The following is a 52,110-nucleotide window of genomic DNA, read 5'->3' as shown; positions in this document are numbered from 1 at the left end:
CATCTCGAACGAGTCGGCGCGAGCCCGTTCCCTGGCGAGTTCTGCACGCGCCGACTCGGCGGCTTGGCGGTCCTGCGACATAGTGCTGCTCCCTTTCGCTCCATTGGCGCAGTGAGGTTCAATTTCCGGGTGCGGATGTGAGGTTCGAGCGCTACGCGACGGACAAATAGCCAGTGCCTGGAAAAACAGCCAGCTCGGGTAGGTGGATTTCCCTGAAGGCTTGCCATGCCTCTTCGGAGTTGGCGCGGGCTCGATTTCGCGCCTTGTCGAGCGGATTGAGGCCGCGCTGCTGCTCGGTTTCCTGATTCAGTCGTTGCCGGACGAGCCAGGTAACGGCCTGGACCTGATGCGCTGCGACAAGGCGGCCGGAACTGGCGGTCGTCAGTTCCGCAGCAGACCGGTACTGATCGACGACGTGGTCGTAGTGCCGACGGCTGATCGAACCGTCGCGGCGCTTGGCCCCCTTGAGGGGTGCCGCGCCGTACTCCTCGGTGGTGACCGGGTGTCCGATCGCGACGGAGATGGCGTGCCTGTCGACCACGACATGCGGATCTTCCGGATCTTTGTCGCCGCCGTGCTCTATGAGGTGGGCGAAGTCGCGGATCTTCGGACCGGTGAGGAGGTCTTCGTATCGCTCACCGGCCAGCAGTCGATCGGCAACACGCTTCTGCAGCGCAGACGCGAACGCTCCAGAGCCGGGGCCGCCGATCCCCTTCCGCTCCTGGAGCACACGTGCTGCAGTGAGGATGTTTTCGATCCAGCCCTGCTGAGGCGAATAGATGGCCACCATGCCTGCGCCAAGATGGGCGTCGCCGTCCGCGATGGTTACGGCGACATGATTGGCGTCTCGGTACCAACGCATGCTTCGTTCGATCTCGCCGGACGTTGCGAGCTCGTAGTGCCGCACAATGTTTTCGGGAGTAACTGGGTGCATCTGGAACCACGGATGGTCGCAAGCGGGAGTCATGTTGTCAGTTCCTCGCGTTCGATTCATGAAAACTGACGGGGTCTGGTTTGAGTGCGCACGGCAAAAGGCCGGCCGCGCTCCCTCAGGAACGCGGCCGGCCTTTTGCAGACGTGCCGATGCGACGAACTAGTCGATGTGGACGAGGCGTCGGCAGTGTCTGGCGGCGTGGATGACGCCGGACTCGTCCCGCCCGGTCAGGCGCCACCGTTCGAACCGGACGGTGCGCTGCCTCCTCGTGGTGCACCGGCACCACTCGTCGGAGTGGATCACGTTGCTGCGATCGCCGATGAGCATGAAGCGCTTGCCAGGCTTGCCGAACAGGAACAGATCGTCGCTGAACGGCACGGCGAAGTAGTAGACGTCCGGGTCGGGCAGCGCGCGGGTCAGTTGTTCAGCCCTGCGAATCCTGGTCTCGTGCTCGAGCGCGGTCAGGGGCGAGCGACCGAGCAGCGGAGTCCACTCGACGCCGTCGAACATCTGCCAGTACGCGGACTCGTCGTCGAGACCATAAGCCGGATGGTTGGACAGCTTGGCTGCCAGTCGTTCGCGAGCCTGCTGGCGCAGGACGATCTGTCGGCAGACGAGCGGGTCGCCTCGTTCGGGCCCCCAGAGTGCCGAGCGGCGGGGGAGGTAGCTCCGTACAAGAAACTGGTTGTCCCGGCGGGCATTGGCCACGATGCCAGCGGTCTCGGCCTCGTAGATGATCTCGTCGAGAAGGACGTGCAGGGTGTCGGCGTGCATGGGTTCGTTGTCTTGGTGGCATTGCTGCAGAAACTGCGTGAGCTCTCGGTCTCCGAACGATGCGGCGTCGTAGGAGGTGAACTCGGTGTCGTCGCCGCAACCTCTGTTGGTAATGCGACCGACCACGCCGTGCTCCGGGTGTACGAGTTCGGCGCTGAAGGCGACGCCGCGGTCGTGTTCCGCCGTGGCCAGTCCGTTGATCGAGAACGAGTAAGGCGCGAGGATGCCGGTGTGCACCCAGTGCACTTCCAGGTCCGGTTCCGGCACGTTAGCCATGACGAAACTCCTTGTGGCGGAGGAAGATCTGCTTCAACACCCGCGACGCACGCGCTCATTCACCACACACCGCGGTGTTGTCCCGCGTGCGGCGGGCGCACACGAAACGCACTGGCGCGCCGAGAAGGGCAAGCCCCTCTTTTGGGCTTGAGCTTCTCGGTGGGACGGTGCATCGTGTGGGTCGCCCGCCGCACGCGGGACAACACCGGGAATCTGCCTCAACCAGCCCGTAGACCTGATACCAGTGCGACTGATCCCGAAGCCGGTTTCTGATGGACTGGGAGCCAACTTAAGTACTCACTCGACCGCGTGATTTCGCGACCTCGCCGCGAGCGCATTGGAGAAGCTCCAAGCGTGGAACCGGTCGCGGAGTTAGCCTGCCTGAGCAGGCCAATCTTCGACCGGGGGGACGGAGCGATGGCGGCCGACTGGTTGTTGGTCGAGACCTTCGGGGGTTCTCGGTGCGAGCCGACGGTGCTCGCTGTAGGAAGCAACCCGAAGAACATGGTTCCGCTTCGTTCCGTGCTCGGCCGAGGGCCGTTCCTCGCCGACGTACTCGGCGTCACTGCTCGCATAGTTGAAGGGCGCCAGTCAGTTGAGGCCCGGACGACCACGGGCAAACGCCGCGTGATCGGGCACCCGTTGCTCGCCTACGGCGGGCTGGTCCACGGGGTGTACCTGTGGGTGGGGCCGTTGGACGAGGATCCGCCGCCCCGCGATCCTGCTGGTGCCTGGCACATCAACCTCACGTTGCACGTCAGCAGCAGGTCTGACGACCTGCTGCGGTTGTACGGGACTAGACCGGACAGGTGGCGAAACGAGCACGACCTGGCCGAGCTGTTCGCCTACCAGCGGCTTACGACGAACGCCGACGAGGCCAAGGCGCTGGCGCTCATCGTCAGGGCGACTGCGGGTGCGGAGCACCTGGCCACGTGGACCGTGAACCGGGACGACGGTGTTCGGCGTGCAGTGCACTTCGCGTGCCGGTGTATTGAGGTGAAAACTCCTGGCGGCAGGGTTGAGCTGATCGTCCGGGGAATCACCCATGACATCGGACCTGCGGAAAGCGTGCCGACCGCGCCGCCTCCCACGCCGGTTCTGCTCGCTCAGCAGATCGTCGCGGCGGAGGCAACGCCCGGACGATGGCGGGCGATCGCCGACCTGCGCACCATGAGGCTGTTGAAGTGGCTCGACAGCCCCATGCCGGGGCTCGCGTGGACGCTGGACTCACCACACCACCCAGCGATTCACCGCGAGGACCTGCGCAGCGCGGTCGGCTTGTCGAAGGAACTGGCGTCGAGCGGACGGGCGGACGGCGTTCTGCGGTTCCGCAGGGAGGACGGAGAGTGGCTGAAAGTAGCGGTATCCGCTGCGCTCATCGCGCTGGATCAACACACCACCGCGGCGCTCGTCACTCTGACTCTCGCCGATCATGGGAAGGTCGACTGAGTTGCTCGCCGCGGGGAAGGTGCTGGATCGTGAGCTGCTTCGAGGGCAAGGTCGCGGTGATCAGCGGCGCTGCGGCAGGGATCGGCCGAGCTCTGGCTGTTGAGCTCGCGCGACGTGGAGCTCGGCTCTCGCTGCTTGATCACGACGCTGATGGTCTTGAGGAAGTCACTCACCGCTGTGAAGCGATCGGCGCACAGGTGCTGGCCCAGGTAGTCGACGTGACGGACTGGAGCGGTGTGCAGGCAGCTGCCGCCGCGACAACCTCCGCGCTGGGTGGCGTCGACTCGGTGTTCGCGGCCGCCGGGATCATTCACCGCGGCAGTCTGCTCAACTCCGACGTCGCGGACATCGAGCGCGTCATGTCGGTGAACTGGCGGGGGCTGATGTACACGGTCAAGGCACATCTTCCAGCCGTTGTGAGCTCGCGGGCCGGCCGGATCGTGACGTTCTCAAGCGCCTTCGGCCTACTGGCGATACCGAGGTACAGCGCGTACAACTCGTCGAAGTTCGCCGTCCGCGGGTTCAGCGAGTCGCTGCGCCAGGAGCTCACATCCACCCAGGTGTCGGTGACGTGTGTCTTCCCTGGGGGAGTGCGGACCTCGATCGTCCGCAACGGCCTCTTCGCGGCTGGCGAGCACCGTGACGCGGTGATCCGGGGCTTCGAGAAGCGCGTTGCGCGCACCGATCCCGAAGAAGCTGCGGCGATCGTCCTAAAAGGAGCTGAACGCCGTCGGGCGCGGGTGTTCGTGGGGAACGACGCTCGGCTGGTCGCGATCCTCGCCCGCCTTGCCGGCGGCCACTATCAGGACGCGGTGCCAGCGGTAGGCCGCGTCCTCGGGCGAGTGCGGCGTCAGCTCCGTCGGTCATGACCCAGATCGGTGACATGGTTTGACGTGATCGGGACCACTGCATACGCTGGACCAATCGGACTATTCCGATTGGGTTGGCTTTGTCGCTATCGGGCTGATCCCTGAAACGCAGTGGTGAGGCAGCTTTGTGCTGGCCTCGAACGCGATCGGGGATCGACATGTCTCGGCGAACTTCAGCTTCCAGCAACCACCGTCTGGTACCTCACAGCGCAGTCTTGCGCTCTTCGGCGTGGATCCCGCCTGCCGGACGCTCATCTGCTCACGGGCCCGTGATGGCCATGTTGCTGTCGTACTGGTACCTCGGCGTGGTCACAGGCCCGCCCGTAGAGCTCTTCTGCTTCTCGATCACGTCAACGTCAGTTAGCTCAAGGCACGGCGGACGGTTGAACCGACGTGTCGCGATGAAGTCATGCCAAAGGGGAGGACAGAAATGAACGCAGAGCTGGAGAAGTCGCCGCAGGTCAGCGCTCCTGAGCGGTTCGCGTGCATTCTGAGGCAGTTCACCGAGGGGCAGCCATCGAAGAGGCTGTCCGACCTGAGCGCCGGCGCCGGGTTGCCGATCAGCACCACGCACCGGTTGCTGAAGGGGTTGGTCGACAACAAGGTACTGGTGCGTGACGAGGACGGGCGTTATCAGGTGGGACCGCTGATGCGCGCGATCGCCGATCAGCTCGAACACGCGGATATAGCGAGCTGACGGCACAGACCTCGTCGGCGAACCATCAGCTCGTCGACGCACTTGAGGCGCACGGTCGTATGCGGATCTCGCCGGCCGTGCGCTTCGCCGTCGCCAGACTCTTCGTGCCACGTTCGACGGAAGGCTCGCGCTCATGGTGAGCGCGAGCCCTTCCTGGGATCGGTTGATGCGCACCGACCGGACGCTAGGTGCGCATCAACATATCGACTATGCGATGCAGGTGGGCTGGTACCAGTCGACGAATTGCAGGGAGACCCAGCCTCGGACGCCAGTGCGGAGGTTCGTGGTCAGCATCCAGGCGTCGTCCTTGTAGTCATCTGGCCATTTTGGCCAGCTGTAGTGGTCGAAGCGCATGGACTGACCAAGGATTGGCAGGCCGCCCGGCGTCGCTCGGATGTTGACCCAGTCGCCCGTCGAGAACGGGTAGCCCGTGCAGTCCTTTGTGGAGGCGGTGGGCTGTGGCATTGGCTCGTTGGTTGCGGCTTGGGCGTTGACGACGCCGATGCCGGCCATGGTTGCCGCAATGGCAAGCACGCTCGTGAATCGGCTGATGGACATGCGTATCATAGTTGGCCTCTCCTGATTTCAATCAGTGGAAGCGTGCGCTCCTAGGCTTTATGGTCGGATTGCGCATTCGCTCTGTGAACTAAGAGAAGCTCGCTTGTGGGTTGGCGTCAACGAATGGTGCGAATATTGTTTAATGCTGGCCTGGCGGATTATTTGCACGACAGATTGCCGGTGCGGGAACCCTTGCCGGCAATCTGTGCGGTCTGTGATTGGCTATGTCAACGCGAGGAACGGTAGATCATGCAGCACTCCTGAGTTCGTGGTGCACGGCCTCGTGCAGGGCTGCGGTGCGGTCGAAGGCGGACTGAATCTCCAATGGTTCGACGTGCAATGCCCGCGCGAGGCGGCGGGTGATCGTCCTGGGCACCTGGCCCGTGAGGAGATACCGGTCGATGGTGTCGGTGGCGAGGCCCAGGAACGCGGACAGCAGTGGCGGGCTTTCGTCGGCGGTGCCAAGGCTGCCGGTGCGCTCCCAGAACTGCAGACGACCGAGGTTGGTAGCGCTGCGCACGGCCAACTCGGCGGCGGTGAGTGCATGGTTCATACGCAGATCGGCAAGCGAGGGATCGCCGCTGGGTGGGTAGAGCAGGTCTGAAGGTCGGACCTGCAGAACCTGTGCGGCGGCGCGCAGGTTCCGTGCAGACGGTGTGCTCACGCCGGTTTCCCACCGCACAACGGTTTGCTGCGACAGGTTGGTCTGGCGGCCGAGGCTCTGACGGCTCATCCGGGCCTTGCGCACGGCGTGGAACGCCTCGGGGTTGAACCTGGGGCATTCGTCGATAGCTCTCCTAGGCATTGCTTGCGCCCCTTCGGTTTCACGCCGTCCGGCTTGGTGAGGAGGTGAGCGGGGACCTGGGAGGCGGGGGCTGGCTGGATCGACGCACGGAGGCGGCGCTGGCGTGCGCCAGTGCTTCCAGCAGTGCGTCGGAGATACCTGGCGCAGCGGCGAAGACCGGGTCGCCCAGTTGTGCGCCTGGTCCTGCATGGCCTGGCCAGTGGACGGTTGCGCCTGCTTCGTGCGCGATGAGAAGGCCGGCGGCGGAAGCCTTCAGGCCTACATCGTGCTCGACGTAGGCCGTCAGCCATCCCGCGGCGACGTGGCAGAGCTCCAGAGCAGGCGCGCCGCTGCATCGCAGGTCAGCCACCTGAGGCAGAAGCCTCGCCACCAGCTCGGCCTGATCCGCGCGGATCGCCGCGGCCGCAGAGAACCCTGTGCTGATCAGCGCATCTTCCAAGAGCTGAGTCGATCCAACGCGGATCTCGAGCCAGTCCGTGGAGATCGTGGGGTCGCACAGTTGCGCGCCGTGCCCCAGTCCCGCCATCCAGAGCCGACGGCTGTGCGGTTCAGCAACTGCGCCCGCCAGGACGACGTCGTCGAGCGCGGCCGCGACAGAGACCGCATAGCTGGGCAAGCCGCTGACGTAGTTGTCGACGCCGTTGAGCGGGTCGATGATCCACATGATTTGGCCGGACTCGGCTGGCTTCTCGTCGAGTACCGCGTCTCCGGGGCGGTGCAGCGCAATCAGGTCGCGAGTCAGGTGTTCCGAAGACATGCTGGCCGGCACAAGCAGGCCGCTCGAGGTGTGGCGGGCGCCTCGGTACGGCCCGCCGGCAGTGCGCAGGCGGTCGGACCAGATCTGACGTGCCGCGTGTGCGGCAACGTGTCCGGCGAATGCCGTGAGTCGCTCGACGTGTGTGAACACGATTAAGTCCCCCTTTGGTGCGTATCGGCGTGCCAATGCGGCAAGGCGTCGGCACGCCCAGGTTGTCGTGATGCACCGTGGGGGAGGGGAGGTGTCTCACGCTACACCAATAGCCCTGTTGTTCGGCATTTCTTTCGATCAATGGAATTCGGCGTGGTTCCGGCTGTTGTCCCAGTTTCCGGGAGTTGGAAGAATGCCTGCTGAGAGGTCGTGGCGTATGTCCCGCTCGGCTGTCCTGCGAGAGTGGGGACTGCCACTTTTGCACGTCTTGGCTGCTAGATCGGCGACAGATCCATGCGTTCGTGTGAATGTCGGTAGGTGCAGCAGCTGGAAGTGGCCTTGTGTTGCCGCGGCAGGGCGCCTTTGGCGTCCGGGTTTCCCTGATTGTTTGGGCGAGTGTGGCGGGACGTTTCTGCTGTGTGGGAATTTCGCATTCGTTTGGGTATAGGAGTTCGAATGTTACGCCTACGCAGAATTTCCCCTGACCTCTCCGGTGGTCGCAGATGGGAGCTCGCGCGCATCCTGCCTCTGACTGTTGCGGCCGCGGCCCTGCTGACTGCGTGCACCTGTGTAGAGAGGGCCCGTCCAGGGCGAGGTCTGTCTCCGCCTGCTCGAGCGACGTTGGTCGCGACCGCTTCAACTCGAGTGGTGAAGGTCGAAACCTTCGCCGCCGCGGTGGTCGGGCAGATGACGGTCGGCGACAACAACGGCACAGGCCTCGTGAACGGCGAAGGTGTGCTCCTGGAGAGCACCAACAGATCCGAGGGCGGAGGGATCCGCGCAATCGACGCGGCAAGCGGTACGGAGCGAATCCAGCTGACAGATCAGCCTGGCCGCACGATGTCAGGAGTCGCTGTCAGCGTGCGTCCGGGCCGGCCGGGGATCGTGTGGCAGCTGACTTTGAGGGACGGTGTTGCGATCGCTCGAGACCAGTCCACTTTGGTCGAGCAGCGCCAGGTGTCGTACCGCGGCGAAGGCTGGGGGCTGTGCGACGACGGAACCCAGCTGGTGCAAAGCGAAGGGTCGATGCGACTCGTGCTGCGAGACGCAGGCACCTTCGCAGAGAAGGGCGTGATCGAGGTGGCCGGCGGGTGGTGGTCGAACAGGCGCCTTGGCGAACTGGAGTGCGTGCGCGACGGTGAAAGGCGTCAGGTGTGGGCGAACCTCGTGGACACCAGCTGGCTGCTACGCATTGACCTTGGAGCCCGTGCGGTGACGGCGGTCGCTGACCTTGCTCCAGCTCTGGCTGGATCGACAGCGGTGGCGCAAGAAGTCGTAAGTGGTATCGCGTCGGTTCCTGGCGTGCGCAACGAATTGTGGCTGTCGGGCGGCGGTTGGTCTCGGCCGGTGAAGGTCCGGCTGGCGGCAAGGCCTTAGTCCGGCACGGCCGACGAGCTGAAGGTCCCGTTCTGCGGATGTAGGCACACTGCGCCGGTCTCGGTGATGAAGCCGTAGTGTTCTTCCTCGTCCGGGGTCATCGCGATGATGTCCAGTGGTGGAACGGATATCTCCCACCAGCCCATGTTCCGCAGTTCGTCGACCTCTGCCCGGTCATGGTAGATGATCAACACGTCCAGGTCGTTCGGCTGGTCTGACCTCAAAGCGGAGCCGAACGCCCAGACCTGCAGGCGCGGAAACCTTGCAGCGCAACGGATCAGTTCACCGAACATCGGCCATCGCTCGGTCAGGTTCACGGCTCGCGGATCCCGTGAAGAAAGTCGTCGAGTGTGTAGAGCGGGACTCTCGCTCGCCGTGCGGTGTTCAGCACGCGGGTTCCAAATCCCTGAGCGGAGGAGTTTGTGATGACGAACGCGTCTAGGTCGAGCTTCGGGTATTCGGCGAGCACCCTGCCGAAGTCTTCGTCGGTCAGCTCGTAACGGTCGTGGATCACGATGGTCAGCGGCCTGAGCGGGGCGGTGCGGATGATCTGCCACGCTCGTTGGCCACAGCGTTTGAGCTGGGTGACGGCTCTGGTGGCGTACAGCCTGCGGTGAAGATAGTCCTCGTCCCGGTGCGTGTATGTGCTGATGTCGTCGAAGTCGTCCACCGCGCGGCGGAAAGCACCGAAGGTGTCCACGACGACGCCGAGTTCGCGCGCTTCCTCGTACACGTCGGGGTCGACGAGTCGACGAGTGATGATCACCATTCGGGTATCGGGCAGTTCGTCGACCGCTGCGTGCAGTGCCTCTACGGTGAAAGGTGTCTGCGAGTCGGGCTCGACGCAGTAGCCGATGGCGTCGGATCGGCCAGGTCGACGGACGAGCAGACCATGTTCGCCAAGGGGCTCCGCTGGCTTGGAGTCCTCGCGGAGCTTGCCGATCATCCAGTCGCGGATGCTCATTCGTCATCCTTCAGAATCGTCGCCATACGGCTTGGGAACCTCGTTGATCCTGGTGTCCAGTCGCCTCGTAGGTGCCTGTCCTCAAGCTCCTTGACGTGCACGGCGAACTCGTCTGCCGTGCTTCTCTCATCGGTCGTCAACAAAGCGCGGTTGGCACTCAGGAGGCGAAGGAGTCGCTGGTTGTTGGGGATGATCGTCTCTCGGAGGTGCCGGCGCCATTGGTCGGCACGCGCGTCATCGAAGAGGTCGTCGACCGGGCCGTACAAGCGGAACACCGCGTAGTTGGCATCGAGGAGCTCTTGGACCAGTGCCCGGGCCGCGGCCCTGGTTGCAAGAACCGGAGTTCCGTGGGCGAGCGCTCGGGCGTCCTTGCCGCGCTGCTTCCACTCCCACAGCAACTCGGACGGGTACTGGCCGGGGGCCTTGTCGATCATCGTGTGGCAGGTCGGGCAGAGCACGAGCACGTTGTCGGCCACGGCCCGGTCGTCCTCGGAAAGGTTCGGGTCCTCGGCGGCGCGTGGCCCGTCCGGGCTCGCTGGGATGATGTGCGCCAGTTCGCCGACGTGCGTGTTCTCCACGAGTCCGTGCAGGTCGGCGCGGCAAGACGGGTTCTGACAGTGCCCGCCTGACTCCGACCACAAGAGGTCCTTTGTGGGTTGGGAGAACCTCACCCGGTTTGCTGCCACGTGACTCCTTCTGCTGGCCTCCTGAAACTTACCGGCAGTGATCGGACGACCGTTGAGGTTGCGCAGTACACGGCCGTCCGACTCAAGGCAGCCACGACGTTTCGCGTGATCGAGTAGGTGTGCAATGAGTGTCGGCGACGCTGGTTGCCAGCGGAACACGCCGCCATTCTCCTGGAGGAGTGGCAGGCATTGCTCTTCGTCGAGTCCCGGAGCTTGCGCTTCGGGGCGGCAGCACGCCGTGCGGCGGTTTCGAGGCGGAACCGCACGATCAACGCGTCCAGGGCGGGGAGATTGCCGGTCGAGTTGGCAACGTCGACGAGTTCGTTGGTCTGTTTGGCCGGCAAACCTCGGCGGTTGAAGGGCAGACGGCGGGGCTTGGCGACCTTGGCGGCGGCTCGCGGATGACAACCGTCGAGTCGCGCAGCACGAAGTCAAGCTCGGTGTCCGCGGCCCATTGCAATTCACGCAAGACTGATCGCACGCTAACACGGCCGTGGTCGTCGACCCGGGCGAGCTTGAACGAGAGCGAGGACCTCGGTGGCGTGATGCTCGTGAGATCACCAACGAAAACACTACTTGAGCCAGCCCACCGTGCGTAGGTCATGGGCAAGCCACTTGTACGCCAAGGTGGTGGCTGCGCGATCATCGGACAGGCGTAGAACGAACGCCTCTTGTTCTACCTGGTAGAACACGTTGCGCGTCGACGGCTGGAGTCGCTCGGCGAACTCCTCGTAGGCACTCGAATGAGGATCGGTGACCATCGTGACGTCCACTGACGGGACACGGTGGTCGGTTGGTGAAAGATCGGTGTGAAACCGGAGATTCATCACGACATTGGTGAGGTTGTCGTCGGCGAACCTGCCGACGAGAGCCTCAGCGTGAATGGGAAACTGGCAGTAGAGACCCATCGCGTTGCCGAAGGCGGGGAAGTTGCACTCGACCAGCTCCCGGTACCCGATCAGGGCTTCGCGCAGCATGTTTTCGGCGATGACCGCGGTGAGTTCGGGGGAGTACGCCTGCCAGTACCACCGCCTGGTGATCGGCTGAAGGTCACCGTCAGGCCACGGCGGCTGCAGAGTTTCGCTGTCTTGCAGGGCGAGCCAGCCCTCCAGCCAGTGGAGGTCGTCCAAGTGGATCACCCGGCCGGAGGACTCCCAGCTGGCTCCCTCGCATCCCGCTACCTCTTGTAGCCAAGCGGCGATTTTCCTGCGGAGACCGGAGACGTTGACGACACGGGATCGCCTGCTCACGCCATAGTCCTGAACGAAAGTACCGAGGAGGTAAGCGCGCTCCCCTGCGAGCCAAGAGGAGGCAGGTACCGCCAGTGTTCTGTTCTTGATCGCGGTCCCCAGCTTGGCCTGGAGCATTTCCTGGGCGTGTCGCCACCGTCCGAAATCAGTTGCGGGGAAGGAGAAGTTGGCCCGGCTGTACCACCCCTTCGACAAGCAGGGATGTGGCTCATTCAGCACGGTGATCTCAGGGATCGACGCCGTGTGATGAGCGCGAGCCACGGTGATCCTGCCCTCTCCCAGCCAGACTCCCCAGTGAGCCGGCACCCCGTCGTGGTGGGGAAGCAGTGACTTCGCAAGAGGACCAAGCCCTTGAGCGAGTGCTTTCTCCGCTTCGCGAAGCCATCTTCCTGCCCTCGTGGCGAGATCTGGTTCGGAACTGCCGCCGGGGTCTCGGCGCTTGAGGAACGCTGCGACCTCCGCGTCCGAAAGGCCTTTGAACGATTTACGGTCGTTGCTCGCGATCTCGTCGAGTATCCAGAACGTGGCGGCTGGGTTGATCTTTGCCAGCTCGATCAGCAGGTTCTCTTGGCGACTTGGCGGAACCGCTGTCGAGATGGCGAACGCCAGGGCATAACGCCACCTCGGGAACGACTCAGGTGCGGCCACGGTCTGCAGGTCGACCACCCCGGACGAGATGGCCTCTGAGCCGAAGTACTGCTCGAACACCGGTAGGGCGAAGGTCAGCTCTCCAGTGCGTTCGACGACCAGGCCGGTCGCCACCATGCGGCGTAGACGCGGCCGCGGTCGGAACTGGTCAATTTTCGCGATATGGGGTTGCTCGAGAAGGGCCACGGCGAGCAGTTCAAGATCGCGCCAGGTCTCTTCGGACGCTTCGTGACCCGGCGACTCGACCACCTGCCTGGCCAGGTCCGCGAGCAGCTGAGACCGAGAGACCGTGGTGTCCCGGCCGGCGTCCACACGGCTTGCCAGCGCCAGCGTGGTGAGCGGACTCGTGAGGAGATCAGCTGTTTCGGCGGTCCACAGGTGGTGGGGCAGGCGGTCGCCAAGCACGAGTTGCACCAACTCGTCGCCCCGCTCAGGACGCCACGGAGAGAGGTCGATCCGCTCCTCAGGAGGCAATGCGATTCCTGGGCGTGCTGTGGCAAGGACGCTGACTTGAGGCCACACGTGGACCAGCTGCCGTGCTTCGTCGAGGATGCACGCCGCGTCGGCAGCCGATACGCCATCGAGTTCGTCGATCACAACGCGGCACGTGCCCGTCGGGTCTTTGCCCAACCTGGTGACGACTGACTCGGTCAGATCATTGATCACGCCTCGAGCGGTGAAGTAGAGCGGGATCTCGTGGTCCTCGCTGTCTTTCGCCGCCTGTAGGCCTTCTTCCCACCAACGAGACGCTTGCTCGGACTTGCCGGCTCCGAGTTGCGCCACGAGCACTCTCAGGCAACCGATGGGAACCTCGGTGATCGGGTCGTCTAGGCCCTCCATCCATTCGACGACCGCAGCCCGTCGGTCTTCGGGCACGAAGGGAGCCAGGCGTGCCGTCCGCCGGGCACGTCCTTCGCGCGTGGCGATGTCGAGAACCTCGGCCCGGCCGCGCATACGCGGGTTGAAGGGCATGAGGTCCGCGAGGTGCTCAAGGTGCTCGACGACCTTGTTGAGTAGTTCGTCGGTGAGGTCGAGCCTGGTTTGCTCCGCGGCTTGGCGCTGCTTCCACTCGAGCAGTTCGTCGATTGTGTAGACCGATTCGTGGTCGTCGACGGGCTTGTGGTGCTCTCCGCAGAGGAGCAGCAGGTTCTCTTCAGAGTTGAAGTCTTCGTAGTCGGCCACGTGTCGTGGGCCGTTGGGCGCCTCGGACCTGATGTGCGCGATCTGCACGACGACGCTCAGTTGGCCGCGGTCGGCGAAGACCAGGACTGTGGAGCAACCCGGAAAGGCACATCGGTTCGCACGCCCGAACAGCAGCTTGAGCGTCTTGTCCGTGTACCTGCGCGGCATCCGAACAGCGTAGCGACGGACGTCGGCGCGCCTCGTCGGCCACGCCGTGTTTCCGCGCTGAAAGGCGATGTCGTGCACGGCCGCTGACCGACGACAAGTACTCGGCGGCTTGATCGACCAATATGAACCTGCGCAGCCTGATAGGCCAGGCCGGACTCACCGGACCATGTTTTGGCACCCCGCAGCGTCATCTACGAGTATCACCGCGCCGCTTAACCAGCACGGATGCGGCTTTCGGCGCGCACAGGTTGGGACAGGGTCAGCCGGGCAGGCCTCGCCTGAGTCTCTCGGCCCGATCGTCGATACGGCGCGCGTACCGTTCGTAGCTGTCTGCCAGATCGAGAAAGATCCGACGGGTTCGCGGCCATTCCAATGAGTCAGCGGCTTGCTGCCTGTAGCGCTTCGCCAGGTTTCGCTCACCGACGCCGCCCTCGGTTGGACCTCTGGACGCCATGCCTCGTCTATTGAAGATGTTGGTGTCCAGTCCTCGGTCAATAGCGTCACTCCTGACGCCCTCCAGGAGGTCGCGAACGGCTCGAGGAGGAAAAAGCCCATCAGGGTCAGGCGGTGCGAAGGCCAGAACACGGCCGATGAGCAGGTCGCCTGACGTCGACCGCGCGGCGTCGGTCAACCGCTGACGTGCCTCGCGGACCCAGGCTTCTAGTAGCTGGGTCTCGACTGTCCCGGCTGCACCGACACCGGGGCACCTGCGCCAGGCGTCGAGGATGTCGAACGCGCGTTTGGCGACACGCTGCTGCTCTGGCGAAGTCGGCACGTCGGCTGCTTCGTCGTCGCCCTCACTGCGGTAGGCGCCACAGACGAGTTCCGCGAAGAAGGCGGGATCCTGGCTCAGCGTTGCGTGCAGTGTGGGCGACTCGGCGCGGAAACCAAGCGTGGAGAACAGGTGCCACTCGAGAACCGCGAGCCGTTGCACACCAACGAACTCGCTGTGTCTGGAAAGCAGCAAGAAGACACGGCGGAAGTCATCGCTGGAGAGCTGCTGTATGTCCGACGGTGTTGTCTTCTCCTCGATGAGGTTCGTCAGGATCTGGGCAGTGCGTTCGGCGATCTCAGGGGCATCGATCTCGTCAACGTGGTGGGATACGAGCCGTAGAGCTGTCACGAACCGGCGAACGCTGAGCAGGCCGTTGAGTGCGGCGATGATGTGCTTGGGGGAGTGGTCGATGTCGTAGTAGTCGATGTTGGACCAGTAGTGATCGGATGTCGCGGTGGACAGGCTTCGCAGCGACTCCCATGCGGCAGGTGGATCGGACGCGGCAATGAGAATGGCTGCCTGCACCGATGGCTCGACAGTGCGCGTGAGCAACTTGTCGCGGAGCGACTCGCCTTCAGCGACCAGCCGCGCTTCGATATAAGCGAACGCGACCCGTCGACTCGGCGAGTCCGGGTTGGACAGTCGTGTGAGCATATCGGCGTCGAACTCGGTTGTCCGGTCGGCGAGTGCGCGGCCAATGAGGAACGGATAGTCGGTTGTGCCAGCGAGGGCATCGAGAGCAGACAGGCCGCCTGACTGCAGGATCTCGCCGATCGCGTCCGCGCGGCGTCCCCGTATTTCTTTGGCGTGTGCTGCCGGATCGGGACGCCGCTTCCAATCCGGCATGATGATGTGGCTGCTGTTGAAGAGCCATGCCAAACGGTGCAGGGGCGTTGGAGGTTCCAGCGTGGACAGTATGCGCTCGAATGCGGTGAGTTCGGCATCCGACAGGGCCCAGTCTGAGTCGGCGAACTCCCGGTGCTGTCCGACCTGGAGCCGCAGGGCGTCAGCCAGACGTGCGCGGACCGAATCGTCAGCGGAGGACCTCGCGGCTGCGAGCTTGACGACGAGAGCCTTCCTGTGCGTTGACGAGATGCGATCGAGCTTGTTGACGAGGGGCAGGAGTCGCGCCGGATCAGCGTCGGCATCGGCCAGCAGAAGCTCTACCACGCCAGCTACATTTTCATGGAGCTGCTCGCTTGTGACCTGCTGCTCGCGCTTCCAGTCGCGGTACTTCGGCCCCTGGTGAGGCATCAGGCTGGGGTGTACGGAAGGAATAAGTTCGATCAGCAGCTCACGGGTGTGCCGAGGTTGTGCTCGTTGAAGCCGCTTCAGCGCCTTCAGCCGGTGAGTGGCGCTGACGCTGGTCTCTGGGTGCCAACAGCTGAAGATTTCCTCAAGGCTGCGTGCGGGGCGGTTGGCCCATCTCCCACCTGGATCCAGCGCGGCCAGGTTGGCCAGAACGTCGACGGCGTCGTCGAAGTAGTCGACCGACCAGGCGAGAACTTCAAGCGCACGAACGAAACCGAGATGCGGCGTTCGGGAGGGCAAACCGAACGGTGTGGGTGCCAGATCGGTGAACATCTTGCTGTGCAGAGGAGTCTTTCCTTGCAGCCCGACACGCGCTGCTTCCAGGAACTCGTCAGGCGCGGCTTCCGCGAACTCGCTGAGCAAGTCGCTCAGCGAAGTCCACAACCCGTACGTTTGATCATTGTTGGCGGCGTTGAACAACCTGCGGGCAACTCGGCGAGCGACGTCGGCGCCGGTTGCACCGCCGGGCAGCGAGACCGGCCCGTCGTTGGTTCCGAGCAGGGCGAGTGAGCGTGCGATTCCGCGGCGAAGAGTTACCGAGCAGTGCTTGAGGATCTCATCCGAGTGCATGATCCCGAACTTGTCGGGTTGAGCCTCGACCTCGCTGAGGACGCGGAACGCGGTGTTCTCGAACTCGACGAGATCGGTGACGGTGAGATGGGGAGCCACCAAGTACCAGGAGTCGTCAGGGGAGATCACGTGCCATTGCTCCTGCAGGGCACCGACGAGCGGGGCCTCGGCGTCGGCTGGCGCGGCTCGGCTTGCCTCCTCAAACTCGCCGTAGGTCATGTGGGTGAACTCCTCGACCACACTGCGGTCCGAAGAGTGCTGGCCGTCCCAGCCGCCGAGCAGGAGTTGGCGGCGCAGAAGCAACGACGGTGACCGAGCCCACTGTGGAACCAGCGTCTCGGGATGGTCCGCGAGGGCACGCCGCAACGCCGAGAGGCTGCGACGGGCGAGCGTTCCGAGCGCATGGGCTCGGTCGTCGTCAATGCCTCGGCCGACGAACAGTCGCGCCAGCTCCTCGCCGTCGACGCGGGGTACCTCAACGGTGGCCTTAGCACCGAGGACCGCAGGCAAGACCAGGCGATGGGGGTGCTTGAAAGGTATATCTGTCGCCAACTCGAGGTCGGTTACGACGAGAACCAGCGGTTCGGGGCGATCGAGCAGCTGCCGGAGGCTCTCCCGGGACCGGACGAGCAACGTCCTCACAGCGGCCTGGCCTGATGCGGTCGTGGTCTGGAGGGTGGCGGCGACAAAGGCTCGAAGTTCGTCTCCGCGCGCCTCGCCACTGACCGTGATGATCTTGTGCTCGGCACTCAACGCGTCCAGCAGCGTGGTTGCAACCGACTCCCGTCCCGCGAGCACAGCTGGTCCGTCGAGACGGCTATTCGTCGATGCTTGCCACACACGGTCCCACCAAGCCTGGGCTTCCTCGACTCCCGGGGTGGCCTTGCCGAGCAGATCAGCGAGCCAGACGGTGGTTGCCGGTGCGCTCTCCAACCATGTGTGCACGTCGTCGACATTGAGGGCTCGGACGTCCTTCCACCGCTCGTCGCGCCGCTTGCTTGCCGCCCATCCGGAAGCGTTGGGCCACTTCCGCAAGCCGACCTGCACATAGGTGATGGAGCGCGGGCTATCACCATCGGGGCCGGTCAGCCGCTTCCTGTAGTCGCTGCTGGCTTTGCCGTTGGCATCTAGTTGAACCGAGAGCTCCCACACCGACGGCCCGGCAGGCACGAAGGCGGACTCGCCACTGGCGACCACCACCCCGTCGAACCCGCTTGCAGATGTACCCGAACCACCGGGCATGTGCAGTCTGGTGATGCCGCTCCCGGTTTCGGTGACCAGCCGTCGGATGAGGATCGGCAGGTTTGTGTCGAATCCAGGTGAGTCCGCGGCGATCAGGAGATCTTCTCGGCTGATGGACGGCCACGATGCCATCGGGCAACCGTAACAAGTAGCACCGACATCACCTGGGGACATCCCGCTTGGCGCGCCAGTCAACTTGAGTGAAGCAGCGCGATCTGAGTTGCCACCTCAGGCCTCAGGACGAGGCCCCGGAACGGGGTCCGGGGCCTCGTGATCGTTGGTTCAAGGATCGGGCGGACCGGCGCGTCCAGACTGTTGTGGACGGAGGCGGTCACGTCGCCAGCGGATGTGGTTCGCCGGTCAGTGCTGCAAGGGCGGCGGCGACCTCGTTGATGCCGGCACGCACATAGGTGGTGGTTGTGACGGCGTCGTTCTTGGTCTCGTGTCCTGCGTATGCCTGCGCCACCGCGAGACCAAACCTGCGCTCGACGAACGTGAGCGTGGTGTATCGCAGCCAGTGGGTGGCGACCTGCTGTCGATCGGCCCATGGAATCTGCTTGCGGCACCGTTCCCACAGGCCGTCGTATCGCCGGGTGGTGATGGGGTTGCCGTTGAGGTTGCGGAGCACGCGGCTTTCCGGCTCCAGGCAGCCGCGCCGCTTCGCGTGATCTAGGAGGTGTGCGACGAGCGTCGGTGATGCCGGTTGCCACCGGAAGACGCCGCCCTTCTCCTGAAGGAGCAGCAGGCATTGCTGTTCGTCGATGTCCCTGAGCCGGAGCTTCAGCGCGGCGGCACGCCGTGCGGCGGTTTCGAGGTGGAACCTCACGATCAACGCGTCCAGCGCGGGATCGTTTCCGGTCGAGGATGCGACGCCGACGAGTTCGTCGACCTGAGTGGCCGGCAGACCTCGACGGTTGGAGGGCAGGCGGCGAGGCTTGGCGACCTTGGCGGCGGGGTTGCTCGCGGCGGTGATGTACTCGTCGATGACGGCGAACTTGTAGAGGCAGCGGAAGGCGGCGACCATGTGCTCGCCCGCGCAGTTGCCGCCACGGCCGTTTCGGCGCTGAACACGGTTCTGCTTGGTGAGCTCGACGAGTCCGGCGATCTCGCTAGCCGTGGGCTCATCGAGGCGGCGTTCGCCCCAGCGCTCCTTGATGCGCTTCCAGTACGAGCCGTAGACCCGGAGCGTTCCGGGGGACACCGCGGCTTCGACAATCGGGATGTAGGTGTCGAACGTCGGCACGTCTTTGGTCTCGGCTTGTGTTGATGTGAGGTCCTCGACGCTGATGCCAAGGCTCGACAACATCAGTCGCGCGGCAGCGAGGCGATCCGCTGAGGGTGCGACGGCGGGATCTGTGATCGTCATCGAGTGGTCACCTCGGTGAGTACGCCGAAGTTCGTCTGCGCGAACTCGTTAAGAATTGATGCGTCGGCAAGAACCAGAACTGCGGCTCGCGAAGAGGAGACGAGCAGGAGGCGATGTCCTGGTCCCCAGGACATCCACCGGCGCATCGCCAGCGGAACTTGAATCAGTCCGCGCGAAGTGACGCACACCGCGGTTCCTCGGCGCTCGCGGACGACGACTGTCGAGTCGCGCAGTACGAAGTCGAGCTCAGTGCCTGCGGCCCACCGCAATTCGCGCAGAACTGACCGCCCGCTGACGCGGCCGTGGTCGTCGATCCTCGCGAACTCGAATGAGAGCGAGGAGCTCGGTGGCGCGGTACTCGCGAGGTCTCCGACGAGAACAGGCTGGATTCCGCGGGCTACACCGTCACGGTCGGGTGAGGGCGGAGCCGCGATCGCGGCGAGGTCGAGCGTGCGGATGATCGGCTCAGACATCAGCCTCGCCTCGCCCTGCGAGCACGGTGTCCGAGCACGCCAAAAGCAGGGATCCATTTGACTGGAACCCTGCTTCGACTGTCTTGCTGATACCGGGGAAACTTCCCCGCTGCTGGTGTCCGAGGCCCGAGTTGATCACTACGCCCACGCGCTCTACCAGCGCTTTGTCTTGAAGCTCGACGGCTGATGGTCTGCGCGTCGGCGGTCCACGAACGCATCGGGCAGCGTCGCACGCGTGCCACGGATCGCGGTTCAAAGGGGGACTTGACCCCCCATGTGTAGCAAGCGTGCGCGGTTTGTGTGTTCATGCGTTATTGGATAGCTCGTACCTAGTATAGAGGGCCAGTCGATGCTAATCAATCTTCGGGCAGATCTGTATCGATTGGAGCTGATGGCGACCACGCGAACCGCACGATGTATCCGCTTGAAGGTGAGTAGGAAATTCAACGCCGCGATCGCCGCAGCGATGCCGTTAATCCAGTAACGAACAGTGACGGCTTTGCGAAGTCCTCGGCACGACGCACCGTTGCGTCGTCATCGTTCGGAGGACATCATGTCGTGGATCGTTGACAAGTTCAAAAGCTTCTGGTCGCAGTATGGTGATGTCACAGGTCGGCCACCAGTCTGGTTCGGTGCGCTCAAGGCCGAGCAGATCGTCGACGACGATCTTCGCAACCGGTCGGGTGTGGAGATCGAGCCTGGGCTCCATTACGTCGATCTTGGTGTGCGGAAGATGAACCTCTGCACGGACCAGTTCCTCACCACCAACAAGTTCCCGGTGGTCCACTCGCATGTCACCTTCGTGTCCGGCGGCGGGTCTTCCACCTCGTTCCCCGCAGTTGTTGGGCACGGCAAGGCTGGCGGTGTCGACGTGACTTCCGGGGGCAACTTCGCCGGCACTGGTTTTTCGCTGATTCCTCAGCAGGCATACCACGACGGCCACATCGAGCTTGTGGCTGGCGTGGTGGCGATGAACGGCGACAGCGGACTGCAGCGGCTCACCAAGGTTGTCAACCGGGTGACCAAGGAGATGCTGCCTGCGGCGGTCGGAGTCGGCGCGGCGGTCGAAACGGGTGTCAAGCTCACCACCAGCGCACTCAGCTGTATCGAGGATCTGTTTGATCAGTCGGACTCGACCGTCGTGCTCGGGATGTTCAGCAGGTTCGGTTCAGGCATCGGAATTCCGCTGCGCACTGGGCTCTACGCACTGCTCGACAGTCGGGTTCTCGGCGATAAGGCACCCGACCCAGGCACGCTCGTTTACGACGACGAGGAGCTGAAGGTCCGCACCGCCGACGGCAAGCTCGCAGGTCTGCGGGACTGTGACTGGATGGTGCTCGAAATCGGGGTGGAGACGCACCGCTCCTACAAGACGATGCCGATGATCGACTCTCTCATGGACCAGGCCTTCCTCGCTGCGACGAAGGATCGTGACAGCGCTATCGCTCTGCACGAGGCCGCCGTTGCGACAGTTTTGGCGTCGAACGACGTCGTTCGTGACGACTACGATGCCATCCTCCGAGAATTGCGCGAAGACTTCGCGAGGGTAGCGATCAAGCACGGCAGGAAGATCGGTCGCCGCAGCCTCCCGGAGTACATGGCGCCACCGGATCTCAAACTCATGTCGACCGACTACCTGTTCAGGCCGGCGCACGATTAACGGCGAAGGCCCAGAAGTGCGCGAACCGCAGTCACGGCGTCCGTCGCACCTGGTCCGAACTGCGCATCGTGCAAACAGTCGCCGACGCGGCAGGCGACCGAACCCAGCGCGCCCGGTTGTCCCGAAAAGCGTCGCCCTGGTCGGCGAGCTCGCCAGGTCCGACGACTGCGATGCGGACGTGACGACAGGAAACGGTATCGACAGCGGCCATGCCGTAGAGGAGGGTGCTCTGCCGACGCGGCCGGGAGACACCTACGCCGAAGAGTGGAAGAGGCTGACCAACAACGCGGGTCGGTCCGCCCGGCGGCGAATGCTGGCTTTCACACTGCCAGGAAGTTCCGTGCTGGCAGGGTCGCTGGTCCTTGCACTCGGTGCTGCAATCTGGGCCGCCCGCTGGATCGTGTCGACTCGACGGCGACCCGTGAGCGGTGAAGAAGCGCCTTAGCGGGTGAGGGTGATGGTGGTGGTGTGGCTGGAGCCGTCGCCGAGATCGATGCGGAAGCGCCACTTGCCGGGTTCGAGGGATTTGGTGCTGAGGTTGAAGACGTACAAGTTGTTGGTGGAGTCGTAGCGGAAGGTGTTACCGGAAGTGGCTGAGCCCGTGGGGGTCGCTTTGATCTCGCCAGCTGGACTACCTCCCGCGATTTGTGCCAGCCACAGCCGCGCGGTGACGGTGGAGATCCCAGCACTGGCGCCGGTCAGCGAGAACTTGACCGGAATGGTGCTGCCAAGCCGATAGGTGGCCCCTTCGGAGACCGGCTGCAGGAGCCCTGACCAGCTGTAGGTGACGACAACCTGGAACGAGGTGCTGCCGACGTTGCCCGCTGCATCCGTTGCTGTGCACGTGACTTTGGTGGTTCCGAGGCTGAACGTAGTTGCGGACGCGGGAGTGCAGCCGACCGGCAGACCGCCGCTCACGAGGTCCGTTGCGGTAGGCGGCGGGTAGGAGACGCTCGCGCCGTTCGAGCTCGTCGCGGTGACCACCTGATCCGCGACATGAGCCAACGAAGGAGGCGTGGTGTCAACCACCCGGATGGTGAAGGTGTTGGTGCCGGCGTTGTTCGCTTTGTCGGTCGCGCTGCACGTCACCGTGGTCTCGCCCAGGGGGTAGGTGGCGCCTGAGGCGTGATCGCAGGCGACCCGAAGGTCGCCGTCGACGGTGTCGTGCGAGGACGGGGCGGCGTAGGTGACGGTGGCGCCGTTTGGGCCGCCGGCTTCAGCGGTGATGGTGCTGGGGACGGTGATGATGGGCGAGTCGGCGTCGATGACGTTGACGGTGAACGAGCCGCGAGTGGCGTTGGCGGCGTGGTCGGACGCTGTGCAGGTGATGGTCGTTGTACCGAGTGGATAGACGGTTCCGGACTGGTGGTCGCAGGCAAGGGAGACGGTTCCGTCGACGGTGTCGACCGCAGTGGGGGCGGAGAAGGTGACGGTGGCTCCGGACGGCCCCGTCGCGTTCGCGGTTTGGTTGGCGGGCAGCATCATCGTCGGCGGGGTGCTGTCGGTGACGGTGACCGTGAAGGACCCGCTGCTGGTGTTGCCGTGGACGTCGCTCGCGGTGCATGTGACGGTGTTAAGGCCGAGTCGGAATATCGATCCGGAGGCCGGTGTGCAGGAAACAGGTATCGGTCCGTCGACGGTGTCGATGGCCGTCGCGGTGCCGTAGTTGATGTGTGTGCCGTCTGGGCCGCTGGCTTCCCGGGTTGCAGCGGCTGGAACAGTCACAACCGGACCGGTGGAGTCGTTGACGGTCACGACGAACGTTGCGCTGGCCGAGTTGCCTGCCCGGTCGACTGCGGTGCAGGTCACGATGGTGTCGCCGAGACCGAACGGGTCTCCTGATGAGTTCGTGCACGTCGGGATCACTGAGCCGTCGACGGTGTCGCTCGCAGTCGCGGCGGGGAAGGTCACCGTGGCACCTAAAGGCCCTGTGGCTTCGGCCGTTTGATTAGCCGGGACGGTCACCTTGGCGGCGGTGGTGTCCACGACCGTCACCGTGAAGGTGGATGAACCCGTGTTGCCGGCACCGTCTGTGGCGGTGCAGGTCACCACGGTGGTAGCCAGTGGGAGCACTGAGCCGCTGGTGTGGTCGCACGTTGCCCGAAGAACGCCGTCGACGTCGTCAGCAGCTGTCACTGCGGGATAGTCCGCGGTTGCTCCGTTAGGCCCGGACGCCTCGATCGTCAACGGTGCGGGGACGCTGACTATCGGAGCGCCCTGGTCCTGCACCCGGATCGTGAATGACCCGGTGGCAGCGTTGCCCACGGCATCTTTGGAGGTGCAAGTAACCGTGGTCGTTCCGAACGCGAACAGCGCTCCGCTGGGGTGGTCGCAGGTGACGGTCACCGACCCGTCGACGGAGTCCTCGGCGGTCGGCGCGGAGTAGGTGGCCACCGCGCCGCTGGAGCCCGACGCAGGCACGGTCACACTCGGCGGCAGTGTGAGCACCGGCGCCGTCGTGTCGACTACCGTCACCTCGAACGTTGCCGAAGCCGTGTTTCCTGCGACGTCGTTGGCCCCGCAGTTGACCACCGTCTTCCCGACCGGGAAGCCACTGCCGGTGGCGTGATCGCACGACACCACTCGGGAACCGTCGACCAGATCCTCGGCGGTCACCACGAACGAGACGGGCGTCGACTTTCCCGACGCTTCGACGTGCACCCCGTGCGGCACGGAAACCGACGGTCCCGTCGTGTCCGCAATGGAATACGACGCCGACGCTGAAGCCGACACGCCCGCGGAGTTCGTGAAGGCGCACGACGCCGTCACCGATCCCAGCCCCTCTGCCGCCCGCGGACCGGACGGGCCTGTGAGCGTGGCACTGAAGACCGAGGTGCCATCGGCTGAGTCCACTGCTGAACACGACGCAGTCGGCACCGCGCCGAACTCGTAGTTCGCGCCGGCCGAGATGCCGGTTACCGATACTGACGGCGTAGAGACCCGCTGATTTGGGATGCCCGAGAGGTAGACGTCGAAGTCTCCAGGAGGATCAGCAGGATCCAAACTGAAGGTGTCGAACTGCACCAGGCCCGCGTTGGGCGCGATGCCATTGGCGTAGTCCGCGACTACCAGCCGGGTGTCGGCGGCTCTCACGTCTCGCTCGAACGTGCCGCCGTAGAAGTAGAGCACGCGTTCTCCGGCGTGGGCGGGGTCCAGAGGCGGCATGGTCTGCACGCCTTCCGCGCCGAAGATCACGAATCGGCCGTCGTCTGAAATGCTGCGGGGCGCCAGCCAGTAGTTCACCGCCGGGTCTGACGTTCCACCATGCCCAGGCGCAGATATCCAGGTCGTTGTACCGGTCACCCTGTCGAAGAGATACACGTGCCGTTTCGGGAGCCCTTCAGGGTTGAGACTCGGGTCCTCGGAGGTGAACCCGATGTATCGGCCGGTCTGGCTGATGGCGATGACGTAGATCTTCGGCGGAACTGCCAGTGGCAGTGGAGAGGTGATTGCAGTCGCGACGTCGTAGGCGAGGTACTTGCCTCCTGAGACCACGATCGCTGTTCTGCCATCGCCGCTCATCGTGGCGACGTAGGCTGGTCCGGGCTGGGCTTGCAGTTGCAGCGCTCCAAGGGTGGAGCCTGGCACATTCCATGTTTCGATGAGTGCGCCAGCAGACGCGGACACGTGGAAATTCCCGTAGACCTTGCCGTCGTCGGTGACAAACGAGGCGTTTTGGGCGGTGTCGTTTGATATCGATCGGAATACCCGGCCGAGGCGGTTGTCGCGGGCGAAGATGGTGCTGAACTGGGTCGTTGGGTCGTATTGATTCCATGCCATCCAGGTGCCGTGAGGTGACAGGATCCCATTGACGTTCACCAGGGTCGACGCGAACTTCTGCCCCTGCTCGTCCGTGCTGGCGAGAGTGAGCTGGCCGGAGACGCTGTCACTCAGGTAAATGGACGTCCAGTCGCCTCCTGGGTGCGCAGGATTGGCGGTGCCCGCGCTGATGAGGCCGTAGCGCCCGTCGAGCGAGGTGGAAAGATAGCCCGTGGTCCGGGCGAAGTTGCCGTCACGACGCAGCGGCCAATCGGGGACTGTTCTTTTCGACAGCCAGATGTAGCCGGATGGGGCGGCTAGGGCGGGGTCGGCAATGCTGACAACACCGACGAGCATGCTGATCGTCAGGAGTAACCGAAGGGCGGATGTTCGAGCTCTCCGTGTCATGGTCATCTCGGCTCATCTCCGGCCTTGATCGACCTGCGAGCGACCGCATTCGATCACTAGTGCCTGCCGCCGCCTCGGTTGGTGATAGCAAAGTCGCAACTCGCGCGGTTCACGTTACCTCGAAGCAGAAATTCCATGACTAATAGGAATATTAGCCCGTGATGGGTTCGGGCATGATCCGTATGCCAGCGGATCCGGTTGGCTTGATCTCGACGCTGTGTCTATCCAGTCGACTATGGCGCTGCGGCATCTGGATGAACTGTGTGGGCCGAGGTAACCGCCCGATGAGGGCGTTCGATCGAGTGATCAGGCCCTGATGAGGAGCAGGGTGGGAGTTGCCCTGCAATCGGTGGGCACGGTGCTCCGTTGTCGCGGGAAATGCTGTCATGCCTGCGATCAAGGCGTGTTCAGCTGAGCGCAGGAACTCAACACCCCAACGCCCGTAGTAGCTACCGAACACGACAACCAAATGATCAGGCGGTCCCTCATCAAGGTCGCCCTGGGCCATCCCCTTGTCCACCAGAGACCACCGACAGATCAGGGCCTACGGAGCGGGCTACGGCAGAGGTGTCTTGCCGAGGAGTTTGCGCCAGAACCGGTGCCACCGCCTCCGCAGCGTGACTGCCTGCTCAGGCATCGGGTCGAAGCCTAGTCCTGCGCGAAGTTCCACAGCACGGCGGCGAATTCAAGCTCCCGGGACCCTGCGTTGTCGGCGAAGTACCGCCATTCCCCATCACCGCCCTCGCTCTCTTCCCAGTTGGCCGGCCACTGCTGGAACAGCGGCACCCGCCGAGCCCGGACGTCACTGGCACCAGCGTCGTCGCAATCGCCGAGATCGGCGGCGCCTTCGAACCACACGTCGTGGAAGAGGATGCCGTTCGACAGGCCGACGCCGTGGAACCAGACGTCACTGCTGAACTGGACTGCGGACAACAGCGGGGTGCTCGCGGTGAATTCCGAGTTGTTGAACCACACCTCGTCGAGGAACGTGACGTCCGAGATCCGGGTGGGCCCTTCGAAGTAAGTTCCTCGAAAGCTGACCTCGCCCTCGAAACTGGTCGACCTGATCTCGAGGGCATCGTTGAACGTCACACCGGTGAACTCCATCGGGCCGAGGAACCCGGAGTCCGAGCACTGCACGGACCCGCCGAAGCGACAGCCAGCGAACGAGGTGAACCCCGAAAAGGTCGTCTCCGCCAGCGACACCGGCCCCACGATGCCGGACCCGCCGAAGTCCACGTCGGCCAGGAATTTCGCGCCATCGAGCGCCAGGGCACCACCGATGTGCACCTGCGTCGCCGTCAAGACTCCCTCGAACGTCGCGCCGGTGAGGTTGAGCTCCTCAGCCGTGCTTAGACCGGTGATGTCACACGCGTCAACGAAGACCGACTCTACGAACAGGCCCTTCTCGACACGCCAACCTGCCAGGTCGAGGTTCTTCAGCTTGGCTCCCGAGAGATCGATCCCGACCGCCCAGTACTTCCCGGCGCCCTGGGTGAGGTGCTCCTGCAGGATGCGCAGCGCCGCACCACGGATCTGAGAACTCTTGCTCATCGTGGCGGCGTCATCCGCCGAGGGTGCGGGCATCCTGAGAAGCGAGCAGATCACGTTGACCACGGTCTGCCGCAGTTCCGGGTGGTCGTTAGCGAGGCGCTCGAACCCGTAGAGGCCCGCGAGCTGCACCGCGACATTGTCCGACCCGAACTGCTCGGCAGCCTTTGTGTACAGCTCCGTGAGCCGGCGCTCGGCAGCGTCGTGCCGCGCGTCCGCCGCCACTTGCTCCGCATGCAACCGGGCGATCTCGGCGGTGCGTTCCGCGTGCTCCTGCGTCCGGTCGCGCTGCGCGAGTTCCACCTGCCGGTTGCGCAGCTCGTCGCAGCGAACCTCCAGTTCCAGCTCCTGGGTGCGCTGCCGGCGCGCGGCTAGGTAGAGGGCGAACAGTCCACCCCCGCCGATCGCAATCCCGGACGCCGCCTTGATGACCTCGAGTTGCGTCGTGGCCTTCTTTTCGGGGTCGGCCATTGCGAGGCTGTCGACCCACCGCCACATCACGACTAGAGCTACACCAGCCACTAACAGGACGACCACGCCAACCACCGGGACGGTCCACCTGGGCAGCGGCGGCCGCCGCGGGCCTCCAGACGCCTCGCCCACGATTGACGAGGTGGCAGCGATCTGTTCTGTCACAGCAGTCCAATCGGTCTGCGACAACGCCGCACTATCGCCCGAACGGGTGATTCTCGCACCGCTGCTGTCATTCGACCTCGACCGGAATCCGGCTCGGAGAACTACGTGCTTCGAGCGCTAGCGGGGATCGACAGTTTCGTCATCGCTATCCAGGCCATGATGGCGTTGGTGCTGCCTAGACATTGGTGTGACAGCCGACAGCCCGGCAATCGCCAGGCCGAGCTGGTATCCCAGGCCGATGTGGACGATCAACCCGATGGCGACGACCAGCACGGTGAGCAGGCGCAGGTGACGCTTCACCGCACGCTGCCGCTGACGGAAGAGGCGTGGCGGTGCTACAACGCGGGAGCGATCCGTGCGAGCATCGCCGCGACCTGGACCGTGGTCACCGCCGACATCACCGCCAAGCTCATCCTGCTGGCCGACGACGGTGACGCGGCCGCAGCTTGCGCGGTTTGTGCGCTCATGCGCTACTGAATAGCTCGAACCTAGTACAGAGGGCCAGTAATTGGGGCGGCCTACTCGCCCTCGTAGCCCAGGGCGAGGTCGTCAAGTTGACGTTGTACCCGATGGGCGTCGTTGTCCCTGCCTTGTTCCTGATACATCCTCAGTGCCTCTTGCCACGTTTTACGGGTCAGGATGTGATGGTCGAGAGCGGCGTAAGTGTGACCAAGGTGGTCAAGGGTATCCGCGACGCCGTAGGTGTAGCCGTGGGTGCCGTACAAGTCGACGGCTTGGCGATAGAAGTCGATGGCCTGCTCGTGGTCGCCGGAGCGGTGGGCGATGAATCCGAGTGTGTCGAGCGTGCCTGCCTCACCCTCGGGGTCATGGTGCTGCTGTTGCACAGCAAGGGCGGCACGGCAGTACGCGTTGGCTGCATCGAGGTCCTCCAAGGAGGCGGCATACCAGCCAACCTGGTTGAGCGCGTCGGCTTCCCACACCGGGTTGCTGAGAACGCGGTACAGGTCGAGGGAGCGCCGAGCATGGTCTAGGGCTCGCCGGTTGTCGCCCTGTTCTCCCCAGACTGCGGCGAGCACTCGGCGAGTAAAAGCCTGTTCAACGGTGTTGTCGTGACGCAGCGCCATGTCGAGGGCCTTGTGCAGGTGGCCGATGGCCTCGTCGTGCTGGCCCAGCATGGCCTGGGTGTAGCCGAGAAGCCGGTGGGCGCGGCTTCGGGTTGCGGGATCAGGCAGGTGGGCAGCGGAGTCGCGCGCGGCTCGCCATGCGGCGAGCGTGTCGCGCCAGTGTCCCCGCCTGACGAAGTAAGTGTTCAGTGACCAGGCTAGGTGCCAGACGACATGGTGACGATGGTGGATGACGGCGGCGCGTTGGGTTGCTACGAGGGTGGCATGCTCAGCCTGCATCCAGGCCAGTGCCGACGTGGTGTCAGGTAGGGGGTGGGGACGGACGCCAGGTGCGGGGGCGATGGGGCACACGAGTTCGCGATGTGGGCTTAGGAGTCGGTCCGCTGCATGGGCGGTGTGCATGTGGAAGTCCATCACTCGCGTCAGGGCTGTTTCCCGCACGACGTCGGGCAGGCTGTCGGCGGCGAAGTTGGCGGCGTAGGCGCGGACCACGTCGTGCATCGCGTACCGGCCCTGCTGCCGCCGCTCTAACAGGGACGCCTCCTCCAACACCGATAGCGCCTTGCGGGCGCGGGTCGGGGACAGGCCGGTGAGGGCGGCCACGGCGGGCAGGGTGGTGTCGGGGCCAGGGGCGATGCCCAGCAGCCCGAACGCGGTGCGGTCTTCGTCGGTGAGCCGGCGCAAGGACCAGGACAGTACGGCGGGCAGGCTGGCTTCGGGGTCGGTGTCGTGGTCGAGCATCTCCAGGCCCAGCTCGCGCAGCTCGGCGGCGAGCTCGGCGATCGGGAGGCCGGGGCGGGTGACGGCGTGGCGGGCAGTGATCGACAGGGCCAGCGGGTAAGCCCCGCACAACTCGATCAACTCGTCGACGGCGCCGGGTTCGGCGGCGACGCGGCCGGTGCCCAGGCGTGCGACGAGCAGTGCACGGGCCTCGTCCCGGCTCAGGATGTCGAGTTGCAGGTGTCGGGTTCCGTGCCGGTCGATCAGGGAGGCGAGCCTGGTGCGGCTGGTGATCAGCACGGTGCAGGCCGGGCTGCCCGGCAGCAGCGGGACGACCTGCTCAGCGGTGGCGGCGTTGTCCAGCACGATGAGCATCCGCCGGTCGGTGACCAGGCTGCGGTACAGCGCGGCTTGTGCGTTCAGGTCGGTCGGGATCCGGCCGGGGTCGACTCCAAGGGCGTCGAGGAATCCACGCATCGCGGCCTCCGCCGCCATCGGCTCCTGCGTGGGGCTGAACCCGTGCAGGTCCACGAACAGCTGCCCGTCGGGGAACTGCTCGGCATGCTGGTGCGCCCAGGCCAAGGCCAGCCAGGTCTTGCCGATCCCACCGGCCCCGCCGATCGCCGAGATCACCACCGCGACGGTGCGTTTCCCTGACAGTTGCGGGCTCTCCTCCGGCTCAGCGCTCAGCGCCTCGTCGAGGCGGGCCAGTTCAGTGCCGCGGCCGGTGAACCACCGCGGAGGCGCGGGTAACTGCCGGGGCACCACGTCCGCCTTGGCCGCTGTGCCGCTGTTGAAAGCCGCTCCCGTAGTCGCCGCGGAAGGTGGTGTGAGGGCGGGGTCGGTGTCGAGGATGCGTTGGTGAAGGTCCTGCAGTGCGGTGCCGGGTTCGGTGCCGAGTTGCTCGATCAGCCGGTTGCGGAGTTGCCGGTAGTGGGCGAGGGCGTCGGTGGTGCGTCCGGCGCGATGCAAGGCGAGCATGAACTGGGCGGCGACGCGCTCGTCCAATGACTCCTGCTCCGCCAATGCGAACAGCTCAGGCAGGATCTCGGCGTGCCGGCCGCAGCGCAACGCGACTTCGACGCGGTCGAGTCGGGCGGCGATGTGCTCCCGTTCGAGGCCGGTGCGCACAGCAGCCAGCCATGGGGTGTTCAACCCGGCCAACGGTTCACCCCGCCACAGCCCTGTCGCCTCTTCGAGCAACATCAGCGCCTGCGCGTCGTCCGCAGTGCGGGCCTGTCGTATGAGGCGGCGGAAACGGAGCAGATCCACCGCCTCCGGGTCCACCTCCAGCACGTACCCGCCGCCCCGCCGCACGACCGCGACCTCACCTGCCAGCACCTGTCGGAGCCGTGATACGTAGTTGCTCGCCACAGCCCGCGCCTTGTGCGGCAACCGATCCGCCCACACGCGGTCCAGCAGCTGCTCCGTCGTGACGACCTGGTTCGCCTCCACCAGCAGGACCGCGAGCACACACCGCTGCCGCGCGTGGCCTACTTCCACCACCCGTCCGCCGACCCTCAGCTCGACCGGGCCGAGCACACGCAGCTCCGTCCCCACGACGCCCTACCTCCCCGTTTCCTTTCCTACCCTGACTCACGACCTCTGACCAGGCGATTGCGAAAACCTGGTGAGGTCACGGCGAATCAGCGGTCCACCGTTTTCACCACGTCCGAACAAGCCGAGAAGACCGGCGGTGAAGGGTCCATGTGTGGCGATCGCTCCATGGTCGGCGTCTCGGCGGGGCAACCGACCCACTCACCAATTCTGGAGACGAGAAGAACCATGCGTTCATTGCGTTCCATCATCGCGACATCGTCTGCGATGTTCCTGCTAGCGATGTCTCCCCTTTCGGCGGATGCGACGCCGCCATCGCCCGCGCCGGGCGATCTTGCGAACGGTCTGCGGGCAGTCGGTTTCGACCGAGCAGTTGCCGAGGCCAACGGCTACGAGATCATCACTCGCCCGGACGGCTATCAGGACTCTGTGCCCGAGGCCCAAGCCGACGCGGCACGCGCCGGGCTGGTCAAGCCCTCCGGCGCGCTCGTGGCGACCGGCTCCGGTGAGGTGAGCACGAACGCGTCGAACTACAAGTACGGCAACTGCGGATGGTCCATGGTGAGCATGTCCGCTCTGGGCAACTCCCGAGTCACTATGGACACCGGCGCCCACGTGCGCAGTGACTGGTCCGGGATCTGGGACGTGAACTGGCGTGTCGTCATCACGGACAACGGCGGAACCTCCACACAGGGCGGCTATTCGGCCGCGCGAGGGAGTCACAACTTCGACCCGCCTGCTCGCACGCTGACGCTGACCCGCGGCCCTGCGGCGGCCGGAGTGCCGGCCTACTCCTACGTCCTGCTCCTCGATGGAACGCTCTGCGTGTCTTTCGCTCCATCAGTCTCGATCACCGTCACCTGATGCACCGCCAAGTGATCAGTTCGCAATCACATTGAAAATGATCGACACCATCGGAGGCGAGGCCTGTGCCGGAGGCATTCATGTCCAACGGGCCTCGCCTCTCCTGCCCACATGCCGACGTGGGGGTGTGGTGCGGTGGTCGGCTGCCGGGCGGTGTCCTCAGACATGATCTTGGCCTTTCGTTGGTGTGCGGTGGGGTCAGGACGAGTGCGCGGCTTTGAGGATCCGGTCGCGTGAGGCTCGGACGTCCTGCCCGATGGCTGGCACGTCGACGTCCAGGACGGTGCCAGCCCATTTGCGGACCTGGCCCGCGATGAAGACGGCGTGGATGTTGCGGGGGTCGGAGCCGAGGACGAGGGTCCCGATCGGGTCGTTGAGCGGCATGTTGTTGAGGTCTTCGGAGGGAACGGACTTGGTCAGTGAGCACCACCGGGAAACGACCCGACAAGCACGAACCCTCCACCCTCTCCATTGCCGGCGAGGGCGTCCACCTAGGCAACACGATTGACGAGGACACCGGCACCGCCCGGACCCCGCTGGTGATGGCCATCTCCTACCGCCTGCAGCAAGACCCGTCCACCATGGACTGGTCCGCTGCGGACCGACTGGTCTACATGGACCTGACGCCACAACGGCTATCCGGCCTCACCCTCGGGTTCGCGGTGAGCGCGGCGCGGACGAATCCGACGGCGACACCCTGCCACCGGTAAGCGCCTTCCTGGCCGGACGAGAAGAAGTCGTTGGCCCGGCGGTCAGTGCAGCAGTTTGGCCTTTGCCTGGGCGAACTCTTCCTGTGACAAGACCCCGTCGTCGCGCAGCCGCGCGAGCTTTGCAAGATCATCCGCGATGGTGCTCGGCGACGTGCCCTGTGGTGCGCAGGGCACGCTCTGGGGAACGTTTCCGCGGAAGGACGGATGCGCTCGGATCCACGCTTCGATCTTCGCTGAAGTCCCGTGGTTGACCGGGCAACTTGCGAGTTCTGTCCCGCTGCCCTGCAACGTCAGCATCTGTTGGAGCGCGCTTGCGCCATTCTTCCGGTCTTGCCGGGTCGCCTTGCGCACTGAGAACCCGGTGACGTCGGCGATGTTGACCCTGAATGCCGGGAGCACCTTGCCAGTCTGTCGGTACTCGATGATGCCATCACCGTGATCGATGATGCTGCCGTTCCCGATGCCCAGCCCGTGGCTCTGCGCTCTGGTCATTGCTGGTCTCCATCCTGTCGCTGTGATCCGATGTTGAACATCGCGAAGACGGGCGCATCGGTTACCCAGTGCCGCACGAAAGATCGTTACCGCAGCGTGTAATGCGTCTCTCCCTAGCTAAGAGCATGCTCAGATGATCGTGTTGCTGCTGCGCCTGGTGGCCGTGGGAACGGTCGATTGGCGTGGCGTCCCTGTGGGCGAGCACCACGGTGGTCGGCAACTTTGCAGCCGACCGCGACGTCGGCCAGGTCTCGGCGCTGCGGAGGTTCGCGAGGCCGATGGCCCACCTGTTCTTGCCGGACGATCGGGAGCCGCACGTCACCCACCAGTACGCAGACCTGCAGCACAGGACCGTCGAGCCGGCCGGACACGTCGCTGGTCCATGACATGCACCTGATCATCTCGCCGTCCACCGACCCGTGACAGGGACCTACGGGTGAGCGTCACCTGGTAGGCGCGCGTGGGGGCCGAGCAGGGGTGAGTGCGCCGACGATGACGGTCTACGTCAGGGCTGGAAAGCTGGCCATAGCCGCGAGTGTTCAGGCCGCCGGGGAAGACCTCACACGGAGTCGAGAAGCCGGACCTGGCGTCGATGCGGAACTTGGCGCGCGTGTTTCGGAACGATAAGAGCACCTCCCGCCCCACGAGGGTCGGGAGGCTGCCTGGCAGAGGGCTCCGCAGATCGAGCTGCCGCCAGCCGAGGTCTGGTGTGGCTCGCTCTTGGTCTGTTCGGGTGGAGATGGGCAGGACGTCGTCACGACGCCTCTAGCGTCTGGGTCTCCGTTTTGACCGAGGGAGCTGACTGTGGCCACGCTGACGAATACCGAACTCGCTGCCGCGTTGACGGGACGCTGTCGTCCAGTAGCGCCGTCAGAGGAGCCTGGCTTGCGTTTCGCCTTCTACGGCCGGATGTCGACGAGCGTATTCCAGGATGTGCAGACGTCGCGTGCGTGGCAGCGCGCCGTGTCGGACGAGTTGGTCGATGGTGTCGGCTCGGTTGTTGCGGAGTTCTTTGATGTGGGTGTGTCGCGGCGGTGGTCGTGGTCGGATCGTCCGGAAGCGGCGGCATTGCTGACCGCCGCGGCAGAGCCTAGTCGTGATTTCGATGCGGTCGTGGTCGGAGAGTATGAGCGGGCGTTTCACGGTGATCAGTTCCGTGAGGTCGTGACCCGGCTGAATGCACTTGGTGTTGCGGTGTGGCTGCCGGAGGCTGGAGGTCCGGTGGAACTCGGTACTCCGGTGCATGAAGCGTTGATGGTGTTGTTGGGTGCGCAGGCGCAGCGTGAGGTGGCGCGAGCGCGGCAGCGGGTGCTTGCGGCGATGCGGGCGCAGACTCGTGTACAGGGCCGTTTTCTGGGCGGTCGGCCGCCGTATGGGTATCGGTTGGTTGATGGTGGTAGGCATCCGAATCCGGTGCATGGGCGGTGGGGTCGTCGGGTGCAGGTGTCGGCGCCGTGGGTGCGGTGGATGTTCGCCGAGCGTGCTCGCGGGCGGACGGTGGCGTCGTTGGTGCGCGAGCTCAACGACCGTGGCGTGGTGTGTCCGTCGGGTGCGGATCGCGAGCGGAACGCGCATAGGTCGGGGAAGCGGTGGATCGTCCGGACGGTAGCGATGATTCTGGAGAACCCGCGCTACACCGGTCGGCAGGTGTGGAACCGAAGCAGTACAACTGGTCACGGACCTGGCGGACGTCCCGGCGGCCGCGGTTCGGGTGTGCTGCGGTGGAACCCAGTCAACGAGTGGGAGGTGTCCGAGCGAATCGCGCACGAACCACTCGTCGATAACGAGACCTTTGTCGCGGTGCAGGGGATGCGGGTGGCGAAGCCCGCCAAGGACGGCGCTGTCCGGTGCTACATGCTGGCTGGCCTCGTCGTATGTGGGTTGTGTGGCCGGCGGATGGACGGGCACTGGGTCCACGGGCGAGCGGGCTATCGATGCCGGCATGGCTTCACCAGCGCCAAGCGACGTTCCGACGGCGAACCGCGCAACCTCTACGTCCGAGAAGACCACCTGCTCAAGGCACTGCCACATCTACTCGAGCGGACCGCTCGACCCATGGAGGTAGGTGTGGTTGAGGAGTTGGTCGATCAAGTCCGCGAGCAACGCCTGCAGATTTACTACGACGATCAGCGTCTTGAGATTCGACCTGCGCCCCTAATGCCGAAAACCGTGGAACGTGCTCTTCGCTCAGTTCAGCCGGCGCTTGCGTTGGATTGGTGTGCTGACGTGAAGATGGCGGAAATATGAATTACCCCACGGGATTCTGGTGAATCCCGTGGGGTAAGAGAATGTCCGAGGGGGACTTGAGTTCCCATACGTAGCAAGCTTGCGCAGTTCGTGTGTTCATGCGCTATTGGATAGCTTGAATCTAGTATAGAGGGCCAGGCGGCACTAATCAATCTTTCGCCGTTGGGTTGTATCGACTGGAGCAAGAACTTTCGCGGCGACCTGTTGGGCCGCGCGCTGCTCTGGAATCAGGTCCATCTGCGGCAGGCGCTGCGTGAGTACGAGCGGCACTACAACGAGGACCGAACCCACCGATCGCTCGCTGGCGCGGCATCCCTGAGGGGCTGGCCTCAGTCTGTCGAACCCGCTCAGATCGAACGCTTCGCCATAGGTCGACATGATCTTCTCGGGGCCGCACGGAGAAGAGGACAGCGATGCAGGCGTGTTCGTGTCGAGCTTCACCTTGCGCTTGGTGAAGTTTCTCTGCACCAAGCAACCCGACACGCCGCTGCCTGATCCAGACATCTGGATCGGGCAGCGGCGTGACGGTGCAGTGTGGCGTTAGCTGTCGCGTCGGACCAACGAGTTGAGCCGGATGAACAGGCGTTCGGCCCGATCGAGGACGTCCGTGCTCAGCTTGGGGATGAAGGTGGCCTGTTCGCGGACCAGGACGGCTGCCGGCTTGTAGTGGTTGAACCGGCCGTTGGTGATGTTGTGTTCGCGGAAGTGGTCCTCGATCTGCCGAACGATCCGCGGGTTGTTCGTGTTGAGATCCGCCAGCGTGATCGGGTTGGGTAGCTCGTCCGCGAAAGCGCGGTTGACGAGGTCGAGATAGAACGCCGGTTCGAAGAGGTCTTCGACGTCGGAATCGCCGGCACCGGTGAACTCGCGGATCTCGACCAGACCCTGGCTGGCGAGCTGGTCGTTGTCGCGGAGCCGCTTGACGGCCTGGGTGTCCTTGGTGCTGGAATCGATGAGGACGGCGACGTTGAGCTTGTTGGCGCCGAGCAGAGTCGCGAAGGTCGACAGCTTTCCCGAGCCGCCGATGGGGGTCTTGACCCAACGGCTGTCGAGTCCTGTGCGGCCGGCCGACTCGGCGGCGTCGCTGAGGACGTCGAGATAGATCAGGTCGCTCGGGCCTTCGAGCAGGAGCGTGTTCTCGCCGATGAACAGCGTCTGGGTCATCTCGATGCCCATCGCGGCGAGCAGCGGGAAGGCGGTGTCGGCGTCTGCCTTGAGGATGTCAGAGGACACGTTGGTGCCAACCTGGTCCTTGTCGATGACCGTGCGGACGCGCTGCAGGTGCTGGGAGGACACCATGAACGGGGAGTGCGTGGTGTAGATGACCTGGTGTTTGGGTGCCAGCCGCTTGTCGATCAGCGAGAGCAGGTCCTCCTGGGCGCGCCCGTGCAGGGACAGGCCCGGCTCGTCGAGGAGCAGGATGAGGTCGTTTTCCTCGGCTTCTTCCAACTTGTTGAAGTAGGCCAGGAAGCTGAAGAACCAGACGAACCCGCGGGAGCGGTCGTCGAAGGGCACCGACACCTTATGGCGCTGGTTGCGGACACGGATCTGCAGGATCGGCCCCTGGTCCAGCGGCGCGAGAGCACCGTCTTCAACCGGCAGAACCTCAAGCTGGACCTCGAGGTCGGTGTTCTGTGACCAGTACTCGAACACCTCGTCGGAGATGACGTTCCCGGAGTTCTCCAACTCCCGGATCAGCCGCTCGTGCCGGTCCGTCACCTGGAAATCCTCAAGGGTGACGCCGGCCATGTCGAGGAGACTGACCAACGCCACCTCCCCACGTTCCAGCGTGCCGGCCTTCCGGCGCGCGATCAGGTCGGGGATCGACACCTTCCCCGGCATGACGTCGTAGTCGCCGAAGTAGACGAACTTCGGCATGTAGGGAGACCCGTACTTGTCGATCAGGTAGCACCCGATGCTCTCGTCACGCCATGACCGGATCCGCTCGGCGAGGGAGGTTGCCGCAGCAGGGGGTTCCTCGAGCCCGTCGAGGGCGTTGAGCAGGTCCTCGATCGTGCTGGTTGCGTTGATCTTGGCGGCTGCGACGGATGGCAGGTCGAGACCGGACCGGAGGTGCTTGACGATCGCGGCCTCGTTGTAGCGATGACCGAAAGACGTGCCCTTGTTACGGTAGCCGATGGTGACCGTGAACTCCGGGCTGTGCAACGCATCGGGCCCGAGATCCGCCTCGATCAGCTTGATCTCGGTCTCGTCGTAGCGGAACGTGGCCACGACTACTGGGATCTTCTGCCTCGGACGCCAGTCGCGACGGCGGCGAGTGAGCTTGGCGGGGAAGTCGACCACCTCGTCGAGCGCGACAGGTTCCACGGGGTTGAGGCGGTAGAGCGCCTGCAACACGGTCGTCTTGCCCGACTCGTTCTTACCAACCAGACAGGTCACGTCAGGCTCGATCTCGAACTCCTCCGAGTCCTCGATCGACCGGTAGTAGGTCACCTTTGCGTTGATCAGCTTCAATGATCGTCCCTTCAAGAACGGGACCCGGCAGCAACGCAAGGGAGACGAGCGAAACATCACACCTTCGTGGCAAAGTCTGTAACGAAGATGTGCTCGGGGTATCTTCCTGACGCGACTCAAGGATGTGACCCGATGCGTCGCCCGTTGCGCGACGCTTCGGGGTCCATCTGCACTAGCGCTCGATAGCCTAACCCGCGCTACCGACAAACGCGCGCAGATTGCGCCGCATGTCCACTCGCGCCGCCACGTGGCCCCGAAAGTTCCTAGTCGCCACGTGCAGACTTCTCCAGTGTGGGCAGCCCGAGGTTCACCACGTGCTTGGTGATGGCCGCCAGCCGTGTGCGTGCCGAGAAGTACGTCCGTGCAGGTCAGCGGTATCGGCAAGTTGCCGATCGTCATCCGGCATGATCGCGGCCGTGCTGGTCCGCTTCGCCCACCTCGCCGTCTCCCACGCCTTCGCCGCGCTATGGCTCTTGCGCATGACCGACCGTGAGAAGGACGTCGAGATCCTCGGCGCTACGCCACCAACTCGCGGTCCTGCACCGGCAACTCGGGGCTCAGCGCCCACGATTGCTACCCGAGGACAGGGCGTTGCTCGCCGCTTTACTCGCGCCCCTGGCCCGCGCGACGCTGTGCCGGCTCCGGCTCCTGGTGAGCCCGAATACGGTGCTGAGGTGGCATCGCGACGTGATCAAGCGCCGTCATGCCCGCATGAGCGTGAACCGTAGGACTGGGCGTCCGCGCACGGTCGCTTCGATCCGCCGTCTCGTCCTGCGCCTGGCAACCGAGACCCCTCGTGGGGGTATCGACGCATCCACGGCGAACTCGCGCTGCTCGGTGTCGCGATCGCCGCGTCGACGGTGTGGGAGATCCTCAAGACTGCCGGCGTCGATCCGGCCCCGCGCCGGACAACGGTTACCTGGGCTGACTTCCTGCGCTCGCAGGCCGAGGCGATCCTGGCGATGGAATTCATTGAAACGGTCACGCTGACTGGTCAGCGCCAGTACATTCTCGCCGCCATCCACCACGCCAGCCGGCGCGTATGGATAGTCGGCACCACCGCACATCCCACCCATGCCTGGGTCACCCAGGCCATCCGCAACCTGCTCATGGACCTCGAGGACACCGGATACGTCGCGCGGATCAGGTTCCTTATTCGCGACCGCGACGGCAAGTACCCGGCAGTGATCGACGAGATCCTCGGCACCGCGGGGATCGCGACGATCCTGACCGGCGTCCGGGTGCCTCGCATGAACTCCATCGTCGAACGCTGGGTGAAGACGCTTCGCGCCGAACTGCTGGACCGGACACTGATCTGGAACCACACCCACCTACAACACGCGCTGCGCGAGTACGAGCGGTACTACAACGAGCACCGAACCCACCGATCACTCGCCGCGGCAGCACCCCTACGAGCCCGGCCCCAGCCTCTTGAGCCAGGCCAGATCGAACACCTCAACGTAGATCGACAGGACCGTCTCGGCGGAGTCATCCACGAGTATCACTATGCCGCTTAACCTGCATGGATGAGGTTTTCGGCACGCACAACACCATGACAGCGGCGTAGGTGCCCTCTTGCTGCCCAGGCGGTTGGAGCGTGACCACGATGATTCCCCCACGCGCGCCGTCGGGCGCCCACGTCCCCTCGTCCACTTGCACCGTCGAGCCGGCAGGCACCGCGACGCGGGCCTTGTCCTGGACCTCGCCGCGGCTGGACGCGGCGATCACTGAGTCCGGCGCGTCGACGAGCCGGCGTAACGCCTCGGCGACCTCTTCGACCTCGGAACGGCGAGAAGTCGGTGCTGAGCTGGATGTCTGCTGACCGTTCGACGAAGGCGCGCTCATGATGTCAGGACCAGGCTTAAGCAGCATGTACAGGAAACCCGCTGTCAACAGCAGTGTCGCCGTACGGGCAACCAGGCCGAGTCTCTTCTTTGTCATCAGCTGTCCTCCGCTCGCGGTCCTCTCATCGTGTGAACCGACGACTGGGTTACATACTTGGGAACAGGAATCCCGACCATGATCCGGCTCGCGGCTGACAGAGAGGCATCGGCGCGGGCATCGGAGCGAACGTCCGGCGGGAGAGGGCGCGTATTTCCACGCCAGATCGACTTGCTGGGCCGATTGAGTGAACCTTCGGCGTTGCTTCGGGTGCTGGTAACGCAGAGTGGTGCCGTTCTGATTAACCCCCAGAGAATTGGCGCAGTTTCGGAGTAGATCGGACGCCTGCATGACCACGGTTGTTTTCGTTCATGGAACCGGCGTTCGTGAAGACCGCTATTCGCGCATGTTCGAGATCTTTCAGGAGCGGATGTGCACGCGGGTGGCGCAGCTCGTCGTCATGCCGTGCGGCTGGGGCGAGTTCCTCGGAACGAGCCTTGCGTTTGGCGGTGCTAGCATTCCCGATTACGATGGCAAGGCGTCCTCTGCTCCCGCGGGGCTGGACTTCACGGAAGACCTGAAGACGGCGAAGTGGACGGTTTTGGACGCCGACCCGTTGCACGACCTCCGTTTTCTGGCGGCGGTTACCACCTCGCGGCAACCGGTGGCCCCGCCGCTGCCCGGCGTTCGCGGATTCGCTGAGGTTCTGCGTGACCGGTTGGCGCAGCTGCCCGGAACCGGCGATCTCGCCGCCGAACTCGCCGCTCGTGATCTGGAAACGCCGTTCGCTTCGGCCGTGCGTCAGATCTGCGAGTCACCGGTTGTGAGCCAGGCGATTCGCCAGGCCGTCGAGCCGGCCGGTCAGGAAAAGGTGCGCACCATGCTCGCGAGAGCGATCGTCGCGGCGACCTGCCGAGAGGTGCTCCTGCGTGAGCACGCCGTCCTGCCGTTGCACGGCGACACCAGAAAGAGGTTTGTCGAGTTGGTGCAGCACGGCCTGGGCGGCGGCCAACTGGGCGTCTGGGACGACGTCGCCGACTTCGGCGCCAGAGTGGCGAAGCGGCTGGGCGGCTGGGCGGCGGAACGGTGGCGCGTCCCGTTCACCGACGGCGCGCAGCCGGCGATGGGCGACATCGTCCGCTACCTGACCCGCGGTGATGACCTGCGCGCGGCGATCGCCGGCGTGGTCGAGGCGGCGGATGACGACGTGGTGCTGGTCGGCCACAGCCTGGGCGGAATCGCGAGCCTCGACCTCATGCTCATGGATTCGCTCCCCGCGGTGCGAACGCTCGTGACCGTCGGTTCGCAAGGACCGCTGCTGTTCGAGCTGGACGCCCTGCCCGGCCTGGCGGTGGGCGCCGACCTGCCCGCCGGCCTGCCGCCGTGGTTCAACTACTACGACCGCAAGGACGTGCTGTCCTATCTGGCGGCGCCGATCTTCCCCGGCTGGGCCGTGGACGTCGAGGTCGACAACGAGGAGGGCATGCCCACCGCCCACAGTGCCTACTTCGACAACAAGAGGTTCTACGACTCGCTGGCCGGGGTGATCAACGGCGGGACGGAACCGTGACCACCGGACCGGAGAACGTGTACGCCCTGGTCGTGGGTGTCGCCAAGTACCCGGATTGGAAAAATGCGGACCGCGCTGGGTTGGACCAGGACGCGATCAGGTTCGCCAACTGGTTGCTCAAATGCAGAGTTCCCGGAGAGAATATCCAGTTGCTCCTCTCCCCGCAACAGGAGATGCGCGGCACGGAGATTACTGTTGCAGGCGTTCCGAAGTCGAACGCCGAATTCAAGGAGGCTATCAGACGCTTCCCGCAGAGGAGTAGCAGGGACGTTCTTTGGGTCTATTGGTGTGGTCACGGCTATGAGCTGGACGGCACGAGGCTCGCTCTCTCCTCCGCGACTCCCGATCTGCTGAGCAACGTCTCCCTGGAATCGCTCAAGACTGGATTCGCAAGCGATGCTGTGGCCGGATTTTGGCGGCAGATTTTCCTGGTCGATGCTTGTCGGCTGTGGAACGCTCTCGAGTTGGAAGAGCCGACTCGGATCTTCCCTGCCAAACGCCACCGCAAAGAGGGAGTGGAGCAGACAACCCTCTGGGCGTGTGCTGAAGGTGAACCCGCCAAGCACGACAGCTTGAAAGGCGGCGGGGAATTCTCCAAGCTGCTTATCGACTGGCTTTTCGAGCAAGGTGGCGAGTTCGCGTACGCACCGGACGCGGACAGGCTTGTCAACGAGGTCATCGGTCTGGCTGAACGTCGTCCAGAACAGTTTCCCACACCCGCAGTGTTGAAAGCGCTCTCGGCGAGCGGACCACGTCAGGTCCGGCTGGGCGGGCATGCTGAACCTCCCGAACGCAAGAAGTACGGACTTGTCGCATACGCCACTACGGGTGGTGAACCTCCCGCTCGAATCCACCTGGACGTTGCGTGGGGCCTCGACCGCGGCCGGATCCGGGCGGTGCTCGCGGACTTCGGCGACGCGTATCTCGTCGGGGAGCTGTCGGAGGTCGAGGACCTGGTCCAGAGCGACGGCGGGCTTGGTCTTACTCCACGGCGGCGGTGGCGGCATTTCATGGCGCACGAGCGGATTCCTGCCGACCTGCAGGTTCTGCTCCAGACGGAGGAAGGCGAGCGGCCTGCGATCGTCCTCTCCCAGGTGTGCTCGGGCGAGGTGCGGGTCGACGGCGTCGCCGACAACGCTGTCCAGGTGTGGGTCAGCCGCCTCCAGCAGACCGCGCCGCAGGTCGACGTCGTCGTGCAGGTGGTCGCGGACGCGCCCGTCGATGCGTTGCTGGCCGCACGGCAGACGGCGGACGCCCTCGGAAGGTCCGGCGACACCTGGCCCTGCTACGCGCGCAACCGAGTGGGAGTCGCCGATGGACCGTGCGCGCTGCCGCCGCTGGACGAGGTCGTGGAACACCTGGGGCGACAGGCGGAGTCACGAGGCCTCCAGCGCATCCCCTGGCTTTCCGGCGAGCCCGTGGAACTGTCCGGGGTAGACGAACCCGCCGCTGTGGGTTTGCTCTGCGCGGTAAGGGATCTTGCTCCGCAATGGTACAGGCCGTTGCTGCGGGCGTGCGCCGTGCTTGGCGCGAGGCCCGCGTGGGCGGCGGCCGCGAAGGTCGCCGCCAGGTACGACGACGACTTTGACGTGTGGCTCGAAGCCACGGGCGGCGACGTCCCGTCCGACGCGGTGCCAGGGCCGCGCGAGACCTGGTTCGGCGACGCGATGTGCCTCGCGCATCTGCGGGCGAAGAAGATCGAGACCGCCAGGCGTTGGTCGGCGGGCAACGCTTCGGAGGCCGTCAAGGAGCTGGTGAAGAAGACCGAGAACGCCTCGGTCACGACGGCGGACCTGCCGGGTCTCGGCTGGGACGTGGTGGTGTCCGCGCGGCGGGCGAACACTGCCGTCGAGCTCGCACCGGTCGAGGTGCCGTTGCGAACGTGGCGGACGGAGGGGCTTTGGGCGGCGATCGCTTCGGCGCCTGTCGATCTCGCCACCCTGGAGTTGCTGCGGCACCTGCCGAGCCATCTGGCCGGGGTGCTCGGCCAGGAGGCCGAGCTGGAGCCCGTGCGGGCCGAGGACGTCGAGAAGTTCCGCCGGGTGTTGCGGTACGTGGCGATGAGAGAAGAAGGAACGCACCGTGATTGAGGACTGGTACTTCTGTTCCAGGATCGGGGCCGACCCCCACACCACCCACGTCTTTCTGGACATCCTCGACTGCCTGCGTTCCACAGCCGCGGAGCTACCGCTCCAGATCGCCTCGTTCGAGGAGCTCGCCACCCTCCAGCCGGCGATCAGGCGGTACGCGCTCCTGCCCGTGATCGAAGCGGGTCTCGGCGCGGGCGACGCCAGGTCCGGCGAACAACGGCCGGAGGTGGTGGCGGCCGCCAGACGCGAGGTCGAGCACGCCCTCGAAGCCGTCGACCGCACGATCCGGGTGGCGGGTGGCCAGGCCGTCGAGGCGCTCTTCACCCGGTCTCCCGGCGAGGACGTGGTGGCCCACCTCGCGACAGCGGCCGGGGCCTGCCTCGGCCGTTCGGCACAGGCTCCGTCGGACCGGCCGTACCTCGACACCGAGGAGTTCACGGCGGAGATCCTGCTGTTGTCCGCCGCGTTGCCGGCGCTGCGGCAGGCACCGAACTCCGTGGACGCCTTCTGCTCCCGCGACGAACTTCGCGGCCTGGTGCGCAGGGCGGTCGACGGCAGGTTCGGTCGGCGGGCGTTCGTACTGGCGGTCGGCATCATCGCCTTCACCGGAGACTTGTTGCTGGGCCTGGGCGAGCTGCTCGGCAGGCTCTCCGCGCCCGACGTGGGCGTGCTGCCGTACGAACCAGACCTGTTGTCGGCCAAGGCACGCCTGGTGTTCGGGTCGCCGGGTTCGCCGGGACCCGACGCACCGGCAGCGGACGCCACGGCCGCGATCAAGCACGAGATCGTCGCGCTGGAGGTCCTGCGCGGGCTGCGCGCCGGTGCCTGGCCTCGGCAACGCGTCGCGGAGGCGGTGGAACGGCTCGGCATCGAGAGCGGCCCGGCGCAGGCCGTCTCGTCGGTGCTGTGGCACGCGGTGTTGTGGGAACTAGTGGTGGAGATCGACCACCTGGGGGCGGCCGAGCTGATCGCCGAGTGCTGGATCCCGGAACACCACCCGGTCAGCGGCAAGGTGGGCGTGAGCGCATCCGTGGCCTCACTCCGGGCGTGGCGCCGGGAGCTGGAGGACCTCGGAGGGCTGCGCGGGTACAGCCGTGCCGCGTCGCCCGACATCCAGGTCAACTCCGGCAGGTTGCGCCTGCTGACCAGGTTCGCCGTGCTGACCCTGTCGCCCTGGCTGAACCGCCGCACGCCGTCGGGTGCACCGCCGGGAACGCCGTGGTTCCCGCGCGGCAAGGACGGCCTGGTGCTGCTGCGCCTGTTCACATCGGTGATTGTGGCGCTGCGGTTGCTGCGAACGTCGGAGCTTCCTGCCACGGCACGTGACCGGCTCGTCGCGCTCGTCTTGCACGGTGCCGACGTGATGCTGGACCTGCCGCACAAGCAGTACCTGACCAACCTGCTGCACGGGAACGAGAGCGACAACCCGCCGTCGATGGCCGCACCGCTCGCCGCGCTCGCCGTGCACGCCAAGAGCGCCAGCGACCTCGCCGGCCGGGGCAGCTATCGGGCGGTGGAACCGAAGTGGTTCGTCGACTTCGCGGCGCCGGAGGAGAAGCCGGAACAGCTGGCCAGGCAGGAGGCGTTGCTGCGTGGCGTTCCCGCGGCCGCGGTGCTGGTCAACTGGGTGGTCGCCGCGATGTCGGGAGCTGTGCCCGGCGACACCGACTCCCTGGTGGGCCGGTGGCGGGCGCCGGTGGGAGAAGCCGGCGGCAAAACGCTGGCCGAGTGGGCGATGGACCACTGTCTCGCGCTCAACAGGACGAGAGTGGGTCCTGCGTCGAGGCCGGCTGCCGTGTTGCGGGCGTACCTCGGCAGCGAGGCGATGGCCCGCGCCGAGCTGCGCTCGTGGCACGAGAGTTCCACGCCGGAAGAGGTCCAGAGCGTGTGGCATGCCATCGCGACGAGCTGGGCCGGTGCCCCCGAGTGGCTCGGGATGTCCGGTTCCCCCTTGCGCCACAAGGCGCCTGCCGTGCTGCGGGCGCTCACCACCGAGCGGCTGCTGGCCGTGTTCGGGGACCCCGAAGCCCAGAACTGGCCGGAGGTGGAGGCGTGGGCGGAGGAATGGCGGCAGGCACACGCTTCGGTCAAGGAGGTGAGGGAGCTCTCCAGGGTCGCGCGCATGCGCATGATCGACCTCCTCGCCTGCCGACTGAGAGGCGAGGACACGCAGCGCAGGGTGCTTGAGGAAGTGATCGACATCGAGCTGGAGTTCGGCCTGGGCACGCCGACCGACAGGTGGATGCTGTTCGACCACCTGTCGACAGGGAGCGTGCTGCCGGAACAGCTCACCCAGGTGCTGCGCATGCGCCTTCTCCGCGGGATCTACCACCGCGCTTCGGTCAAGGCGATGCGGAACTTCGGGCAGTCGCCGTGGATCGTCGTCAACCAGCAGAAGCTTGACGCACTGCTGGACCGGCTGCTGCAGACGTTCGTCGTGTCGACCAGGGACATCAACGCCGAAGGCGCCGACCAGAGGCGAGTCAGCGACGCCATTCCCGACCTCTGGCTGGACGCCCACCGAGCCAGGGAACTGGTGGTGCGCAACGTCCCGCTCAGCATCGGGCAGCAGAAGGAGAACGTCGACGCCCGCAGACTGGTCGGGGTTACGGTCGACCGGGTGCACGACTCGGCGCAGTTCTACGCTGTCCGCGCGCCAAAGAAGCCGAAGGGGCTGCTCGATCCGCACACCGTGCCCAACGGCGAGGTCGTTCGCAGGCTCACCGGCAGCAGGACCCCCGTGTACGGGGTCGTCTCCGGCGTGGACGGCACGTCGGTGTGGGTCAACTGCGGACTCCGCGAACCGGTGCACACCACCTGGACCGGTGACCAGCCGCTGGAGGTCGGCGACCAGGTCGCCGTTCCCCTGGTGAAGGCGATGCACCCGCCGTTCCGGGTGGACGGTCGGCTGACCCGGCTGGACGGCGAGGCGAGGACTGGCGACGTGCGGAGCGCCGAGGTGACCGCCGACCGCGGCGCCGACGGTCACTGGAGGTTGCGCGTCACCCTGTCCGCGGGTCACGTCGCGGACAGCACTCCCTGGGACGTCAAACGGGCCGGCACCGCGGCGCTCCAGCGCTGGGATCCCGACGTGCTGCGGTCGTTCACCGAGTGGGACCACGGCGTGGTGCACACGGTCGCCCGGTGGGACGGGACCATCTGGCTGCCGGTCGACTGGGGCATGCCCGAACTGCTCGCCACGGACGCGATCGACGCGACGGCCGACCAGCCGGTGCGGTTGGTGCTCGTCGACGACCTGCTCCACGAGGCGGCCGTTCGTTGCTGCACCAAGCCGGGCAGGGCGTTCGTCATCCCGTTCGCCGCCTGGTCCCGCGACGACGAGGCAACACTGCGCGAGGCGGTGGCCGAGCACGGGCCGCTCGGTCTCGTGGTGCACGCCGCGGTGGACCTCTTCGACGGGCGCCCGAGGCTCCGGTTGGCGCCCGATCCGGCGAGCGGCCGGCTGGTCTGCACGCGCAACGCACGGTGGCGCAACCACTTCACCGCGGGCGACCAGTACTGGGCGGCACGCCGCCCGGACGGCTCGTGGGTCGCCGAGTCGGACACCGCGGACATGCCGCGTGTCGTGGTCAACGGACTCCTGGGCGCGGCCAACCGCGGTACGTGGTTCACGGTGCGGACGTGGGAGGACCACGAGCAGCGGTCCGGTCAGGTCGTCGGCGACAAGGCGCAGACGCACGAGCTCAGGCCGCGCCGGACCGTCGGGGAGTTCCGGAGGATCGTCGATCTGGAGGAACGCGACAGGTTGCGGCTGCGTGCGACCGCCGTCGGCGCGTTGCACGGGGTGGTGCGCGGCTACACCGAGGAAGGCCTTCCCGTCGACGTGGAGGCGGAGTCGCTGACCTGCGAGCCCATCACGCAGGACTGGCGCCAGGACGGCCTGGTCCGCGGGCGGGTCGTCGTGGTGACGAACATCGGGCTGAGGCGTGCGCGCAGGACCACCGGCGAGATCGTTCCGTTATCCGGCAGGGAGTTCCTGAGGGGCGTGAACTCGAACGACCACACGGTGGCCGAGGACTTCCTGGTGCGCGCCAGGACCATGAAGGGTCTCGTCATATCTGTCCCCCGGGAGCGGCAGGACGATGGGCTCGACCAGTACGCCGTGTGCTTCGAGGCCCAGGACGCGATCTTCGCCGCGGACGTGCCGCACACCGCCTTCGAACATCCGCCGGTGAAGGTCGGCTCGCTCGTGTCGGCCGTGCTCACCAACAATGGCTGGGTGTTCACCGCGACGACCCGTTTCGTGCGGGTGCGTGCCTTGTGGGAATTCCGGGACGAATCCACACCGGACAACAGGACGCTGCCGCTCGGCATCATCCCGTGGCGTGGCCGTCCCACGATGCTCCTGCAGTCGAGGACGGAACCGGTCGTGCACCTCGTGCCAGCCGAGGCCGGCGCCGAGGTCGAGCACCTCAGCGGGTGGCGCGCGGGCCAGGCCCGCTTCGAACTGCACGGCGGAGTGGTCGAACCCACGCGCACCTTCGAGGGCGAGTACCAGCGGGTCGTCGTCGTCGCCCAGGTCAACGGCCGTCCCGCGCTGCTCGCGGGTGAGACGCGGCAGCTCAACCCGACCAGGAACGCGCGGGCTACCGGCGTCACGGTCCGCATCACGCGGTTCGGCGCAGGTCTCGTGGAGATCCAGCGTCTGTTCACCTTGGACGAGGCCAGGGGCAGGCGTGAGCAGCAACGTCCGGCCGACGCGGATCCGCTCGCCGGCTACCGCAAGTACCTCGCTGGTCCCCGGCTACCCCTGAACGCGTCGGTGGAGGGCAGCGCGGTCCGGCTCAAGGAGCCGTGGCAGGTGCCGGTCGGCCACCAGCCGGTGTCGAGGGTCCCGCTTCGAGAGGGGGAGCGCCCGTGGGTGGACTTCAAGTACGACGCGCCCGCCTGGGTGGTCCTGGTCGGTGAGGAGGGCGACCAGCGGGCCAGCTATCGCGATGTGCCGCCGGTACCGCTCGAGCGGTTCGTGACCGAGTTCGAACGGCAGGGCCTGGTGCTCGGTGTCCGCAGCGAGCTGCGGACGTTGCTGCGCTACGTGGACCGCAGGACCAGTTCGAGCGGTGCCGTGGTTCACCGGTTCGAATGGGGCTACGGCAAGGTCGTGCAGGTCGCCGACGGCGACCTCACGATCGACGGTGCCCGGCTGACCGCCCGGTCGAGCGTCCTGTTCCACGGCGACGTCGTGTCCGAGGTCGAGGTCAAGGTGTCCAGGTCCGGGCGGTACCGGATGGACATCTCCGCGCAGCACCTGGAGTGGGGCTGGCACTCGTGGATGTACAACGAGGCCAGGCAGGGCACCGTTCACCTCGCGGAGGTCGAGCCGGAGACAGGCGGCGAGCAGTTGCGGATCGTGCGCCTGCACACCAGGGACCCCCAGCGATGGCGTCAGGACCAGCGCCACCAGGAGTCGACGACGGTGCGCATGCGTCGCGCGCGCATCAGCGACAGGACCAAAAAGCTGATCGTGGACGCGTGGCGTGAGGCGAACGGCGCCCGCCAGGATCAGAAGAACGCCATGTTCGCTTTGATCAGCTTGGACTCGGACAGCTTCGTCGCCTGTGGCGGGTCGGAGGTCCTGTTCGACTTCCTCCGGCCGGATCAGCTCCCGAAGGGCAGCCGGGTGTTCATGACCGCGACCGGCATCCACGCGATGACCAACGACGTGGCCCTCTCGCTCGAACTCGGTCACGTGCTGGGCGAGTCGAGGGGAAGGCAGCTCACCGCGAGCGTGAAGAAGCGGGACTTCTCGGCACGGTCCGAGCTGCTGTCCGACATCTACCGCGCCGAACTGCAGAGCAGATCACCGCACCGGCACCTCCGCGGATCTGTGTACCTCGTCAAGCTGGACTCGATCAGGGGCACGACGGCACAGGGCAAGATCCGGGACGCGCTGGCCCGTCGGCCCAAGGCCCTGATCAGCATGCTGCGCAACGCCGACGCGCCTTGTCTGGCCACGGTCTCCCGGCAGCGCAGCCGGGAGGACGGGCTGAGGATCGAGTTCGAGGTTGAGCCGAACGTCGTGTTCCGGCTGAGGCCCGACGAGATCGCCGGCGCTGTGGACCTGCCGTCGGGATCGGTGGTGCGGCTCTCGTTCGAGAACGGTCACGTCGCGGTGCGGACGGCGCTGGTCGGTGACAGCGCCTACCTCCCGGCGGCGGGACGGCCCGTCGTCCTGCTCCCGATGAACAGCGCCGTCTCGAAGAACGACACTTTCGCGCAGGCGGTTGCCAGAGGCGCCTACTCGGTGGCCGGGCTGCCGTCGGTGGTCCTGCCGGTCGCGGCCGCGCAGAACGGTGCCACCTCGTCCGAGCGACGGCTGATCACCTCCGCTCATCCGAAGATCGCGTGGATCCGGCCCGCCGACGGCGGTGGTCCGAAGGCGGCGCTGGCGGAGAACGAGGTGCTCGTCGGCACGGTGTCGTTCGACAGCACTGGCGCCGCCGTGGTGCACGAGCTCGACAACGATGCCAGGAGAAGCATCCGGCTGTCCCAGCTGTCCTACCTGGATGGTGGAGCCGATGCCGTCCGGCGGCGGGTGAACAAGCTCGGCTGGACCTACCACGACACGACGACGACCCACCGCGACCCGGCCCAGCCGGACCAGGTCGTGCAGCCGGTGACACAGCTGCCCCTGCCGGCCAGGCTCACCGAGGAACCCGCGTTCTTCTCGCGCGGCTGGACGTTGCGGCACCGCCAGGACGAGCTCGTGTCGTTCGGCTACCCCGCCGCGGGGTTCATCCAGCACCTCACCCGCCGCGGCACGGACATGATGGTTCCCGTCGCCGGCGTCTCCCGTCAGTTCGACGGCGTGTGGGTGGAGCAGGCACCCGGCAGGCTCGTGCACCTGGTCGAGGGCATGCTGACCACGCGGGTGGGGAACAGCAGGGTGCCGCTCGAGGGCTTCGCCTGGGAGCACCTTGCACCGGGCGACCGGCTGATCCTCTCGGCCAAGGTCGCGAGCGCCACCGAGATCGCGTCCGTCGAGCTGCGCGGCTGGCGTCCCGGCCTGCGGGCGGCCTTGGGCAAGCGGGCCCTGTTGCCCGTGGCCGACGTCAACGTCGAGACCGGGACCGTGCGGCTGGGACAGGGGTGCTGGTACCTGGACCACGCGCTCGACCCCGGCGCCGCACCGCCGACGGGAACGGTGTGGCTGGACGACACGAACTGCCTCGCCCTGGCAGGGGACAGGCCGCAGATCGAGCGCCACGACGTCGTTCTCCTCGTGGAGAACGACGGTGAGCTGGAGGTCGTCGGAGCACCGGGAATCGAGGTGCGGCTCGCCGAGCGGAGCTGGGCGAGGTGGATGCGCGAGGCGCTGAGCGACCGACCCGGCCGGGAGCGCCTGCTGGCGTTGTGCGGGGGTGCGCTGCCGGCGACGGTCGAGGGTCGGACCCGGGACGCCATCACCGTCTCCCGCCGGTTGCAGCGCGATTTCGTGCCACTCGAACGTGGTCAGGTCGTCCCCGTGCAGCCGATCGGCATGCTGGACGGCCAGAATGTGTTGCTGCGGCGCGGCGCGCGGCTGGCGCGGTGCCGCGTGACCGATCTCGTTCCCGGGCTGCCGACGGCCGTGTTCGAGAGCTCGGTGGCCCGACTGCGGGACATCCAGGAACTGTTGTGGTGCCACGCGGACGCGAAGGGCAGGCTCGGGTTCGGGTATCCGAACGAGGCAGCGGGGCCCGGCCAGAACGAGACGTTGCTCCGACCGCTTGCCCTGATCGACGAGAACGGCCAGCGCGGAGTCCTGTGCTGGGACCGGAACCACTGCCGGCCGCGGTGGTTGCCCCGGTACGCCATCGGCTGGACGGAGCTGGCGAACGAGGAGATCGAGCAGCACGTGGTCGGGGTGAAGGGCGACGTGACCGCGCGAATCCTGCCCAGCGGCACGGTCACGCTGGTGGGGCGTGCGGTCAACGAGCAGCGCGTGCGCAACATCCATGCCGGAGCGGCCGTTCAGGTCGAGGTCGTCACGTCCGACTGCACCCCTTTGACGGACAAGAACGTCCGGTTCCTCGCGCGTCTCTACATGTCCGACATGCTGCTGCGGCTCGACCTCCCCGCCGACGGGGAACCGCCGGAGATCGGTGACGTCCTCAGGTGCGAGGTCGACCAGGTGCGCAAGGAGAACGACGTGCTCAGCGTGGTGGTGACGGCGCCGGGCAACCGCACGGTCCCGGTCGACCTGCCGTCGTGGATGTTCGAGCCCAGGCCGATCACGCTACCGCCGTGGTACACCGGGGACGACGGCACCCACCAGGAACTCCTGGAGGCGGTGCGCGAGAACGACCAGGAGCGCCTGCGGACGGCGATGCTGGCCTGGCTGGAGGTCCACGGACGGAACGCGCTGCATCAGACCGACGAAGCGACCTTGGACGCGGTCCCGCTGCTGGCCGCGGTCCTGGCCGCAGATGCGTTGGGAAAGAACGAGTTTGACGGTGCGGAGTCCTGCCGGGACCTGGCGGTGCGGCTGTGCCGGCACCTCGGTCTGCGCGCGACGAGGTCACGGCACGTGGAGCCGATCCTGACCAGGTGGCTCGCGAGACAGCCTGCGGTCCCGTTCGACAACCTCTGGTTGCGCCTGGACTGGATGACGCTCGCCGCGGAGATCTCGGTTGCCCAGCGGAACGAGATCCAGGCGATCGACCAGGGCATCCGCGCCAGGACGGCCGTGCGGTCCGGAGAACACCTGAACGCGGTGAGCGGGTCGCTGACCGCGGCCGTTGGGCTACCGGTGAACTACGACGAGATCGCCGAGCTGAGCCGGGAGCTCGGTGTCCTGAGTGGACTGGCTCGTGCGCTGGCCTCTCACCCCACCGCCGGGAAACCTGCTCAACGGCGGCTGCTGCCCGTTCAACGGACGCGGTTGCGGGACATGCTCGACCTGTTGGTGGCGAAGCCGCCGATGTTTGTCCGCGACACCCTGATGCGCTCGCAGCACCGGTCTGGCGACGATGTCAACGTGCTGAACCAGACGATCGCCGCGCTGCGTCGAGACCCTTCGTAGCGCCGTCGTGGTGCCTGGCCGATTCGCGGGCCGTTCAGGCACCACCTGGTCCTCCCCGTGCCCGGCGGGATCCGCAGCGCGATGTGCTCAGCGAGTGCG

Annotated in this window: 33 protein-coding genes; 14 read left to right on the top strand and 19 right to left on the bottom strand. The window is 65.7% G+C overall.

The genetic code is table 11. The features are described 5' to 3' along the window. Nucleotides 1-151: 151 nt before the first annotated feature. Nucleotides 152-967: a DUF7178 family protein gene (locus B0F77_RS19085; RefSeq protein WP_086664265.1), complete on the bottom strand. Its 816-nt coding sequence runs from the start codon at nucleotides 965-967 to the stop codon at nucleotides 152-154. Nucleotides 968-1,093: 126 nt separating this feature from the next. Beyond that, entirely contained in the window at nucleotides 1,094-1,984 is an 891-nt protein-coding gene (locus B0F77_RS19080) for a hypothetical protein (protein WP_086664264.1), read from the bottom strand. A gap of 417 nt (nucleotides 1,985-2,401) precedes the next feature. Between B0F77_RS19080 and B0F77_RS47960 the strand changes: the two genes are divergently transcribed. From B0F77_RS47960 to B0F77_RS19070, 3 genes are all read left to right on the top strand, one after another. Next, entirely contained in the window at nucleotides 2,402-3,433 is a 1,032-nt protein-coding gene (locus tag B0F77_RS47960; RefSeq protein ID WP_158102760.1) for a GAF domain-containing protein, read from the top strand. A 29-nt stretch (nucleotides 3,434-3,462) separates the two neighbouring features. Further along, nucleotides 3,463-4,302 (top strand): SDR family NAD(P)-dependent oxidoreductase, encoded by an 840-nt coding sequence (locus tag B0F77_RS19075; RefSeq protein WP_158102759.1) that lies wholly within the window; start codon nucleotides 3,463-3,465, stop codon nucleotides 4,300-4,302. Between the two features lie 430 nt (nucleotides 4,303-4,732). Then, nucleotides 4,733-4,999, top strand: a complete 267-nt coding sequence (locus tag B0F77_RS19070) for a helix-turn-helix domain-containing protein (protein WP_086664262.1) — start codon at nucleotides 4,733-4,735, stop codon at nucleotides 4,997-4,999. Between the two features lie 207 nt (nucleotides 5,000-5,206). Here B0F77_RS19070 and B0F77_RS19065 read toward each other — a convergent pair whose 3' ends face one another. The 3 genes from B0F77_RS19065 to B0F77_RS19055 all read right to left on the bottom strand — a co-directional run bounded on the left by B0F77_RS19065 (nucleotide 5,207) and on the right by B0F77_RS19055 (nucleotide 7,269). Further along, nucleotides 5,207-5,557 (bottom strand): hypothetical protein, encoded by a 351-nt coding sequence (locus B0F77_RS19065; RefSeq protein WP_086664261.1) that lies wholly within the window; start codon nucleotides 5,555-5,557, stop codon nucleotides 5,207-5,209. 247 nt (nucleotides 5,558-5,804) lie between these two features. Next, nucleotides 5,805-6,305, bottom strand: a complete 501-nt coding sequence (locus B0F77_RS19060; protein WP_158102758.1) for a helix-turn-helix domain-containing protein — start codon at nucleotides 6,303-6,305, stop codon at nucleotides 5,805-5,807. 76 nt (nucleotides 6,306-6,381) lie between these two features. After that, nucleotides 6,382-7,269 carry an inositol monophosphatase family protein gene (locus B0F77_RS19055; RefSeq protein WP_143466819.1) on the bottom strand — a complete coding sequence of 296 codons (888 nt, stop codon included), beginning with the start codon at nucleotides 7,267-7,269 and terminating at the stop codon, nucleotides 6,382-6,384. A 456-nt stretch (nucleotides 7,270-7,725) separates the two neighbouring features. On the opposite strand from B0F77_RS19055, the gene B0F77_RS19050 reads away from it, so the two are divergent. Next, complete coding sequence (locus B0F77_RS19050) at nucleotides 7,726-8,646, top strand: glutaminyl-peptide cyclotransferase (RefSeq protein ID WP_086664258.1); 921 nt, start codon at nucleotides 7,726-7,728, stop codon at nucleotides 8,644-8,646. Here the strand turns inward: B0F77_RS19050 and B0F77_RS19045 are convergent. The 6 genes from B0F77_RS19045 to B0F77_RS19020 all read right to left on the bottom strand — a co-directional run bounded on the left by B0F77_RS19045 (nucleotide 8,643) and on the right by B0F77_RS19020 (nucleotide 18,808). After that, nucleotides 8,643-8,963 carry a hypothetical protein gene (locus B0F77_RS19045; protein WP_086664257.1) on the bottom strand — a complete coding sequence of 107 codons (321 nt, stop codon included), beginning with the start codon at nucleotides 8,961-8,963 and terminating at the stop codon, nucleotides 8,643-8,645. The two genes, B0F77_RS19050 and B0F77_RS19045, sit on opposite strands and share 4 nt — an antisense overlap. Next, the gene (locus B0F77_RS19040) at nucleotides 8,960-9,610 is read right to left on the bottom strand and encodes a hypothetical protein (RefSeq protein ID WP_086664256.1); all 651 of its coding nucleotides are present in this window, start codon (nucleotides 9,608-9,610) and stop codon (nucleotides 8,960-8,962) included. The genes B0F77_RS19045 and B0F77_RS19040 overlap by 4 nt, the downstream gene beginning before the upstream one ends. Continuing rightward, the gene (locus B0F77_RS19035; RefSeq protein ID WP_245848393.1) at nucleotides 9,607-10,296 is read right to left on the bottom strand and encodes an HNH endonuclease; all 690 of its coding nucleotides are present in this window, start codon (nucleotides 10,294-10,296) and stop codon (nucleotides 9,607-9,609) included. Before B0F77_RS19035 ends, B0F77_RS19040 begins: the two co-directional genes overlap by 4 nt. Before the next feature lie 572 nt (nucleotides 10,297-10,868). After that, a complete protein-coding gene (locus tag B0F77_RS19030) occupies nucleotides 10,869-13,544 on the bottom strand; it encodes an NACHT domain-containing protein (protein WP_143466817.1) in 2,676 nt (891 codons plus the stop codon). A gap of 259 nt (nucleotides 13,545-13,803) precedes the next feature. After that, nucleotides 13,804-17,574 carry a hypothetical protein gene (locus B0F77_RS19025; protein ID WP_086664253.1) on the bottom strand — a complete coding sequence of 1,257 codons (3,771 nt, stop codon included), beginning with the start codon at nucleotides 17,572-17,574 and terminating at the stop codon, nucleotides 13,804-13,806. A 199-nt stretch (nucleotides 17,575-17,773) separates the two neighbouring features. After that, entirely contained in the window at nucleotides 17,774-18,808 is a 1,035-nt protein-coding gene (locus B0F77_RS19020; RefSeq protein ID WP_086664252.1) for a tyrosine-type recombinase/integrase, read from the bottom strand. A gap of 1,026 nt (nucleotides 18,809-19,834) precedes the next feature. On the opposite strand from B0F77_RS19020, the gene B0F77_RS19010 reads away from it, so the two are divergent. Further along, nucleotides 19,835-20,941 (top strand): hypothetical protein, encoded by a 1,107-nt coding sequence (locus tag B0F77_RS19010; RefSeq protein WP_086664250.1) that lies wholly within the window; start codon nucleotides 19,835-19,837, stop codon nucleotides 20,939-20,941. 441 nt (nucleotides 20,942-21,382) lie between these two features. Here B0F77_RS19010 and B0F77_RS19005 read toward each other — a convergent pair whose 3' ends face one another. Continuing rightward, the gene (locus B0F77_RS19005; protein WP_158102756.1) at nucleotides 21,383-25,057 is read right to left on the bottom strand and encodes an HYR domain-containing protein; all 3,675 of its coding nucleotides are present in this window, start codon (nucleotides 25,055-25,057) and stop codon (nucleotides 21,383-21,385) included. Nucleotides 25,058-25,756: 699 nt separating this feature from the next. Further along, nucleotides 25,757-27,319, bottom strand: coding sequence for a pentapeptide repeat-containing protein (locus tag B0F77_RS19000; RefSeq protein WP_143466815.1), 1,563 nt, complete (start codon nucleotides 27,317-27,319; stop codon nucleotides 25,757-25,759). Nucleotides 27,320-27,454: 135 nt separating this feature from the next. On the opposite strand from B0F77_RS19000, the gene B0F77_RS18995 reads away from it, so the two are divergent. Continuing rightward, a complete protein-coding gene (locus tag B0F77_RS18995; RefSeq protein WP_143466814.1) occupies nucleotides 27,455-27,772 on the top strand; it encodes a hypothetical protein in 318 nt (105 codons plus the stop codon). 41 nt (nucleotides 27,773-27,813) lie between these two features. On the opposite strand, the gene B0F77_RS18990 is transcribed toward B0F77_RS18995, so the two are convergent. After that, entirely contained in the window at nucleotides 27,814-30,642 is a 2,829-nt protein-coding gene (locus B0F77_RS18990; protein ID WP_245848392.1) for an AfsR/SARP family transcriptional regulator, read from the bottom strand. A 183-nt stretch (nucleotides 30,643-30,825) separates the two neighbouring features. Between B0F77_RS18990 and B0F77_RS18985 the strand changes: the two genes are divergently transcribed. Further along, the gene (locus B0F77_RS18985) at nucleotides 30,826-31,521 is read left to right on the top strand and encodes a hypothetical protein (protein ID WP_143466813.1); all 696 of its coding nucleotides are present in this window, start codon (nucleotides 30,826-30,828) and stop codon (nucleotides 31,519-31,521) included. Nucleotides 31,522-31,719: 198 nt separating this feature from the next. Here the strand turns inward: B0F77_RS18985 and B0F77_RS18980 are convergent, their stop codons facing one another. Continuing rightward, on the bottom strand, nucleotides 31,720-31,905 hold the full coding sequence (locus B0F77_RS18980) for a hypothetical protein (protein ID WP_211293865.1): 186 nt from the start codon (nucleotides 31,903-31,905) through the stop codon (nucleotides 31,720-31,722). A gap of 35 nt (nucleotides 31,906-31,940) precedes the next feature. Between B0F77_RS18980 and B0F77_RS48710 the strand changes: the two genes are divergently transcribed. Next, nucleotides 31,941-32,231 (top strand): hypothetical protein, encoded by a 291-nt coding sequence (locus tag B0F77_RS48710; protein ID WP_169730948.1) that lies wholly within the window; start codon nucleotides 31,941-31,943, stop codon nucleotides 32,229-32,231. Nucleotides 32,232-32,273: 42 nt separating this feature from the next. Here B0F77_RS48710 and B0F77_RS18975 read toward each other — a convergent pair whose 3' ends face one another. Next, complete coding sequence (locus tag B0F77_RS18975; protein ID WP_086664244.1) at nucleotides 32,274-32,723, bottom strand: SHOCT domain-containing protein; 450 nt, start codon at nucleotides 32,721-32,723, stop codon at nucleotides 32,274-32,276. A gap of 182 nt (nucleotides 32,724-32,905) precedes the next feature. Here B0F77_RS18975 and B0F77_RS18970 point away from each other — a divergent pair, with 182 nt between their 5' ends. Together B0F77_RS18970 and B0F77_RS18965 are read left to right on the top strand one after the other, a co-directional pair. Continuing rightward, nucleotides 32,906-33,109: a hypothetical protein gene (locus tag B0F77_RS18970; RefSeq protein WP_086664243.1), complete on the top strand. Its 204-nt coding sequence runs from the start codon at nucleotides 32,906-32,908 to the stop codon at nucleotides 33,107-33,109. A gap of 499 nt (nucleotides 33,110-33,608) precedes the next feature. Then, the gene (locus tag B0F77_RS18965; RefSeq protein ID WP_245848391.1) at nucleotides 33,609-34,970 is read left to right on the top strand and encodes a recombinase family protein; all 1,362 of its coding nucleotides are present in this window, start codon (nucleotides 33,609-33,611) and stop codon (nucleotides 34,968-34,970) included. A 144-nt stretch (nucleotides 34,971-35,114) separates the two neighbouring features. Here the strand turns inward: B0F77_RS18965 and B0F77_RS47955 are convergent, their stop codons facing one another. Together B0F77_RS47955 and B0F77_RS18955 are read right to left on the bottom strand one after the other, a co-directional pair. Then, nucleotides 35,115-35,438, bottom strand: a complete 324-nt coding sequence (locus tag B0F77_RS47955; RefSeq protein WP_158102755.1) for a hypothetical protein — start codon at nucleotides 35,436-35,438, stop codon at nucleotides 35,115-35,117. 72 nt (nucleotides 35,439-35,510) lie between these two features. Further along, nucleotides 35,511-37,445, bottom strand: a complete 1,935-nt coding sequence (locus B0F77_RS18955) for an ATP-dependent nuclease (RefSeq protein ID WP_086664242.1) — start codon at nucleotides 37,443-37,445, stop codon at nucleotides 35,511-35,513. A gap of 860 nt (nucleotides 37,446-38,305) precedes the next feature. On the opposite strand from B0F77_RS18955, the gene B0F77_RS49055 reads away from it, so the two are divergent. Next, on the top strand, nucleotides 38,306-38,962 hold the full coding sequence (locus tag B0F77_RS49055; protein ID WP_245848390.1) for an integrase core domain-containing protein: 657 nt from the start codon (nucleotides 38,306-38,308) through the stop codon (nucleotides 38,960-38,962). On the opposite strand, the gene B0F77_RS18945 is transcribed toward B0F77_RS49055, so the two are convergent. After that, entirely contained in the window at nucleotides 38,934-39,386 is a 453-nt protein-coding gene (locus tag B0F77_RS18945; protein ID WP_086664241.1) for a hypothetical protein, read from the bottom strand. The genes B0F77_RS49055 and B0F77_RS18945 overlap by 29 nt on opposite strands. A gap of 256 nt (nucleotides 39,387-39,642) precedes the next feature. On the opposite strand from B0F77_RS18945, the gene B0F77_RS47950 reads away from it, so the two are divergent. The 3 genes from B0F77_RS47950 to B0F77_RS18935 are packed head-to-tail and all read left to right on the top strand — an operon-like array spanning nucleotide 39,643 to nucleotide 52,011. After that, the gene (locus B0F77_RS47950; protein ID WP_158102754.1) at nucleotides 39,643-40,896 is read left to right on the top strand and encodes a lipase family protein; all 1,254 of its coding nucleotides are present in this window, start codon (nucleotides 39,643-39,645) and stop codon (nucleotides 40,894-40,896) included. Then, the gene (locus tag B0F77_RS18940) at nucleotides 40,893-42,986 is read left to right on the top strand and encodes a caspase family protein (RefSeq protein ID WP_158102753.1); all 2,094 of its coding nucleotides are present in this window, start codon (nucleotides 40,893-40,895) and stop codon (nucleotides 42,984-42,986) included. Before B0F77_RS47950 ends, B0F77_RS18940 begins: the two co-directional genes overlap by 4 nt. Continuing rightward, nucleotides 42,979-52,011 (top strand): hypothetical protein, encoded by a 9,033-nt coding sequence (locus B0F77_RS18935; protein WP_086664239.1) that lies wholly within the window; start codon nucleotides 42,979-42,981, stop codon nucleotides 52,009-52,011. The genes B0F77_RS18940 and B0F77_RS18935 overlap by 8 nt, the downstream gene beginning before the upstream one ends. Nucleotides 52,012-52,110 lie beyond the last annotated feature (99 nt).

The sequence above is a fragment of the Lentzea kentuckyensis genome, from assembly GCF_002150765.1.
Classification (GTDB): Bacteria; Actinomycetota; Actinomycetes; order Mycobacteriales; family Pseudonocardiaceae; genus Lentzea; species Lentzea kentuckyensis.
This window is presented reverse-complemented; position numbering and strand designations above follow the sequence as displayed.

Excerpts from the sequence above, each read along its gene's own strand:
- B0F77_RS18975 (WP_086664244.1), bottom strand. The coding sequence starts at position 32,723 with ATGACCAGAGCGCAGAGCCACGGGCTGGGCATCGGGAACGGCAGCATC.
- B0F77_RS19065 (WP_086664261.1), bottom strand. The coding sequence starts at position 5,557 with ATGTCCATCAGCCGATTCACGAGCGTGCTTGCCATTGCGGCAACCATG.
- B0F77_RS18980 (WP_211293865.1), bottom strand. The coding sequence starts at position 31,905 with ATGCCGCTCAACGACCCGATCGGGACCCTCGTCCTCGGCTCCGACCCC.
- B0F77_RS18985 (WP_143466813.1), top strand. The coding sequence starts at position 30,826 with ATGGTCGGCGTCTCGGCGGGGCAACCGACCCACTCACCAATTCTGGAG.
- B0F77_RS19080 (WP_086664264.1), bottom strand. The coding sequence starts at position 1,984 with ATGGCTAACGTGCCGGAACCGGACCTGGAAGTGCACTGGGTGCACACC.
- B0F77_RS19025 (WP_086664253.1), bottom strand. The coding sequence starts at position 17,574 with ATGGCATCGTGGCCGTCCATCAGCCGAGAAGATCTCCTGATCGCCGCG.
- B0F77_RS19070 (WP_086664262.1), top strand. The coding sequence starts at position 4,733 with ATGAACGCAGAGCTGGAGAAGTCGCCGCAGGTCAGCGCTCCTGAGCGG.
- B0F77_RS19030 (WP_143466817.1), bottom strand. The coding sequence starts at position 13,544 with ATGCCGCGCAGGTACACGGACAAGACGCTCAAGCTGCTGTTCGGGCGT.
- B0F77_RS19005 (WP_158102756.1), bottom strand. The coding sequence starts at position 25,057 with ATGCTCGTCGGTGTTGTCAGCATTGCCGACCCCGCCCTAGCCGCCCCA.
- B0F77_RS19010 (WP_086664250.1), top strand. The coding sequence starts at position 19,835 with ATGTCGTGGATCGTTGACAAGTTCAAAAGCTTCTGGTCGCAGTATGGT.
- B0F77_RS18995 (WP_143466814.1), top strand. The coding sequence starts at position 27,455 with ATGGCGTTGGTGCTGCCTAGACATTGGTGTGACAGCCGACAGCCCGGC.
- B0F77_RS19050 (WP_086664258.1), top strand. The coding sequence starts at position 7,726 with ATGTTACGCCTACGCAGAATTTCCCCTGACCTCTCCGGTGGTCGCAGA.
- B0F77_RS47960 (WP_158102760.1), top strand. The coding sequence starts at position 2,402 with ATGGCGGCCGACTGGTTGTTGGTCGAGACCTTCGGGGGTTCTCGGTGC.
- B0F77_RS19040 (WP_086664256.1), bottom strand. The coding sequence starts at position 9,610 with ATGAGCATCCGCGACTGGATGATCGGCAAGCTCCGCGAGGACTCCAAG.
- B0F77_RS18945 (WP_086664241.1), bottom strand. The coding sequence starts at position 39,386 with ATGACAAAGAAGAGACTCGGCCTGGTTGCCCGTACGGCGACACTGCTG.
- B0F77_RS19085 (WP_086664265.1), bottom strand. The coding sequence starts at position 967 with ATGACTCCCGCTTGCGACCATCCGTGGTTCCAGATGCACCCAGTTACT.
- B0F77_RS19020 (WP_086664252.1), bottom strand. The coding sequence starts at position 18,808 with ATGACGATCACAGATCCCGCCGTCGCACCCTCAGCGGATCGCCTCGCT.